Raw genomic sequence first — 57,671 nt, 5'->3', positions numbered from 1 at the left:
AACACGGCGGTTTTTGCGCTGCCCAAGTTTACGATTCCAGATAAGAAACATTTAGTAATTCAACTAATAGAGAAGAATGGTGGTCGGCACCTTGAACTTAGGTTGAAGAATAAAAAGCTTTTACAGCTTACTGTTCTACCGAAATTATAAATAGTAATCATTTAAATATAAGAATCATGAACGAGAAAAATTTTGAATACTTGCGTAACCAGGTTAAGTACACTGGTTTTGGAGAAGGATTGGACAATGAATTAAAGGAGAAAATGCAGCAGCAAACCTCTAATTTCACATTAAATCATGAAGTGCTGTACGGAGTTGATCGTGCCAAAGCAACACTAAGTTTTAAAAAATCAGATCAGAGTGAGATGTATTTTTTTAATTCTTACAAGGTGGATTTACAGAAAGACAATTCTAAAGAATCGCTGGAGCAAACTTTCTATATTAATAAAGGAAGTAATATTACGATGAAGGAAGCTTACAATCTAATGGAAGGTAGAGCAGTTAATAAAGAACTTACTAATAAAGAGGGACAGCTTTATAATTCTTGGGTTCAAATGGATTTTAAGGAGATAGACAGTAATGGAAATTTCAAACTGAATCAGTATCATCAGAATTATGGATATGATCTTGAGGCAACATTGAGTAAACTTCCTATAAAAGAATTAGAAACTCCAAAATACAAAGAAGATTTGATGGATTCTCTCAAGAAAGGGAACTTACAATCTGCTACATTTTTGAAGGATGGTAAGGAAGTTAAGCAATTTGTTGAAGTTAATCCGCAATTCAAGACAATCAATGTATACGATACAACCATGAAGCGCATTGACAATAAAGAAGCTAAAGTAGAAAAACAGTCGGAAGGCGAAAAGGCTTCCGTTAAACAGAGTAATAAAAAACAAGGGTCAAGCGCCGATAACGAAGAGCCTGATATACCAAAGGAAGTAAAAAAAAGAGTAAGAAAGCAGTCTAATTCAATTTGATAAATAATGGAAAGTCTAAAACCCTTATCAGATTTCTTTTCAGCTATTGAGAAGGATTACCGTATTAGTATCACGCATATCGGTGTTTATGCCGCATTGTTAAAATATAGTGGGGATAGGGGTTTTACCAGTCCGATCCAGGTTTTTAGCTATGAAATTATGCGTATAGCAAAAATATCTGCATCAAGCACTTATCATAAATGTGTCAAAGAATTAAATGAGTACGGCTATATTAAGTACGAACCTTCTTTTAAGAGAAATCAAGGGAGTAGGATTTATTTTAAATATATATAGAATTTAAATAATTGTATCAACATAATAAAAAGCCCCTTATCGGGCTTTTTTTGTTAATAAAAATAGGGTAATAATGGAAAATGAATTAAATGAAAAGGGAAAAATTACTGCTAAAAAAACCATGAAAATACTTAATTCGGGGGGAATATGTGTTACTCTTGAAGAAGCTGAAGCAATTTTGGTGTTTATGAAAAAAATAGCTAATATAGCGGTAACTAAATATTTACAAACATGAAAAAGGTAGCTGATTTATATATACGTGTAAGTACAGACGAGCAGGCGGATAGAGGATATTCCCAGCGAAATCAAGAGGAAGTTCTTCGGAAGTATTGTGATATTAATTTTATTGCGGTACGAGATGTAATTTACGAAGATCATTCAGCTAAAACATTTAATAGGCCGCAGTGGAAGAAACTTCTACTAAATTTAAAAAAATATAAAAATAAGACGGATTTTATACTTTTTACAAAGTGGGATAGGTTTAGTAGAAATGCGGGTGATGCATATCAGATGATTAGTCAACTTCGAAAGTTAGGAGTAGAACCTCAGGCAATGGAACAACCATTGGACTTAGCGGTTCCTGAAAATAAAATGATGCTGGCATTTTACCTTGCGGCTCCTGAGGTCGAAAATGATCGTAGAGCCCTCAATACATTTCATGGTATGCGACGAGCAAAGAAAGAAGGGCGCTATATGGGAATAGCTCCATTCGGTTACGCAAATAAATCTAAAGAAGATGGGCAAAAGTATATAAGTCAGATAGAACCTAGGGCTTCAGTAATGCGATGGGCATTCGAGGAACTATCAAAAGGTGTATTCAGTACAGAACAAATATTTCTTATGGCCAAAAAAAGAGGTTTTACAAGAGGTAAAAGTAATTTTTGGCTTCTAATCAGAAATCCTATTTACTGTGGAAAAATTTTTATTCCAAAGTATAAAGATGAAGAAAGTATGTTTGTAGTAGGGCAGCATGAGGCAATTATTTCAGAAGGATTATTTTATAATGTTCAAGATATTTTAGATGGTAAATCCCGAAATTATCGAGCAAAGATTGAAACTATAGAGGAGTTTCCTTTACGAGGATTCTTTACATGTCCTAAATGTGGGAAAAAATTATTGGGAAGTAAATGTAAAGGACGCACTAAATACTATTACTATTATCATTGTGTATCGGAATGCAAATATCGTATAAATTCAGAAGTTGCTAATGAGCTATTTGTAGAGAATTTAAAAGCATATGAGCCACTCCATGAAGTGAAAAAAATCTATACAGCCGTCTTAATAGAAACGCATAGAGATTTGACGGATAATGCAAGAGAAATGAAGCGGCGAATTTTAGAACAAGTAAAAAATTATGAAAATAGATTAAGCAATGCGCGAGACTTACTTTCAACAATGCAAATTGATCCGTCAGACTATAGGCTGATGAAGCTTGATTATTCTGAAAAGATAAGTAAGTTAGAATCTGAATTATCTGAAATAAGTAGCGATAAACAAAGTATAGCTGGACTATTGAATAGTGGTATTGAAAATCTTATTAGACTGAACAACAGCTACAATGATGCTAGCTTAGCAGACGCAAGGGAATTAATTGGTTTAATTTATCCCGAAAATTTCACAATTCGTGGGGAGCAAGTACAAACCACTAGAATCAACAAGGTTATCGAGTCTATATACATGATTAACAATGAGTTAGGTCGAAAAAAAAACGGGACAAAAGAGAATTTTTTCTCTTTGTCCCGTAAAGTGACCTTGACTGGATTGTGCATAAAATTCATAAATACCAGTAAATACAGGCTATTACGGTGACTTTCTACCAGCAGTGTCCTGAAAAGTGCGCTCTACAGTGTACTTGCATTCTGATTAAGAAGTAAATATATATCTTTTTTAAACAACTTTTTACAAGTCCTAGAGTATAAGAAGTATAAAAGTTTAAAAAATGGAAACAACATTTTATCTAAAAGATAGTAAAAAAGAAGAATCGGTAATATATTTCAAATTTGTGAATCAAAGTAAAGAAGTTATTAGATATTCAACAAAACAGAAAATATGCAAGAGAGATTGGGCAAAAGGATACCCTAAAACAAAGTCGTGTACTTTTAGTCTGAGAAAAGACCTAGATTATTATAAAATAGTAATAAATAGTTTTATCATTGATAAGATTACACTAGAAGGACGTCAACCTTCCAAAATGGAATTACAACGTTGTATAGATAAGGTGCTGAATGGTGAAGAAGTAGAATTCAACGACACTCTTGCACACTATGTAGAAGAATTTTTAAATGATGAAGATTTAGAGCTTGAAGATTCAACTATTCGATTAAAAAGGACGCACTTGAATCATTTTTCAAAAACAGTAGGGTTAAAATTAAAACTTATTGATTTAAATGAAACTGTTCTAAAAAGTTACAAAAGGAAATTAAAAAAAGAACCAGGTAGGCAAAGACCAACAATCAATAATTATATAAAAAACATCAAAGCTTTTTTGCGTTGGATAGAAGAAAAGAATTACGTAAAAGTTGATTTAAAAAAATATCTTAAAAGGGATAAAGAAGTGGATTTAGAAGTTATTGCTCTTGATCGTACCGAATTACGTGCAATTGAAAATGCACATTTTAATGATGTGTTAATTCAGAATCAAATTGATATCTTTTTAGTTGGTTGCTACACTAGCCTGTCTATTTGTGATTTGAAGAAAATAAGTAAAGAAATTATTAGTGATGAGAATTTTTTCAAAATCCGACGAGTAAAAAACAATAATGATCAGACTGTTTTTTTAATAAATCAAGCAATTAATATACTAAGAAAACATAATTTTAAATTACCTTTCATTGCTAATTCCAGAGGTTCTGCGCTATTGAAACGTGCTTTTAAAATTCTGAAATTAGATAGAAAAGTCAGAACTACAATACAGTATTCTGACGGAAAAACAAAAGATGTATATAAGAAATTGTCAGAGGTAATTAGTTGGCATAAAAGCAGAAAAACTGCTATTACCATGCTTCTTAATAATGGTGTGCCAATTTCAACGGTTATGCAAATTAGTGGTCATAAAAAAAGCGAAACATTGAATAGATATAAAGCATCATTTGATAATGTTATTTCTGACGCAATGTATAAAGTTCGTTGATAGTAAGGTAAATTATAATATGAAGTTATTGTCATAAAGCTACTATTTCAGGTAGCTGTATGACAATGATTTCTTTTGATTTTATACTTCCATTCGATGGGTAATCAATTTTAGCAGCAAGCATTATATGTTCTCATGTATCTGTCATGATATAAATGAATAGAAATTAAAATGGTGATCACATAGTAATTACTAATTATTAATCTAAAAGAAAAAAAAATGACCAAAACTGAAATTATTGATAAATGTGGATATTATGATATAAGTAATTACCACATAAATGATGACGGATCAATTAGCGTTGACGGCGATGTTAATTTATCTGGAATGCAGCTATCTGAATTACCAGTTAGATTTAAATATGTAAGTGGTCATTTTCAGTTAGACCGTAATTCTTTAAAATCATTAATTGGAAGTCCTAAAAAAGTAGGAGGTTCTTTTAGTTGCAGTACTAATGAACTAGCCACACTTGAATTTTCCCCAATTGAAGTTGGTGCTAATTTTAATTGCCAAAATAATAATTTGGTTTCGTTATTAGGATCACCAACTCATATTGTTGGTAATTTTAATTGTTTCGACAATCTTTTAACAACTTTAATAGGCGGTCCGTTGACGGTTGATGGCGATTATTACGCTTATAATAATAGCCTTGATACACTAATAGGATCACCAAAGGTTGTAATTGGTGTATACCACGTTGGTGGAAATAATTTGACAAATTTATTGGGAATCCCCTGCAAAGTTGGAAGTCTTTACTTCGACGATACAATAACCTCTACTTACAGTGGCTATGAAGACTGCTACGTGCAGGATTACGTTCGCATAAACGGGCAAGACCCAACAAGATTTCAAATAAGATTACCACGAGTAATAATGAGAAACGAAGATAAGCTACGCATTATCCTTAAATATCAACGGTATTTTGAAATTTGGAACGATAACTTTTCTTTAAATCCAGTGAATTTTGATGAATTGTTATATGAAATTGATGATGGATTACTTTAGATGCAACATCTATTTTTGCGACCCATAACTGTCTTACATTAAAAGTAAGCATGTAAACTGGTATTTCATGATTTACTGATAGTGACTATTTCGATTTTAGTTCACATTTGAAATTCTTTTTCTCAAAAAAATCAATCATCATTTGTTTTGCACCAACGTAATCACTTGTTTTTACACGCATGCTGTCATGTACAGGTATTGCAGGTATTTTATTTTTAGAAAGTAAATTATAAACACCGTCTATCATTAATTTGCTTTCAGCCTTTTGCAATAAGATTGAAAAACTCTCATATCCGTTTTCATTTTTGTAATCACTTATTGACTGCATTGTCTTCGGGAATAACTTTTTGAGTCTTTTGGGATGAGAGTTTACCTTGCCAAAGAGGGCAATCATCATATATTTTTTTGCTTCATCCCTACTCATTTTCATCTCTATCTGTATATATTCATATAAAGTCCCATTCTGAGCATTTTCTATAAAATTATCATCGAGCGCAAAAGTGCTCATATTAGAAAGTATGGCAAATTGAGCATTATTGATATCAATTTCAGTAGTTTTTTGACCATCAAGATATATGTATTTGAATAATTCTCTCTTCAAACTAGTAAGATTGTGATCTAGTCTGTTATTAGTCAAGTTTCTTGACGCATAAAAATTTCTTATTTTAATATTTTCGATGCTGAACGTGTAGCACATTTTAAGTTCTATTCTTTTCCTAGCAATTAAGCTTGACACCGATTCCAAATAGAAATTATCATTAAGTTGAATTAGTGCCACATTTTTTCTATTTGCAACCACTAACCAATAGCATCTATGCTTATTAATTTCTTCACCATTTATTGTGATTGTAATCATATTTTGAGTTATGCTTGAACCTATTATAATTTTAGTTATTTGCTTTTCAACTAATTTCGTTATGTAACCGAATACAGCATTGTCGACAGTGACCATTTCCAAATTTTCTTTAATTTCTTTGAATGTCACTCTATCATCAATTTTATTGATTCCTTGAAATTTTGTAAAATGAACTGGTTGATTATATATCAAATCGGGACTTAAAACGTATGATTTGCAGAACGCATCTGTTTTTTCATCACCAGTATAATAGCTACCGTCCGTTATTAATATTTGAGCATTTTCTATTTCACGCTTAACTTTGCGCAGGTCACCGTTCGAAGTCGATATTGCTTCGAAAAATGTAGCTGGGAATGGCTTTGGGATACGAAAATCTACATCATCTTTATCTAGTAAAAAATCTCGATAAATAACAGCTACTAACATTCTTGCTTGCAGGTAATATCTTTTTTGGTCAAAATCAATAGCATCGATTGCTAAGATTATGCTTGTTGGAATTATTTCTTTCATATTTTCATGTTTTTATTGCGATTAAACCGTCCTATTGTGAACAGTCTATTCGCATGAATCAATGTTTATACAGTATAAAAGACGTTTTGTTTAGTTTTTTTATAATTTTTGGTTTAGGTACATAAAATGGATTTGTATCGTAATGGGAAGTTTTGCCTATCCAATTACTACTCAGGCATCACTTTAATAGCTAGTAACTTTATTGTGTTTATTAATAGTGAATTTTTACTGGGTCAATGATAGCAATGGCTAAGAGAGAAAGTAGGCAACATATAATAGTAGTTAAATCTTCTAATTCATCTATTCTATCTTTATTAAAATAGTATTGTATATATGATTAAATTACTTTACTACAGTTGGTGAATGTTAACTTAGAAAGTAGGTAACATATAATAAAGGTTAAATCATCTAAGATTATCTATGTTATTATTGAATTGATATGATATAAGCTTTAAAACGTAACCTTTCACCATGCTACCTTCATAGACGATAATTTATAAATTGGCAAATTGCCTTAGAGAACTTCGCCCACCGCAGCCCCAAGCGGAGTGGGTAGTGAATTATAATTGATAATTGCTTATTTTTAAAGAGGAAACATTGAAGTACTGTATCTAATCAATTACTTCAATTACTAAATATTGTAGAATATGCCTTAAAAGCAGTTCATCCACCGAGCCGCAAGCGGAGTGGGTAGTGTGATATCGCAAATTGCTGCAATACGTGAATATTGAAGCGAATTTGCGCTTTATCTAGGGTATATATCAAAGAAAAAATATAAAATTAAATACAAAAAAATACTACATAATGATCTATTTCACATTACATAACTGAAAATTATTTTTCATCTCATGACTGAGCAAAATTGCAATGCTCAATTTGTAAATTGTATATTTGAAGGACATTTTATATTTAGATCATTAAATAATTCAGCTATTGTAAGGTAAATTTTCAGTACTAATTATAGCAGTTTAAAAGGGTTTATTTAAACTGATTCTTTGTTACTGTATTGCTTTAAAAAAAAAATCAAAATCAGATTGTTATTTTATTGCTATTATTTTATTTTTTATTCAATAGACCTCTCAAAAACAACACTTCTTGTTCCAAATGACTAATACGATCTTCGTAGCTTTTTTTGAGTTCCTCTGGGAAGTTATTGTTATACATTATATGAGCTTTTCCTGAATGTGAACAATTATTAAAAACCAAATTATCTTCAAAAGAAACCAAGTCAATAGGTTCTATTTCTAATATTTTAGAAATATTTTCTATCCGTTGCCAATCCAGTTTAATATCATTGTTTTCGATTTTAGAATAGGCACGTTGTGATATTTCCAGTTGTCCAGCCATATATTCTTGAGTAAAACCCTTTAATTCACGTACTTTTCTAATTTTATTACCAATATTTCCTTTCATTTTAGTTTTAATTTAGAACCAAAAATAGGTAATTTAGAACAATATTGCCCATTTTTATAATTTATTTTTCCTTTCATTTGTAAGAGTAGTTATCCATTCGGATTACTATTATCAAAAAAAGGAGTTGTCCGAAAATCCTTTAAAGAGTAGGAAAGATAATAAATATTAAAAAAATGAAAAATTTAGTAAAAAGAATTGTCGAGTTAGCTTACGGAGCAAAAATTCATGCTGATCACACTGCTATTAAAGGTAAAAAAAGTGGTGGAGAACGTGATAGTAATGGTACAGATTGGAAAAAAATAGGTACTAGTATAACTAGTTAAATGATGTCATTATCTATCGTAAGGGTATTTATTACCCTTACGATAGATAATCATTCTAACTTTAGGGTATTGCATTTTTCCAGTATTATTTTGGGTAATACAATTGCAATGTTTTTTGACAAATACACCCAAATGATAATAAATAAAACAACATAAAATAATATAAAAATGTTAGAATCTATCGAATTACTTAAAAAATTACTAGAGGACCCTATCCTTAATCAAGATGCAATAGAAGCAACTAATAAAATGATTGAAGACGAAGCTAAACATTTACAAGAATTATCAAATCAAATGACTGAAATACTTAAAAAGTAGTTTGTTTAAAATTTTAGAACATAAAATGTTACTAGTGACTTATTAAATATGGCAAATATAATTTACGGAACTATAAGAGAATGTATTGGAGATGATTTGGCTATACTACGTGTTAGATCTTATGCTCTTGATAATACTTTCGACTTTGGTAATAAGGATTAGCTTACAATTAAATTTTCCAACATAAATATGAACTGTTCTATAAAAGATTTACTAGGTGAAAGTTTAGAAATTATAATTTCTGAAAATTCAAATAAACCGAATGGTATTTTTAATGGAAGTGGGAAAGTTATAAGAATAATCTCTTCGGAAATTTTTTATATATGAATATTATTTCCCTACCAATTTCTCATTCTACTTTTCAATATGTTTTCGATCCAGTAACTGGATTGCTACTAGAAAAGGAAATGAAATTGAAGAAAAAAAGCCAGCAAGTTCCTAATAAAAAGTTAGAAAAAGCAATCCATAGTTGTAGTAAGCCATACCTTTTGAGAAAAGGGGTTTATAAAAACGATGATTTTATCAATGATATTTTCATTAAATTTTATGTTTTTGCATTAATCAAGACTTGTAAAGTTTCATTCTTACTAGGTAAAATAGTAGCTAATTTTGGTCGTCCAATATTTGACTCTTCTCAGGAAGCCATTGATTATTTCCGAAAACTTTATCCCGGTGCTATTCAAAATGATTTATGTTATCCTAGATCTTTGTTTGCTGCTAGTACATCTAAAAAATTCGCAAAGGAAGGCGTTATGTTTATTGGCATATTTCTGCCTTCAAAATCGATGCATGCATGGATTATTGAAGACGGCATACAACCAGATTGTTACGATAATATGTGGATAAATTTTCAACCTGTAGCAGCCATATATTAATGAAAATAGCTTCAAACTATATAGAAGAACCTAGCACACATTTCCGCTTATTGTCTACTGGAGAAAAACTACCCCAAATATGGGGAAATCACAGCAAAGGGATTTGGAAAAATATTCAGCCTGAAATTTTTGAAAAAAATGTAAAACTCGGTGCATTAAACCGATCACAATGTCAACCAGTAATTGAAGATATTCTTCCAGTTTATTCAGGAATGCTGTGGAATGAAGAGAAGAAGATTTTAACAGACCCTTGTTTTCAACCGAAGTTGCAGTACACAGATATCAATGATTTTTTGGAAGCTAGTGCCATTTTTTTTGATCAGTATAAATCAAAACATATTGGTGTACAACTCAGTGGTGGTTTTGATTCTAGTATAATTATTACATTATTAAAACATTTTAAAATTTCTTTTTCATTAGTCGGAATGAGTTCTAGCCGTTATGAATTTAGAACCGAAAGATATATCCAAGAATTACTTGCACCATTAGGTAAAAATACTGTTTTAATTGATTTTGAAGATTATTTACCATTAAGTCAATTGGAAAAAGTACCGGCTCACCAACATCCTGACATGCTTAATTTGAATTATCATACTAATAAAGCTATGGCAATTGAATGTCAAAAGATGGGTGTAGAGGTACTTTTGACGGGTAGTGGAGGTGATAATTTATTTGCAGAACCAATTCAAATGGATGCACTTGGATGCACTTGGATGCCTCAGGTTTTTAGAGATTCGTGGTTGGATGATCTCGCTTATGCACCTCATAGCATAGAAGTAGTTCCTTTTTATGCCGATTTGGGTATCATGAATTCTGTATATAATTTACGTTTAGGACAAGGAGAGGATAATACTAAATTATGGGCTAGACAGTTTTTTAAAGACTTTTTGCCACAAGAGCTAATTAATTACACATATTGCGCAGATTTTTGGGGATTGTATATTGATGGTTTATTGAATGCAGTTCCTACAATTCGAAAGCTCTTTGAACATGCTTATGACATAACGGCTAACCCCTATTTTTCTTCTCAGAATACTAATGAATTGCTGAACCAAGATTTACGTGATGCTCAAAAAACGATGTATCAAGGAATAGAATCTAGAGTCTCGCTAGCGGTATGGCTGAATGGTTTATTTGAAAAAAGCTAATATTCAAAATTAGAAAAATGCGTTTTATTGTACCTATATCGGAATTTGATTTTTATTCAAACTTGGATGAGGATACGCATGAAAACTTCCCAGTATTAGATGCAAGTACCTCTGTAAATTATTTGAAAGCTCATTATTTTGAATCATTGGCTAAAATCGGAGAAATCATCAAAGTGAGCTCTAGCCAAGATTCGGAGTTACTAAAACAACTGTGCACTCAGGATGATGTCATTTTTGCTACATTTCACGAAAACCCACCTGATGATTTAGCTTGTCGGTTGTTACAACATACCAAAGGAGCACTTATGACAACTGGGGGATTTCTAAATCGATGGTCTTTCAGGGAAGCAACGCTTAATATTGTCACAAGTCAACAACAAAGTAATCAGTTATATAATGGCTTAGGTGAAGTAGCCCCTACATTGGGGGTTTTTGTACCTAAATTAAACACCGATATATTTTGTTTACCTACTGATATTGAAAGGGAAAGTGCCAAAAAATGGTTTAAAGTAAAAAAGGAATACTTTCATATTGTTTATGCTGGTAGATTTATTGCAAATAAAGGTATAGCCCAGCTTATAAGAGCATTGAATATCTCTGGTGAACAAAATATTAGAGTTACATTGGTTGGTGATTTTGAACCTGACTTTTTTATTTATCAAAGCAATGCTAACCACACAACCTTTTCGCAGTTTTTTGATAGAGAAATACTAGAATCTAATAAATTCTGTGATTTGATTTGTCTAAAATCAATGGATCACCATACTCTTCGAAGTTTATTTTGGTCGGCAGATTGTTTTGTTTATCCTTCCTTTCATGAAGATGAAAATTTTGGTATTACGCCAAGAGAAGCTATACTATGTGGCTTGCCAACAGTTGTTTCAGACTTTTGTGGTTTGGGACAATTAGCATCGATTAAAGGAGGTCTAGTTAAAACTTACCCTACGCTTGGAGGTGTACGATACAGTTTAAAACAACTAAGCGAAGAGATCATTAAAATTAAATCATGGACAAAAAAGGAACATAGTAAAAATAAACACTTCAGTGCCGAATGGGTCGCTGACGAATGTAATCCCGATAAATCCATTGAACTATTAAAAAGAGAAGCATTTAAATTACTTAAGATCCTTCCAACAGAAGCACCAATAGGAAATTGGCGTTCAAAAGAACGTTTTGACAAATGGATGGAACAAGCCCCAAATTCGTTTCAAGAAGCCGTTAAATTAAACTCAAAACTTTATCCAGAGGGACTTTATGTTGATGGTACGGGAGATATAGGTATCGGATGGTTTTCAGAGCCACATTTTTTTACAGCAATACAGGGGCTTTATACAACCTATTCCAGTCCTCAAGAAATTGTGAAAGGAAATGGTTATCGTGGATTCTGGCGTATAAAACTTTGGGAGGAAGAGAAAGCAATTGTGGAATTTGGTTTTCCAGGTCCTCGAATCAAGAGATTTAATGAAATTGATTGGAAGTTTCTAAATCAAAGTGTAAAAAATATAGATGATCCAGTATTCTATCCAAATAGTGAAAAAGATGCAAAATTGATTCAGGAATTAGTGGTGCTGGGCTATTTAGTACCAGATGAATTTTAAGAAAATAGAGATAGGGAAAAAATTTAAACAGCAATTTTTAAGTCTTGAAATAGAATTTTAAGGTTACTGTGGTTCTACTTATAAAAAACAGAATTAAAACATATATGGAAAAAAAGTTTCAAATTATTTACCCTTCCTCAGAAGAAAATAAGCAAGAGATTCATTGGCTTTGGAAAGAAGAAGCCGAAGCAATGCAGAAGGCTGGGATTACAGTTGGTTTAGATCCAGATAGTAACTCTGAAAATTTAATGCACAGGGGGTTTTGTATATATCAAGAAGAAAAATATCCACAGGATAAACGATTTATCAACAAATTTCAAAATCTTATAGATTATACACGCTTATCAACATATTATCCACATATCGCAGATTTAAGTATTGAAACCTTTTTTGTCGATGAATTAAATCAGGAAGTCCCTAAATTAATTTATGATAAAGGTTGGGATAAAGCGTTTATAAAAAATGATGCAAAGGCTTTAGAGCATGTTGAGGAAGGTAAATCAGTCTACCCCACTACTTCTTTGGAAGAAATGAAAAAGTTATATGATGAGTTTATTGTTGATGGTAAGTATGCCATCAGAAAGTTTATTGAACCAGAGAAGATTCAACAAGAAGAACGTTATTGGGTGTTGAATGGAAACATATACCACAGGTACAATATTATACCAGAAGTGGTAATAGAAGCAACTAAGAGGCTGAATAAATTAGGTAGTCGCTATTATACAATTGATGCTACACCAGAGTTTGTCGTAGAAGTAAATCCTGGGGAATCATCAGATCGACATGCTGTTAATTCGGCAGATCTTTTTGCAAGTTGGATTAAAAAAGAATTCGCATCATGAGTAGCAAAGTAAAATATATGGCTTTTGGAGATATTCACGGATGTTTCAAGGCGGCAGAATCTGCTGTAGCTTTAGCAGGACAATGTAAAGCTAGAGCAGTTTTCCTAGGTGATTATGTAGACTATAAAAATAATGGAAAAGAAGCTATATCAGAAAATTTAGTTCCTCAATATTCGTGTATGCAAGTTTTAAAAACACTTATATCAGCCAAAGAGAGCAATCCTGATTGGGTGTTTTTAAGGGGCAATCACGATCAGATGTTATTGGATTTGATAAATGGTAAAGAACATCCGCAAGGGTACGATTCTCGAACCAGAGAACAAGCATATGCGGATTGGTTAATCTCGCCAGGTGATTTTCAGAGCCAAGTTGTGAATTTTTTGCAAAACACTCATCTCTATTTTGAAACATCACAATTTATTTTTGTTCATGCACCACTTAGAGATACACAGCATAATTTGCATGAAAAAACACAAGATGAATTAATATGGAACTATGAGTTCGAGCCTGCTTGGGAAGGTAAAACATTCATTCATGGGCATAGATTGACTGAAGAAGTGAGTTATAATCAAAGAGGTGTAAATATAAATACCGAATGCGGTTATGGTGGTGTTTTGACAGGTTTACTATTAAATGACAAAACTGCTGAGATAATAAGCTGCTTTACAATAAAAGAAAATGGAATTATAATTCCCACGCAATCAGTGAAAACTGATTAGTTGCTGGATTGTTGTTTCAATCCTTTAAAAGTTAAATGTAAAATAACCCAATTAATGAATAATATGAAAACAGATCCATCGATTATTAATGAATTTAGTATTAAAGAACATTTGAATAGAATTGTTAATAAAAGAATCAATATTCTAAGCCCCTTAAATTATAGAACACAAATTGATTTAGACCGACAACTCTTTAAATTATTTGATTCTGGTTTTTTAAAAATTCGTGTAAATGGGTCGCTGAAAGAGTTAGTAGATAACTTAAAAATTGATTCCGATAAAAACTATGTTATTGAAGTTGTGATTGATAGGTTGGTGTTGGGACCTGATTTAGAAAATTTAAATAGATATCTCGAATCAATAAAAATTGCATTGGAAGTTGGAAATAATAGGGTGTTGATAGTAGATAATGATACAAATGAAACTATAATAAATAAGTCAATTCCTAGTCGAGACTCACAGCTTAAATATGGAATAGAAGTAGATAAAACTCAAAGCTATAGTATGAATGGTAAATGGGTGTGTAAAGAACGAGGAATAATAGAACGAGGTAAAGAACTGTTTTTCTACGATTCACGAGATGGACAAGAGTACCCTCTCTATGTTGATCAGCATTCTATTTGGTTTGCTAAAAATTTAGCTTTTAAAAACGCTGAATATTCTATTGACGGAAGTGATGTTTTGTATAAAAACATCCATAATAATAAAGATGAATTTGTACCGTACGGTTGGCTTTTACCTACTATTGCAGACTGGAATTTTTTAAGTTATTCAATTTCAGTATCTGAACATCCACTTTATGCTAGACATGGTATTTTAGGCGATAGGCAATGGGCAACACCATATTCTATTTTAAGTTGCGAAGGTTTGTATTCAGAAAACTATAGATTCAAAATAGGGCGTTTATTTCAAGTTATAGATATTGATGAATATAATTATATTTCTATTTATGATATAGAAAATAAATGTGTAATAGAGGAAGAGGGAACTATGGGTTTTGGTAAGTCGCAGTACTTTGACCCTGATAGATTTCGATTACTTCAACAATGGAGTCCAGGACTTTATAATCCACCTTATAAATCGAGTACAGTCAGAGACCTCAGTGCACTAAGATTTAATGAACCTAGTCTAGAAAAATTTGGTATAAATCCGGGAAGTCCTTTCTTTTATATTGATGGGGGCTTTAATAATTGCTTAGAAATCGTGAAATATGGAAATAATCGTATATCTAAAGTCGATTTTGGTTTGCCAGTGCGTTGTTTTACACCATTAGACAGAGATTTACTAGATAAAATTCATAAATCAAACTATAGTTTTTCATTTGGTATTGAAGAGCCCTTTTTTGAAGGTTTTGACGAAGCATCCTTTGAAACGTTAAAAAAATCTGATTTTATATATTCCCAATATTTACGAAGAAACAGTAAACACATTGATGAATTAAATAGACTTATTAAAATTAGGAGAGATTTTCCGATATGATTTTTTAATGCTAAACTTATTTCAAAATGTAAAGTGAAGTCGAATCGTAAACTTATATAACCAATTTTGAGATTGTTTAGATGGGCTTAATTGAAAAGATTATAGGTGTTGAAAAAGGTAATAGATTTCAAAACCGATTACCTTTTTTTTAATATCTCTGTGAATTGGGTACTATGCCAAAAAAATTGCGTAAGTATTACAAAATTAACTCGATATTATATTTTTTTTCGACTATCAAATATTTATAAAGAATAATTCTTGCACATATGATAAAGATTTAAATTGTCATTTTAAAAGCAATTTTTTGTAACGTTCTAATTCTTTGTAGTAAACGGTGATGTTGTTCTGGTCATATGTTAATTTTATTTATTTTTTTTTGCTCTAGATTTTAGCCCATATATTGATATTGATAGTATGTAAGAAGCCTCTTCAATACTGTAAAATTCTTTTTGGACAGGTATAATGGTAGCTAATTCTTCAACAGCCTGTTTAAGTCTTTCCTCTATAATTAGAGCTATAATATCGTTGAGGTTATCGTTTATTATATTTATTTTTTCTTTCATATCAGTTGATTTGATATGTATAGTTAAAAAAAATAGCTTTTGTTTAGATGTAACTGAAAATAAATTGATTTTTTTTTTAAAATAAATATATAAATTTTTTAATAAATATAATGGAAAGTATTAAAATTCAAAATAACGATGAATATTGTGGGATACTATGGGAAAGATCTAAAATTAAAGCGAGTCAAATAGAGTTTGTATTGCAAGAAAACACGAGGCACTATCATCAAATTCGTTTTTTTAGTGAGTCGTTAGTGATTGTTAATTCTGATGCTAATAATAGGGTAGATTACAATATAATGATATCACAACAGTATGTAAAGAATGATAGTAACTATTTATATGATAATGAAACTCACTTTTTTTTTGGCGGTACTGCATCATCGGTAACTATATTTAGTAATTTATTGTTTAAGCATATAATCGAACTTCCATTTCTATTAATTAGGCTAACAAATGAAGAATATCGTCAGGATTATGAATCGGAGATACTGGACGATGATGAACTTATTGAAATTTATAATATTGATGAAGTTCCCATTCGTGAAGTACTTTTCATGCGTCTATATTCAGATGATAAAGTAGTATTTTTAAATTGTAAATTTATTAACTCTACGAAAAAAAAATTCGTAATATTAACCGAGAATGACTCCGTTGCTCAATTTGTGAACTGTGAATTTGAAGGAGATTTTATCTTTAAAGCAACGCATAATTCTGTTATTCTAAACTAGCGTGTCCAAAAACCGGTTTATATGTAGTGTAGGTTAATATTTAAGAACTAGAAATGCACTTATTTACATAAGATTACCCTATCAATTGAGAAACTTCATGGAGTTTGTTAAACTTATAGGGGAGAAGAAAGACCCTGAGGTTGAAGTGAAATTGCATCTTATTACGAGTAATAATGAAGATTATATTGAAGGGGCTAAAGATGCATTCGAGCAAATGACTTATTCTTTTGAGTCAATAGGGATTCTTTTTTCTTATGAATTTGATGATTTGATACATGACCGTTCCATTGATTTAAATAATGGATGGAAGGTTGTTTTAGGCAGAGGACTTGATATTTGGCAGAAGACTGGCGGTTGGTACGATGTAAATGAATACATTCAAGAAAAGAGGCTATGTAAGGCTTGTGAATTGACGTTTATAAAAAATTAGATGACTATGTTTAAGAACGAATCCGCCACAATAAAAAATTGCTCTTTTCGTAAATGGATCAGCGTAATGTTGTAAAACATGTTCTAAATATGCTGGTTTATACTTAATTACATGATTTTTAGAGCTCGTAATTTATATTTCCAATAGTCTGACTGCACAAGAATAGATTATTATGTTAACCAATTTAAAGTGTGGATTAATACTAAAATTATCTTTATTTTTAAAAGAACCTTTCCGAACACTACTAGATCGCGTAGCTACAAAGTGCCAAGTTCTCTAATTACTTAAAATAAGTATATTAGAATTGTATATATAATATTTTTTAAAAGTAATTCGGTGAGAAAAAATGATGAAGGTTTATAGGCAGACTGGTATTCAGTAAAATTAAATTACAACAAAATGGGAGATAGTAAAATACAAAATGAGATAATTAGGAAAGCTATAGAGTGTGGATTACAACCAGATGGCAAAGGATACGTTTCTTCAAATGTTGAAAATATTATTTCTACAGTTAAGGGGTGGAATCAGATTGAAAAAGATTTAGAAAAAGGGCAAGGAAATGAATTAAAGGTTAATAGATATGGAGTTATTCCATTTAATGCAGTACATTCTTCTGCTGCGTTGTGCGTGAATAACTTTGGACTATTAAAAATGAGATTAAAAGAATTTACATTTTTAAACTATTCCGCCTTTGACGAAGCTACATTTGAGAAAAAACTGCCAACAGGAATTAGTACGCCAAACCTTGATTTTTATCTAAAAAATGAAAAAGTTATAATCGGAATAGAATCAAAATTCACAGAAATTTTCAAGGAAAAATTACCGAATAGGGGCGGGAATCTTGAGAAATATTTGAATCGAAAAGAGTTAGAGTATCTTCCAAATTCATTTTTGAATATGATTGAAAGTTACGTGAAAAGCTCAAAAAAAACATACCTTGATGTTTCTCAGTTAATTAAACATACTATCGGGTTAATTAATGCTTCACGTAAAATGGATAACTATCCGCATCCGGTTTTAGTATATATTTATTGGATACCTTTAAATTGGTATGAATTTGATAATTTTAAACAGCATAATAATGAAATAAATGAGTTTAGATATTCAATTAGCAAATTTATCGACTTTGTTCCAATGTCATATTTAGAATTTTGGAATCATTATGAAAATGAAACAACTTTAAAAGAATCGATTTCTGAAATGAAAATAAGATATGAGTTAAAAATTTAAAAATAAAATAACTGTAAAATGGAATTGTTATAAAAAATTGAGAAACTGAAATCGGATGCTTCTAAAACATATAATAATTAAATTAAACCTAGGACAGCAACGTACGGTTTCAAAACCGCAACTTTACCGATATTAAATCGTTACCATCGTTATGTCTGACACCCTAAAATAGTTCTCAAAGTGGAACTGCAATTAGGAAAACATTCCCGTAAATTTTAGTATTCCAAACTCTCTGCACGATTTTATTTATATTAATTTTTCCTGCCTTCCTTGTAAAATCAAAATGCTCTTTTCTAACAATAATTTCACATCTTCTACTTCCATTTGAGAAACAGCTGTTCCCTTTGTTGGAACAAATAATTCTCTCACATCGACATCAAGTACTTCTGCTATTTTTAATAGTAGTTGAATAGTTGGTAAATTCTTTTCACTTGAAATATTTGAAATAGTTGTTGTTGAGACATCAACTCTTGAAGATAGTTCATCCCGTGACATTCCCTTTAATGCCATCATTTCTTTTAATCTTAGTACAGCCATTTGAATAATTTTTACAAATATAATAAATTAATAAAGTGTAGCTTGATTAATTTAAATAAATATCAAATATAGCTTGTTTATTAAACAAGTAGTACTTATCTTTGCAGTGTATTAATCAAGTATTGCTTTATAATAACTGCATTATGGAAATCGCTGAAACAATCATTGCACAAGTCAAAGTAGCTGACAAATGGGCATTAATGGCTTATGGTTCTACAAACTTTATGGTATTACCTGAATCAAAGGATTATCAAGGAGGACTACAATTCCAATGTTCAGGTTTTAGACACAAAGGAACTGTTAGGATTCAATTAAAATGGATTGATACTTATACTATTACTTTTTTAGATAAAAAAGGAGATATAAAGAATGAGGTCGAAGATGTTTACTGTGATATGCTCGTAGATGTTTTAGATTGGATTGAAGGGAAGTAATTCCCTTCTTTGGTTTCATGTTTTAGATTTAGGCTATAACCATAATATGAAACATGTTCAACATCGTAGACTCGACAAAACCAACACTATTGTTTTAAATAAATTTAGACTCTAATTATAAAACAAAATCACCTAAAATTCATCACTATGTTTTACTTCTATTCAAGAATCTCAACCGCCCAACAAAATTCAAGTCGCCAGCTAGAAAATTTCAAATCTCATGTTGGGTACGATGTCGAAAAAGTTTTCATTGAAAAAATTCAGGGTAACGTTCCTTTTTTCGAACGCCCAGAAGCAAATAGAATGTTTGATAAAATAACAGACAATGTAGAAAGCTGTACTGTTGTAGTTGATTCAATCGACCGTCTGGGTCGCAACCTACTAGACATATTACATACTATCGAGACTTTTACTAAAAATGGTATCAACTTAAAATCCCTAAAAGAAGGATTCACAACTCTATTAGATAATCGTTTGGAAAATCCAATGGCAAAGCTAGTAATTAGTGTAATGGCTAGCATTGGTGAAATGGAACGTAACCGAATTAAAAGCAGAACTGCTGAGGGAATAGCAATCGGCAAAGCTCAGGGTAAATTTAAGGGGCGTAAATTAGGAAGCACTCAATCCGATGAAAAATTATTGGAACGCCATCAAACTATCCAAAAGAAGTTACAGAAGGGACTAACCGTTAGGGAAATCAATGAAATAACTGGAGCTTCATCAGCCACGATAATTAAAGTGAAAAAAGTGATGTCTAAGAGGAAAATGATATAACTGCAAATATGATCGGTAATTTAAAAATATTTTCATCGCCGAGACAGACTTACGTTTTACATTATTTAGGTGGTTGCGACAGTTTTTAAAATCTACTAATAGATAGTTTAAACAATTTTCTTCTCTTACCTCACTTTTTAATTTGTTAATATTATAAGGTAGTTCTGGTTAATTGTTTAAAACACACACAATTGTTAATATATTTTCGTGCATGTCATTTTTGTTATATTCTCATCCTAAACGGCGGGTTCGTGACCCCACCTGTGGATCGACACAGTGTTTTTTTTGAATTAAATTATGAAAATCAGCTATTTTAGTGATTTTAATGCATTTATTGAGTTAAATAACAAGTGTTTTTTTGAAAATATCGAATATGATTTCTTAGAATTCCTATATAGCTTTGCACAAAAAAATATCAATATATGGAAAAAGAATATATAGGAAAAGTCATTAAAATTAAACCAGAGGAAGGATTTGGTTTTATTTCTTCAGAACAATATGAAAATATCTATTTCAAGGTTGCAGTAAATTCGGTAATCTTGAAGGTAAATGACCTTGTTTCATTCAGTTTAGATAAACAGTGCGCAAGTCTGCAAACCAAATTTGTAAGGAAAATTTATGTGAATAGTTATGGAATAAAATTTATGTCAAGAGTAAATACTACACACAACCATCTTGATTTAGATAAGATTTTGCCAATGATTTATGACTTTGTTAAGGATTATAGCGAAGACTTTATTGAAAAGGAAATTACTTTTGATTTTGCCATTGGTAAATCAATTTGTTTTCAAACAAATGAATCAGATACTATCATATATGCCAAGCGAAAGAATCGCAATGGACATAGTCGTTTCGTACTTAATAAGAGCCCAGTAGAAACAAACTCAATTTTCGTTGTTTTAAAGAAAACGGAGATAGGATATTTGATCATAACAATTTATTGCGGTAGAAAAGCACATAGAGAACCATTTGACCCGTTAGCTACAAGGGAAGATTTCAAATTTTGGCAATCTCATGCGCTAATGTACAATGGAAAGGACATCTTAATTGATAGTATAACTACGGAATGTCCATGGGATTTTAATACACTTTGTATAGATGTTTAATTGTGCAAAATTACAATGATACACTCTTAACTAAAGGAGGTAATCTTTACAATCCTTAGAATAAACACAAACAATTTACTTTATAATACAGGATATCTGAAAAACAGGTGTAGGACAACTATGGTCTAAAATGAAATAGAATTATTGTTAAAGAATGAAATAAAAATGTAAAAAAAATCAGAGAAATTTTAAAATGAACAATTAACCAAATTAAAAATAAAAACATGAAGAAAAAATTTAAATATAATACATGTGTAGAGGCTATGGATGCGCTAGTACTTTCATTAGAAGTGGACTTTAAATGGGAATCGATAGAAGAAGTTGATTTTTGGCTTCGAGAATTCCTAAGAGATAAAAGTAATGATAATGATTACTTAAACACTGTAATCAATATGATAGGATATGATTATTGGGCTATAAAACAATGGTTTTTTATTCAAGAGTCCAATCAAAAGTTATGGACAAATAAAAGTTTTAGTTTGATAAAATTATGGGCTAATTCATTTAGAGGTAATGAATATTAAATGAGCAGCTTAAAATATATTAATAATCAAAAAATAGAAAAATTTAATAATTAGCCTAAAAAATGTACCATGATAAACACAGATACAAAATTTTACCATTATACAACAAAAAGGGTTCTTGATGAAATTATTAGCAGCAAGACGATAAGACTTGCAACAAAAGATGTTCCTAAAAAAGAAAAACCAGTTGCTTGGGTTTCTGTAAATCCAACATGGGAGCTAACTGCAACTAAAATGATGAAAACAATTGACGGTAAAATTCAACAATTAACATTCTATGACCAGCTTTCTCACTTTGGTTGTGCTAGAATACAAGTTAAAAATTATGGCTTAAATACATGGAAAAAGTTAATACACATCGCGAGAATAAGCAGCGATACTGTAAATTTCTTAGAACATAGAGGTCGCACAATGGGAGGAGAACCATCTGAGTGGTTTGGTAGTATCTATCCAATTGCAATTGAAAAGTGGATTAGAGCTGAAACATTTGTAGATGGTGAGTGGGTTGAGTACCAAAAATTTTAAAACATCGGAAAGCAAATTTTTCATATTGCATTACTCAATGGATCCACCATTGCTTCTTGGGTAGCTTTTAGTTGCATATTCTGATTTTATTTTTTTCTCTTTAAAGAAATCACTAACAATTTACAGCAGAGTAATCGATACCTAGTTAATAGGTATAGAATTTCTGTTGTCTAAAATGAAGTAGAATTACTAATAGGATGAACAAGAAAAATTCAATAAACAGAGATAGTTAAGTATTAATCTTCAACAAAAAAAAACTATGAATAGTAGATTTAAAAATAATGTAAGTCAAAAAAATTTGGATACGGTAATACTTTCCATTAATGTAGTTTTTTTTAATAGGAAATTATACAAAAGTAAAATGTTAATTGGCTTTGGTTAAATGTTTTAGTTGATCCAATCGGAACTTTTTAGCTGATTATTAAAGATTCGTTCTTTGTACGAGCAGTAAATCATGAACTATCGACAAATGAAACAAATAAAGCGATCAAAAGATGCTCTATTTCTTAGTAATATTAACCCCGAGAGAAATTACAACAAATATGATGAATTGGGAAAATAGACCATGAAATTTAAAGTAAACGCGTAAAAAAAAGTAAGCCTTGGATTCAAAAAATCATAAGATTATGCAGAAATAAGTTTTGCAACTAAATTAAATATATTAAAATAACCTAAGCCACTCTAAGCTACGAGCTGATAGGCGGTATCAATATTATAAACAATTAAAACTATTAAAATGTATAAAAATATCACAACAGTAGGAAAACACTTTAACAAATTCTTTAATTACACGGGGATTTATACAATCAATGATGATTTAACTATTGATGTCTACGGTGACGTAACGATCAAAGGGGATTACAATGATTTTAATGAACTTCAAATCCAATTTGGTAAAGTATTTGGAGAGTTTAATCTTGGATATACTAAGTTAACCACCCTAAAAGGATATCCTGCCTAAGTTAATACCGCTTGGATTTATTGTGAATTATTAGATAATCTAGATTATCTGCCAATGATTAACGAGTCAGCAATATTAAATTCTATTTGGAATCTAGATTTAGCTAATCTGCTAAAAATACATGAGTTAAGGGAAGAATGGAAAGTTATACTAGAGGTGGGTTTAGAGCCAGGTGAAGATGGTTGTGAATCTGGTGATTACGGATATTGGGAACATAATGTGATTCCAAGACTAATAGAATTAACTCAAAAAAGTTAAATATTAAAATATAAAGAAATGACAAAAAATAAGATCGTTGCATGATGTAAGCAATATAGTATTAGAAATTATACCATTACTGAAGATGAATCCATTGATGTAGATGATGATGTAGCGATACAACTAACCAAGTTAAACAAATTGCCACTAAACTTTAATAGAGTTAGTGGTGATTTTTATTGTGATTTTAATGCTTTAACTATGCTCGAGGGATGTCCGAGATATCTAGGTAACATCTTACAACTAAAATTAATGGTGAGTTACAACATGACCTTAATAATGGGCAAATACGGAATTTTGCAATCAATGCAATATTAAATTAATTCCCACTGTTTTAATAGCTGGATTACTTAATGTCCGATCGAAACAAATGATTCCTTCTAAATCATCGTGAATGTATGTTTATTGATTGTTGCTACTTAAAGTGCTTATTATTGGCTTAAAATAGATAATTATAATCCATTTAGCAAAGATAAATGTTAGTATTGCAATGTTAATGTCAAGTATCACTATGCTCTTATTGAAGCCAAAATATCAGCAATAATAGTAATACTATATAGTAAAAAGGGTAGTTCACTTTCGGGCTACCCTTTTTTTATTCTGACAGTTTGTTTTAGAACTACAAAAAAAAGCTCACTTTGGACATGCTAACTTATCCCGCAGATTGAGTTATAACCATTATTGTCTTTACTTTAAAAGAGATTTTTTGTAGCGCTCTAATTCTTTGTAATGAACAGTGATATTATTATGGTCATATATTAACTTTATTTGTTTCTTTGCTGCTCGTGATTTTAATCCGTATTCGGAAATAGATAATATAGTAGAAACATCTTTTAGACTATAAAATTCTTTTTGAACTGGCATGGTAGTAGCTAATAAATAGGTAGCCTCTTTAAGTTGTTTCTCAATAATTACCGCTATTAAATCGTTCAGGTTATCATTAATTGCATTTATTTTATCTTTCATATCTTCGGTTTTGATATGTTATATTGTAAAAGAGAAGCTTTGTTTATTTTTTAACGTAAAATAATATAAGTTTTTCACCTTGGGATCATGTTTTTGATAGAAAAAGGAGAGTGTACTAGCAAGTGTACTGTATAGTGTACTGACTACTATATTAGATATTGATGGATTTTTGTTATCTTAGCTCTGATTAGTTGATTTTAGAGGAATTTTAACTAGAAAGTATAAAAAAACCCCAACATCTGTTGGGGTTTTGTGACCTTGACTGGATTCAAACCAGTAACCTCTTGAGCCGTAATCAAGTGCGCTATTCAGTTGCGCCACAAGGCCGTATTGCGGGTGCAAAGTTAGGAATAAATGTGTAATTTGCAAGTCTTATTTAATATAAAATTAAAAAAAATGTCTTTAAAAAAGTATATACGTGATATTCAAGGATTTCCAAAAGAAGGAATTTTGTTTAAAGACATTACTCCTTTGTTAATTGACCCAAAAGGAAGAGCGGAATGTTTAAAAATATTGGTCGATTCCTTAAAAGGAAAGCAAATCGATAAAGTGATAGGAGTGGAGAGTAGAGGATTTTTCTTCGGAATTCTGATCGCACAAGAATTGAATGTTGGTTTTATTCCAGTAAGAAAACCCAATAAATTGCCTTTTGACACTATTTCGGCAAGCTATGATTTAGAATATGGAACCGATACTTTAGAGATTCATACGGATGCGATCCAAAAAGGAGATAGGATACTGATTCATGATGATGTCCTTGCTACTGGAGGAACGGCACAAGCAGTGTGCGAACTAGTAGAACGGCTGGGAGGTGAAATCGTTCAATTGAATTTCTTAATGGAAATCTCTTTTCTAAAAGGAAGAGAAAAAATTAAGGAATACGAGATTTTTACGGCGATTACATATTAACCTAAAGCGCGGGTTGTAACATAATAGCGGTAGCCAATGATTGCCATTTGCCACTTTTTGGCTTTGGTTAAATCTAATCTTTGCGCAGTAAAACTAGGTAAAATTACTTTGTTGATTTGGGCTAAAATTCTGTACATAAGGATTTTTATTTTCGACAAAGATATAAAAAAAGACGGTCATGGTGATGACCGTCTTTTTTGGGTTTTAATAGTGCTATGAAGTTATTTTTTAGTTTCAATTTCTATAGCTCCATTAGTAGCTTGCGCGCCATATTTTTTAACTGCAGTTTTTCCTTTTAAAACATTTACTGATGTTATCGTTTTAGGATCAATATCATCTATATTAACTTCAGGATTTGCTTTTTTACCATTTATGATTAGTATTGGTTTTTCATTACTGTCATTTATTTTAGGTTGCTTTGTAATATCTAAATTATTATTTGACGATTGTTTATTGTCTTTAGTAATAATTGTAACTGTTTTTTTATTAGAATCATTTTTATTTACATCCATCTTGCTTATTAAAGTAGGATCTAATAGGTCTAGTTCTTTCTTAGTGGATTTAATACCATCTATATAAATATCGGTATCTAAAGTTAATCCATCTTTCTCTCTTTTTACAACGGTAATAGTACGTGTAGTTTTTGGTTTTTGTACGCCATTAAGGTTGGTAGGGTCTGTTTTCTCTAACTCTAATTGAGTTGCATTTCTATTCTGTTCAAAAACCATTACCTTATCCTCGTCAGGAATCTCTGTTAGTTTATTATTGATCCACACTTTGCTTTCGGGGCTAAGACTATTTTTTTTGGTTATAATGGTAACGGTCGATTTATAATTCGTTTTAGAAACATTCATCGTACTAATGTCATTTGGATTAGTATTATCCATCTCTTCTTTAGTAACCTTTTTTCCATCAATAAAAATTTCAGTATTGGCATCCAAACCTTTGTTTTGGGCTTTGTTTACCATGATAGTTCTATATTTCTTAGTACTGTCTTTTTCTTGATGCAGTACATCATTAGCTGTAGAAGGATCATTTGAACTCACTTTAATAATCTCTTCTTTTACCTTTTCTTGTGCAACTACTTTAACTTGAAATAGGAACACAAAGGCAATTAATGCAGGTACTACACTTGCATACTTCCAGGAATTCCTTTTGTTCGATTGGTTTTTGTTTAACATAACGATTCGTTTTTTGATTAATGATTGATAAAAATGATTAGTAATGGCAACACAATTCTCTTGTGTTGTTATTTTTAAAAGCGTGATTTGGTAGGCCTTTTTATCTGAAATTTTTTTAGAAGCTTCGCTGTCTGCAATGAATTCTAGATTTTGTAGGATTGCTTTTTTGTAAAACCAAACGATGGGATTGAACCAAAAAACAACACAAAATAAGCGCGAAATCAATACATCTACGGTATGATGCTGTTCGCTGTGGACTTTTTCATGCTCTATTATACTTTCAAGCTCAGCAGTACTGTATAAAGCCGAATTATAAACGATAGTATTAAAAAAGGAGAAAGGAGCTAGGTTTTCCTTGATGTCAATAAATTTAAAATCGGCTTGCCGTTGAATCGGCTTTCCTTTAAAGACTTTTTGAAGACTGTAAAAATCAAATCCAAATTTAGCCAACAAACTCAACATCGCAATACAGTATATTAATGCAAGTCCGAGGTAAATATATTCTTCGGTGTGATCTTCTTCAATAACAGCGCTCATTGGCAATGAGGACCAATCATAGTTTACAGAAGTTGGTTCTACCCAAATTATTTTTGTAAAGACCAATAACGGTAACAAAGCAGAAGTAACTAATCCAGTCAATAGAAACCATCGGTTGCTAGTAAAAAAAGTTTCTTTTCGTAATAAAAAATGATAAGCAACAAAAAACAGCAGCAGCAAACCGCAGGATTTTAATAAGTAAAGTGCAATTGATTCCATAAATGATAGTTTTTGTGTCGCCTCCTTAAAATTATAGTATTATTTCTCTTGTTTTGGAGCTTCAATCATCGCCAAAATTTCCCTTAATTCAGCAGCCGAAATCTTTTCCTCTTTTGCAAAAAAGGACACCATATTCTTATACGAACTATTAAAATAAGTATCAATTGCCGTACTCATGAAACGTTTTCTATAGTCCTCAATAGGTACTATTGGGTAGTATTGATGTGTATTTCCATAAGCATTATGCGCAACATATCCTTTTTCTTCTAGATTCCGCACGATGGTCGAAAGCGTGTTATAATGCGGTTGATCTTCCGTTATTTCGGCCATGACTTCCTTTACAAATGCCTTTTTTAGCTTCCATAAAATCTGCATGATCTCTTCTTCTTTGTTCGTTAATTTTTGCATAGCATAGTATTTATTTGGGCGTTTCCCTACGGGTCAGGCTATCCGGCTGTATCTCGTTGTCCCTAAAGGTCGGGACCACGAGGATGTCGCCTACTATCCTTAACGCAATTCAAACTTACAACTAATTTCGTAGTTAATAAACTATAAAAGTAGTTAATTAACTATTTTTTAAGTTTCATCTAATTTGTGGCACAAAAAATTGCCTTTCAATATTGTTAAAGGGAAAAAGACAAACAGAAGTAGGAATTTAGGCGAGGCTGTTTTCGACCTTTAGTAGTTTTTGTATCCAGATGCAACAAAGAGCTGCAGATACACCAATGGTTCCCATTAAAAACCAGTTGATTTGATAGCCAAAATGACCAATGACTTCCATACCCATCTTCGAACTTACAATGTGAGCTAAACTAAAGCTCATCGTGTACAAAGCCATGTAACGCCCTTCATGGCCTTTTGGTGCTCTGCTCAAAGCAAAAGTATTCGAAAATGGAAAAGCTAGTATTTCGCCAATTGAGATAAAAATCATACTGATGATTAAAATCCCAGCCCAAACATTGATTAACAAAGTGTAAAAACTTAGAGACATTAAAAGTGAACCCCAAAGAATTACTTTTAGTTTCTGAACTTTTTTTCTTTCAAAATAACTAACAATTGGCATTTCTAGAGCAAAAATCAACAGTCCATTCAACGTCATCAACAGACCGGTTTGAAACTCGCTTAAACCAAACATCTCACTGTGATACAGCGGTAAAGTGGTAAAGAGTTGAAAGAAAATCATAGCAGTTACAAAACTAACGTATAGAAATAACCAGAATATTTTATCTTTAAATACAGAAACTGCCGCTAATATAGATGCATGTGGATCTTGATGTGTTCCTTTTTTCTTTTCCTTAACCAATAGCGCAAAAATCAAAATCGCTACAATACAAGAGGTTCCATCAACCCAAAAGAGTCCTTTGTATCCCATTCCCATAATAATTAATCCACCTAAAGCTGGTCCGGCAGCAAAACCAAGATTCACCGCTAAACGCACTAAAGTTAACGAACGGGTTCTGTTTTCGGGTTTTGCATAAGCGCCAAGTGATACAAACATTGCCGGTCTAAACATATCAGCCAAGGTCATGATACTGAACATTCCGAAACACAATCCCCAAAAACTAGTAATGTATTGTAAAACAAAAAAGAATACTCCGCTGCTAAATAAACTAAAGACCATTACTTTATAGAAACCTATTTTGTCAGATAGTTTGCCTCCCAGCCACGAACCTAACATGGATCCCATTCCAAAAGCAACCATAATCCAGCCCACTTCACCATACGAAAACTGTAAATCCTCTTTTAAATATTTAGATAAGAAAGGAAGTACCATCGTTCCCGCTCTATTTATAAACGTAATAATGGTAAGTATCCAGATCTCTCTTGAAAAGCCTTTGAAGTTGTTTATGTAGCGATTAAAAGCGGTTTTGAACATTATAATTAGTTAGGAACCGTAAAGGTAAAAAACTTTGTAAGTTTAAGTCTTTGCGGCTTTGTAACTTTTAAACTATTTTTGCTAAAATGAAAATGATGAAAAATAGCCTACTCCTTATTCTTTTATTGCAATTAAGTTTTGGTTTTGCACAAGAAAAATTTCAAATCAGTTCTACAGAGAAATTTCAAAAAGAAATTAATGCGGAATATGCCGATGGTAAAACTAGTCCGTTAATGGCCGAAGATTTGGCAAGTTTCAAAACATTGGATTTTTATCCAATAAATGAAAAGTATTATGTGGTAGCCCAATTTACAAGAACAGAAAAGGAGAAACCATTTGAGATGAAAACGTCAACAGACAGAAAACCAATCTATGTGAAATATGGAGAAGCAACATTCACGATCGATGGAAAAGTATTAAAACTGAATTTGTACAAGAATATAGAACTTTCGAAACAGAAAAAATATAAAAACGCCTTGTTTCTGCCCTTTTCAGATCTTACATGTGGGAACGAAAGCTATATAGGCGGAAAATATATAGATTTGGAAATACCTAAAGGCAATACTATCGCTATCGATTTTAACAAATCGTACAATCCATATTGTGCCTATAATCATAAATACTCCTGTCCTAAGGTTCCTTTAGAAAATGATTTAGATATCGAAATTAAGGCGGGCGTTAAAAATTTTCATAACTAATGAAATTCTTTAATTTCCATACCCATAATTTTACTAATCAAGCTGATGTGCTTGAATTAGTCAATCAATATCCTCAGGAGTTCGACGCGACGATTCCATTTTATTCTATGGGGATTCACCCTTGGTATATTGTGGAGGATAGAGTGGAAGCAGATTTGGGAATTATCGAAAGTAAATTGCAAGAAAAAAATTGCCTTGCTATAGGAGAATGTGGATTAGACAAAAGAATAGCAATACCATTGAAGTTGCAACAAATGGTTTTTGAAAAGCAATTGCTTTTGGCCCAAAAACACAATAAACCAGTTGTAATTCACTGTGTAGCGGCTTTTCAGGAAGTAATGGATACTAAGAAGAGATTGAATATTTCAGTTCCTATGATTATTCATGGGTATTCTAAAAATAGGCAATTGGCCAAACAATTACTGGAGAATGGACTTTATATTTCGTTTGGAAAATATTTATTACGTAATCCAGAATTGGAATCGGTTTTTAAAAGTATTCCAAATAATCGTTTTTTCTTAGAGACTGATACTGTCGAAGAAAAGATTAACGAAGTATATGCGTTAGCAGCAAAATATAAGAACACAACTGTTGCTGAATTACAGAAAGAGATAAATGCAACTGTTTTAGACGTTTTTAAAATTGAATAATGAAGTTGCAGAACTTTAAACTTTAAAGAAAAAAATATGGCAGAGTGGACAGAAAGAGCGGAGCTTTTATTTAAAAAAGAAGGATTAGATAAACTACAAAAAGCGAATGTATTGGTCGTAGGCCTTGGTGGTGTAGGATCTTTTGCAGCTGAATTTTTGGCTAGAGCAGGAGTAGGGACCATGACGATTGTAGATGGAGATGTGGTCGATATTACCAATATAAACAGGCAGTTACCAGCTTTACATTCGACAGTAGGACAACCTAAAATTACCATTGTAGGCGATCGATTGATGGATATTAATCCAGAATTAAAATTGACACGAATACAGGAATTCCTTTCCCCAGAGCGTGCATTTGAAATCGTTGGTGAAGAATTTGATTATGTTTTAGATTGCATCGATAGCATAACACCTAAATTGAATTTGATCATTGCAGCCAAAAGAAAAAGAGTAAAGATAATAAGCAGTATGGGTGCCGGTGGAAAAATGGAAGCCTCAAAAGTAAAAGTATCTGATATTAGTACAACTGTGAATTGTTTTCTAGCAAAAACAATTCGAAGACGCTTAAAGGAGGTCAAAATTGATAAATTAAAAGTGGTTTTTTCATCAGAAATTCAAGATGATACCAGTTTAAAAATGACTGATGGTTCAAATTTTAAAAGATCATTTTACGGAACCAACAGCTATATGCCAGGGCTATTTGGCCTGTATGCAGCTGAAACTGTGATTCGTTATCTACTTAAAAAAGAGTAGCCTAATATTAAAGTTAAGCATATATAATAACTAAAAAAAGACGTTCTGTCTTTGCGCCTTCGGGGTAAAATAAAAATGATACAAACAGTAATTTTCGATATGGATGGGGTAATTGTAGATACTGAACCGGTACATCGTTATGCTTATTTTCAGCATTTTGACGAACTCAATATCCCTGTAACCGAAGAGATGTTCACTTCCTTTACTGGAAATTCTACGCGAAACGTATTTCAAAATTTGAAAAATATTTTTAATCTGGATCACGATGTTGAAGATTTAATTCAAAGAAAAAGAACTATTTTCAATGATGCTTTTGATACCAAAGAAGATTTGGAATTACTGGAAGGAGTAGAAAAGCTAATCATCGATTTTCATGCTAAAGGAATGCAGTTGATTTTAGCGTCATCCGCTTCGAAAGTGACAATTGAGCGCGTTTTTGGGCGATTTAAGTTGCATAATTATTTTACACATATTGTGAGCGGCGAGGACTTTCCAAAATCCAAACCGGATCCAGCAATTTTTGTGCATGCAGCCTCATTGTCAATCGCTTCTAAAGCAAATTGTATCGTAATTGAAGACAGTACAAATGGTGTAAAAGCGGCTAAAGCTGCCGGGATTTATTGCGTAGGTTACAATAGTATTCATTCTAAAATGCAAGATTTATCAGAAGCAGATGTGATCATTAATCATTTTTCGGAATTAGATTTCGAAAAAGTTACGGCTATTCAATCCAAATTAGGGAATAATTAACATATAAAACTATCTGAATTTGTAATTTTGAAATTCACAAAAAAAAACATATAATATGAGAAAAATACTAATTGCTTTAGCCATCATTATCACTCAATTTACAATCGAAGCACAAATTAAAACACCACAGGCAAGTCCGAAGTCAACTATTGACCAGGTTGTAGGTCTAACTGATGTAGAAATTGTTTATTCCAGACCATCTGCAAGAGGCAGAGCAGTTTTTGGTAACTTAGTTCCCTTTGGTGAAGTTTGGAGAACAGGAGCCAATGAAAACACTACAATATCGTTTAGTGATGACGTTATGATCGATGGAAAGACATTGAAGAAAGGGAAATATGCACTATATACGATTCCAAATATTCAAAGTTGGGAAGTTATTTTTTATACTACGACAGACAATTGGGGGACACCGAAAGAATTTAATGAAGCAAATGTAGCACTGCGAACTACTGTAAAAGAAGAATCTACACCAAAAGCAGTAGAGACCTTTACAATTGGAATAAATGGTTTAGATACCAATTTTGCATACTTAGAAATGTATTGGGAAAATTCTCGTGTCGCTTTAAAATTTGAAGTACCTAGTCAAAAAAATGCGATTGCAAGCATAGAAAAGGTATTAGCTGGTCCTGCTGCTACAGATTATTTTTCAGCAGCTCAGTTTTACTATCAATCTAACGGAGATATCAGTACAGCAAGAACCTACATTGATAAAGCATTAGAATTAAGTGCGGAGAAACCGTTTTATTTTTTACGTCAGAGATCATTGATCCAAGCGAAACAAGGAGACAAAAAAGGAGCTATTGAAACTGCAAAACTATCGCTTAAAGCTGCCGAAGTAGCTGGAAATATGGATTATGTTAAGATGAATAAAGACAGTATTTCAGAATGGAGTAAATAATGCAAATTAGATTTATTTTGTCTAATAAAGTGCTAGTATAAAGCCGATATAGTTTGAAAACAGTCTATTTTTGGAATGTATAGAAAAGATAAGTGGTGTGAAATAACTGCTTTTTTACTAAAAAGAAATCCCGTCTAACTTTAAAAATTAGACGGGATTTTTTATTTACTATAGTCAAATATTATGCTTTTTCTTTTCTAAAGACAGTCCATTGCAGCAATGAAGAAAGTACAATGGCAAGCATGGCACCAATGAAATTTAGCCATAAATACCCTAGTTTTTCTTCCCCACTTGGATAAATAGCAATAGCGTAATAGTAAATAATGAAAATGGTAATTTGACTTATTAGCGCACTATAAAAGATAGCCTGGGCTTTTATAAATTTTATATAAAACCCTACCAAGAAAATCCCCAGCACCGTTCCGTAGAAGATGGAACCAATGATATTTACCAATTGGATTAAGTTTTCAAACAGGGTACCGATGCAGGCAAATAATATGGCAACAATTCCCCAAAACAATGTAAAAAATTTTGTGGCATTAAGATAATGTTTATCTGATTTGACGCCTTTTACATTTCGCTTATAAATATCGATTGCCGTGGTAGATGCCAAGGCGTTAAGACCAGAGGCGGTAGAAGACATAGCTGCCGAAATTATTACGGCTAATAATAGTCCGATAAGTCCTTTGGGCAGGTAGTTCAATATAAAGTGGAAGAAAACATAATCTTTATCATTAGTTTCACTGTCGCTATCTGCTTTTAAAATTATTTCTTTAGCACGATCTCTTAAATCTTTTTCTTTGGTCGATAAAGCAACTAATTCCTTTCGTAGAATTGGATTGTCATAATCTTGATTGAGCTGATCAATATACAGCAGATTAATTACTTTTTTATCTTCTGAAAGCGCATCTAGTTTCTGTTCTAAAACATGATATTCTGCTTTGTACGGTGATTTTTCAATGGTAACTTTATTATTTGGATTGAAATTTAAAGGGACTGGATTGAATTGGAAAAAGACAAAAACCATTACTCCAGTCAACAAGATGAAAAATTGCATCGGTACTTTTAAAAGCCCGTTCATAATTAATCCCATTTGGCTTTCGCGAACGGATTTTCCAGATAAATAGCGACCCACCTGTGATTGGTCTGTTCCAAAATAGGCTAGAGCCAAGAAAAAACCACCTGTGATTCCGCTCCAAATCGTGTATTTTTCTTCTGGATCTGTTGAAAAGCTGACGATATTCATTTTATCATTTGCACCAGCAATATGAAGTGCATTACTGAAGGTCATTTCATTTGGTAAAAAGTGTAGAATAAGGAAAAAAGTAATCAGCATACCAGACATAATCACAAACATTTGTTGTTTTTGTGTCACGTTTACTGCTTTTGTACCTCCTGAAAAAGTATAGATAATTACCAGAACACCAATGACAATATTCATATACGTGAGATTCCATCCCAGTATCGCTGATAAAATAATCGCTGGCGCATAAATAGTCAGTCCTGTCCCTAATCCCCTCTGAAAAAGGAATAGAATTGCGGCGAGCGATCGGGTTTTTAGATCAAATCGCTGTTCGAGGTATTCATAAGCGGTGTAAACCTTGTATTTATGATATATAGGAATAAAAGTCAAACAGATCACAATCATGGCAATAGGCAAACCAAAATAGAACTGTAAAAAGCCCATCCCGTCGTGATAGGCTTGCCCAGGAGTTGATAGAAAGGTTATGGCACTGGCTTGCGTTGCCATTACAGAAAGTCCTACCGTATACCAAGGGGTTTCGTTACCACCGAGAATAAAATCCTCTACGTTTTTACTTCCTTTCGTTTTCCAGGCACCGTAAACCACAATAAAAAGCAAGGTGCCTATAAGTACAATCCAATCGAATAGTTGCATAGCTTAAGAGTATAATTTCATTATTAGATAAAAAACTAAGATATAAATAGCGTTAGCTACAAGTACCATTGTATAATCCTTTTTCCAAGGTTTCTTTTTCTTTGGCTCCATATTTATTTCTTTAGTTTTTTAAGTTTTGGGAAGGAACTGATACGGGCGCTTTCAGCGAAATCATATTCGACAAAAGGCGGTAAGCACCTGGCACTCCTTCTGGCAATTCTCTGAACAAGCTTAAACCGGTATAAATATAGTATCCTTTTCCATAAGGAGCAACCAGTAGAGCTCCATTTGTTGGGCTTTCTCCTTTGTCATTTGAAGATAAAATAGGAGTGAACGCCTTGTCAAATTCGTTTGGATAATACAAGCCCTGTTCTTGAGTCCAACCTTCAAAATCTTTAGCGGTAATTTTATTGGGATAATTCAAAATAGGATGGTTTGGGGCTAAAAATCGTACTTCCGCATTTTCTTCGGTTACCCTGTCGCTCGATATCTTCAATGGATAAGGGGAAATATCAGCAGGAATTGCGTCGTCTGGTGTATTGTATTGGACAATCATCGTTTTTCCAGATTTTACAAAATCAAGAAGTATTTTTTGTTTATTTTCCAATGTGGGTAACACATTATAGGCCCGAATTCCCGTAATAATGACATCAAATGATTCTAATTTTTCAGGCGTGATTTCGTCAGGATTTAATAAGGTCACTCTATATCCCATTTGAGTAAGTCCTTCGGGAACTTCGTCACCTGCACCCATAATATAACCAATTTTTTGATTATTTATTTTAAGGTCTAATTTGATGAATTTGGCTTCAGCTGGTTTCAATATCTGTTGCTTAGTGATATGGGGGTAATCGATTATTATCTGGTCTTTTTCATATCTTTTATTGTCTACAATAACAATACTTTTAGCAATAGCTTCATCAGGCTTTACTGGAGGAGTTACTTCAAAGTAAAACAATTGCTCCATTCCTTTTTTATCTAATGTGAAGGGAATAGACTGAGGAGAAACAGACCAATTTCTAGGTAATTCGAGTTGTAAATTCCCTTTTATGTTATCTTTTCCTGCCTTAACTTTTACTGCGATAGGTTTTTTATTTTCGTTATTAAAAAACGAAACATGATCTGGAATACTTGTAGTAACTTCGGGAACAATATCTAGATAATTATACATTTCCCCCTTTACTTTATCATTGTATTTATAGACCACGGCCCGCTCAAACGGGATTTTTATGCCATTAATTTGAACATTAAAAATCACCTTTACTTCTCTAATAATATCTGGAATTCCTATGTTTTTCTGGTCAGCAACAGTGTACATCCCGACGGTTCCTTTCTCTTTTAGCCAGTACGGTTGTGTATATTCTATAGTTGAAGGTAATTGTAAATCAAGCGCTATGTTTTCTGAATTGTTTTTCTTTAATAGTTTATTGAATACCGTATTTTTTTGTGTAGGCAAAGTGGTTACGCTTACTAATTGCATATCAATACTGCTTCTGTTTATGGCTTCGAGTTTTAATTGTACTAGGCTACCTGGGGTAGCTTCCTGATTCGAGGATACTGCTTCAAGATATAAACCAGAACAGTCAGCAATTATTTTTTCAATTTCTCTCATTTTTAATGCTTTCCAGTGGTTGTCATTCAATGATTGAATCATCAAATAGACTTTGGACAGCTCAGAAATACTTGATGAAGGGTTCGAAAAATCATATTTTGAAGCAATTTGAGATAGTAGTTCGCCAACAGGTTTTCCACCGGGAACACGATTCCAAGTAGTATCAATTCCTTCAAAAATATTAGCGGTGTTGTTTAATTTTTCTCCATTGATAAGTTCTAGATATTCTGATTCTTCCCCGCGACTTCCTGTACTACCAAAACCTTGTGACTGATGACTGCTTCTGCTTAAGGCTGCAATTTCTTGGTTTGATTTTCCTAAGTTAGGATAGTATACTCCGGTTTCAATCGTAGTCAAATTTGTTTTATCGGCAGCATCGAATTTTTCTTTGCTACCATAGAACCACCAAGACGTATTGAAAAACTGGCGTTTGGGTTTCCACGTTTGTACTAGTTTCAATTGCTCAGGAAAAACGTTGGCATCATTGGTTAAATTAAAACTTTCAGTGCTTAGTATTGCTGAGGCTGTATGATGTCCATGCGTTGTGCCTGCACTACGGTGGTCAAATCTGTTTATGATTACATCAGGCTGAAATTTTCGTATCGCCCAAACTACATCAGAAAGTACTTTTTCTTTATCCCAGATTTCAAGTGTTTCATCAGGGTTTTTAGAGAATCCAAAATCATTGGCACGGGAGAAAAACTGCTCGCCACCATCAATTTTTCTGGCCTCAAGTAGTTCCTGTGTTCTAATCACTCCTAGCAATTCCCGTAATTGAGGACCGATTAGGTTTTGGCCTCCATCACCACGCGTCAATGATAAATATCCTGTTCTTGCTTTTTTTTCATTGGATAAATAAGAAATTAAGCGGGTATTTTCATCATCAGGATGTGCTGCAATATAGAGTACAGATCCTAAGAAATTTAATTTTTGAATGTGGTTGTAAATTTCAACTGAATTTGGTTTTTGAGGCTGTTGAGCTAGTAGTATTTGGAAACAAAAAAGAAAAATTAAAATATATTGAATTTTATTTTTGAACATTTTTTTAAAGTTTAATTGCAATTAGGCCAAATGTAGTAATTAAATGTTTTTTTTAAAAGGTTTCTTATTTTCTTTGTTTGAAAAGAAACTGATATAGCTATAAAAAGAAAGGAGAACACTGCTATAGCGCTCTCCTTTTTTAATCTAAGTACTACTTGAGATTAACGTCTCCCATGGTTATTTTTTTCATTATTCCCACGGTTTTTATTATTGTTGCTTCTGTGATTATCAGATTTTCTATGATTATCGGAATTGTTATGGTTTCCAGTGTATCTATGGTCATTTGAAGATCTATGATTTTTTACATATCGGCGATTATCATATGTTCTATGATTGCTTTTCGCATATCTATTTCCAATGGTTCTTTGATGGTGACTTCTATAATTTGGACTATATCTTTGTCTGTGGTTCCTGTAGTGAGTATAAGGTCTGTTACCATGGTAGCCGTTTAACACTACTTTATAACCATTGTATAAATCATAGTTTCTGTATTGTCTTGGTAAGTATCTTGATCTAACCCATCTTCCATTTCCAAAATAAACAAATTGTGAAGCTCTAATGTCATAATAAGCTTGAACATCTGGCAAATAATAGTATTCTGCTTGTGCGTATCCTGAAGGACCCCAGGAAGGAGCTGTCCCTATATTTAAACTTACTGAAACTTGGGCTTGAATTGAACTGGATACGAGTAGAATTATTCCAACGGCTAATAGTTTTAATGTTTTCATCTTTTCTGTTTTTTTGTATTTGTTTTAATATTGTATTGGCTAGCACAATACTTTTATCCTAAAACCAACAACTGTGCCAAGATGATTTTATTAACATATAGTTAGATGTTAATGTAGGGTCAAAAAAAAAGAGAAATGCAGTTTGCGTTTCTCTTTCTCTCATTATAAAATTGAAATTAATGTTTTCCTTTTCCATGACCATTGTTTCCGTGGTTCTTATTTTCTTTACCGCGATTCTGTTCATTATCGTTGTAATTTTTATGGTTATCTTCTCTATGCCCAATTGTTTTTTGGTAATGACCTTTGTATCCTTTATAATATTTTGCTTTGTGTTTTTTATAATAGGTATAAGGAGTTCTACCATGGTAATCGTTTAATACCACTTTATATCCACTATATAAATCATAGTTTCTGTATTGTCTAGGTAAGTATCTTGATCTTACCCAATTACCATTTCCAAAATATATAAATTGGGAAGCTCTTATGTCGTAATACGCTTGAACATCTGGTAAATAATAATATTCTGTTTCGGCATATCCTGAAGGACCCCATGAAGGAGCACTACCAATATTTACATTTACAGAAACTTGTGCACTTGTGGATCCTGCTATAAAGAGAACTATTCCCAAAGCAAGTAATTTAAATTTTTTCATTTTTGTTATATTTAATTGATATTCGAATTATAGTATTTATATTTTCAATACGGTACAGTTATAGCCAACTATTGTGCCATACTAATTGCGTTAACATTTATTTAAGTTATTTCAAAAAAAAAAGAAACGTAGGTTTACGCTTCTTTTTCTTTGCAAATTTAATAGGGATTTATTATAATAATAAAATCAATAAAAGGATTATTATTATTATTGCTCCCACAGAAAAATAAACACCATTTCCAGATGCTTTTAATTCTTTTTTAATTTCGCGAACTTCTTTACGTAGTTCTTTTTTTTCTGAAGATTTTAAAGAAGACTTATCCATTTCTTTAATTTCTTCTAAACGATTAAGCATCGTTTGAACCTCAGCAGGAACTTCTTTAGTAGTTGGGTTTTTTTCAGCTGCTAACATTGTAGTAGGAACGGCACATAATGATAATACCATTATCATTAAATAGAGACTAAGTTTTTTCATTTTTTTTGGGTTTTAATTGGACTTGATTATTTTTATAAAGGTAATAACAATTTGGCAATCAGAGTTGTATAATTAATCGCTATTTTTACAAAATTCACACTTTTGTTAAGGGATTAGTATTTCTAAGAGCATGTATTTGAGTTTTTTAACATTTTAATAGACTTTTTTATCTATTTATACTGTACTGTTTTAGGTTTGGCTAACTCAAAATTTTGCAATCCAAAATCTGATGTTTCAAAAGCATTAGTGCTAAATATATTATCTCCCTGGAAAGGAATTGTAGGATAATAAGAAAGTGATAATTGAAAAGATCTAAAGACTAAATAATCATTGTTTATGATCACTCCAATCCCGATTTTGGAATACGCTTTATTTGTCATTACACCATCTACTTTATTTCCTAATAAGGCGATAGAATAGTTGAAATAAGGATTCATTCTAAATCCTCCAATATTTTTTGGAGCATACGCTTGTGTTTGTAAAGTCAGTATCATTTTACGGGTTCCATAGATCGCACTGTTGAAGCCTTGAATTCCATAATTTTCATTAATGCTCAATCGGTCACCTACTGAATTCTGTCGATTGATCCCTACAATTATTTGAGGCTTGATAAATTGTCTTATTTTCCAATTCCCAAGTTCCATCAGTTTTGTAAAATAGTTGGCTTGAAAAGAGAAGGCAGTTTGTTCTGTTTTTGAATTATTAAAAAAGGTGCCCACTTCAAAATTAGTACTTAAAAAACCCCATTTGCGGTATTTTCCAAAGGAAACCTGAGCACCTAAATACGGTCGCCAACTTGAATTTTTATATTGGTACCCAAATGTTACACCGTAGATTCTTCCGATAGGTACGTCTTCAACTATTCCGTTTCTGAAAATATAGTGATCTTGAATAAATTGACGAGTATTAATACCAATACCAGATAAAATCAATTGCTCTCCCGAATAGAAATTGATAGGGTCAAATTCCACAATTGGGCTTTCAAGATAATTAATGTTTAGAAAGCGTCCAGATAAAATTAAATTTGTAGTTTGATCATTGATTGTATTTTCTTTAAAAATTTGAAATGCTTTTCCAACCCAAAAATCATGGGAACTAAATTTAAAATTTTGTGAAACATATGATAAATCAGGAGTTTGCAAAGTGTCTTTTCTAAATTGCTGATCTAAAGAAATACCCCCAGCCCATTTCGCAAGGGGAGAGAAGAAAGGGCGTTCAACCGCAATGCTTTTCGTATAATAGTTATCTAGATCATTTTGATATTTAAATACTGTTCTAACGAAGGTGTTTCTAATATTAGGAACAATATAAGCTAAATTATTAGCATTTTTTCCATCGTTGGATCGATGAGTATAGATGTAATCTAATTGATGACCGATACCAAAAAAATTTCTTTCATTAACGCCTAATGACATTTTCGTACCTGAAACTGAAAATTTTGGGATTGTGCTCCAAGAATCTAAAACCCGAATAGATACGTCGATAGAATCAGATTCAGTAGTGATCGGTTCCGCAGAGATAGTGACTCTATTTACAAACTTTTGCAGCCTGATGATACGCTCAGATTCTTTTATTTTGAAAGCATTATACGGTGCGTTTTTTTTGAAAAGTAGTAGGTTTTTTATAGCTATTTTTTTAGTTTTCAGATGCAATCTATTTCCTGTTCTTTCTCCCCAGTTGCGAGGATTTGTGGTAGTATCAGCGTCAGAATGACCAAAAGGGTCTAATGTTACGATATTGATGTTCCTAATGATTTTTCCTTCGTAGGATGTTTTTTTCGTAGGTATTACAACTTTTTTTTTCTTCTTTGAATTGTTAGATTTAAAAATAACGCCATGTAAAAACTTAGTGAATTTATTTTTTTTGGAATAGGTTTGAATATCTTGATATACGTCAGAGCTGTCTTTTTCGTTTTTTTTAATTTGCGAAAAAGAAAGTTGATAGCAAAAAACCATCAAAATAAATAGTACTATTTTTAGGTGTGAAGGCATTTAAAAATATTTTAAAATAAGAATTAAAGCACAACATTTTTTTAGGTTACTGCAACACCTCGCAGGAGTTGTGTGGTCAAAATGGGAGCAAAATACTGCTGTTTGAATTATCAGTTTGTATTCGATTCAGTTATAGGTGCTGTAAAGTCGTCATCAGAAATTTCAATTTCTACTTGATTGGTATTCGATTGCTTTTCAGGCACTAACTGGTTTTTATTTTTCCAAATAAAATTTTTAGGCAAGTTATCTCCCATCAAATAGCCCCATGCTTCTAAGGATTCGATTCGGTCAAAGATGATTTTAAGAATGGCTAATATCGGAATGGCTAAAAACATCCCTGCAATCCCCGCAATTCCTCCTCCTAATATAATCCCTACAATGGAGACGAAAGCATTTATTTGAACTTTTGTATTTATGATAAGTGGCACAAGGATATTATTATCTATTATTTGCACCACTACATTTACTCCTATTACTCCCAGAATTATTGATAACTCTGGCGTGCCTGTTAATGAAGATAAAATTGTCAAAATTCCTGCCACTAGAATTCCAATGTACGGAATCAAATTTAGAATACCGGTAATAATACCTAATAAGATGAAGTAGGGAACGTCAATAATATAAAGCCCAAGGCTTGTTAAAATAGAAACGAATATCATCTCGATAATTAAACCTGAAATATAACTCTGAACAGAACCTTTAATCTGAGTCAAAATTTCCTGTAATTTTGGATGGTGTTCTTTTCTGAATAGCTTGGTTAAAAATAAGATAAAATGCGTTCTATATAAAAGAATCAAGAAAGTATAAATAGGAATTAGTGTAATATCCAAAAGTGTATCCGTAACAGACATTAATGTAGTACCGATGGTTTCTTTTCCCTTTTTGACAGAATCTTGGGTGACATCTTCAAGGTATTTTCTTTGTTCCCAAATGCTTACTTGAAAATTGGTTCGTATGTATCTTTGAATATCAGCTATAAAAAGATTAATATTTTTTCTAATATCTTCAAAGTCACTTGCAATATCACTAATTTGATAAGATATAAACGCAAGTATTGCGATGATTAAGGAAACAAATAGTATTACGGTTATTGAAACAGCCAGTACATGTGGAAAACGGAATTTAGAATTTAAAAAATGCACCATAGGTAGCAATAATACCGCAAATAGAAAGGCAAGTAATATTGGTATCAACACACTTTTCCCCATATAAAAAATATAGGTGATAGCAATCAAACTTACTAGTGAAAAAGTAAGTCTAACATAAAAAGGAATTTTTATTAAGGTATTCATACAAATTTATATTTATAGAAACTAAATGCTATAGTGTTGTTTACTGTTTGACCTGCAAATTTGATATTATATTGCTTTTAGTACGTTATATGTTTTTTATTATTTGTTACATAATTACTACTTTTATAACATAAATTTAAAACAAATAAATAGTACTATTTCATTTTTCATAAAATAAAACTAGTCAATAAACTCATTATCATCAAAATGGTGCTTCATTATTGAAATACCTTTTTGGAAAAGTAAGTTATTCGGGTAGATAATCATTTCTCCTTCTTTAGTCTTTAACGAGACATGGAAGGCGCGAATATCTTCAATTTGTGCTACGATAGGAAAATCTTTATCATGAATTCTGATTATATCTCCAATTTTAAAAGGAAAGGAAAAAAACAGAATAATACCTGACGTAATATTACTTAAAATCGACCATTGGGCGAACATGGCCACACCTATAACGGTTGCTACAGAAGAAATAGCGATGATAATATCCTTAGGTTGAACACCCCAGATTAGTATTAAAGCAATTATTGCCAGAATAGTGGTCAATAGATGCAAGTATTTTACAACTAGATTAGTTCGATGCTCTATTTTATGAGTTACCCGTGCAAAGCGTCTAACTAGTCTTGAAGTGATTATTCGTAATGCAAAAACAAGTAGTGATAGAACCCCAGTTCCAATTATTTCTTTGGTAAAATCATTAAAAAAAGACATATTTTTCTGTTTTACACTAAGTTACTTAAATATTCGTATACCTTGTCCACAGGCATACCCATAACATTAGCATAGGAACCTTCAATTTTCGAAACAGCTATAAAACCAATCCATTCCTGAATTCCGTAAGCTCCCGCTTTATCGAATGGTTTGTAATTGTCAATATAATAGTGAATTGCCTCATCACTGAGTGCGTTGAAAGTAACTTTTGTTATTTCGTGCAACAAATCTGTTTTTGAATTGGTTTTAAAGCAAACAGATGTAATTACTTCATGAGTAGTATTGGACAGGGACTTTAAAATTTCAAAGGCGTCCTGCTCGTCGGTTGGTTTTCCTAAAGCTTTATTATTATGCCAAACAATGGTATCACTCGTTACTAGAATTTCATTTTCCTGCAATCCACCTTCAAACGGGCTGGCTTTTAATTTGGCTAAATAATTCGTTATTTCTTCTCTTTTTAGCTCAGGCGGATATATTTCTTCAACTTCTTTCAATCGAATTTCAAAATCCAATTCCAGATCTTTAAAGAATTGTTGTCTCCTGGGAGAACCGGATGCTAGTATTAACTTGTATTGTTTTAATTTATCTTTAAGCATTGTGTTTTATATTTAAGGTAATGATTACTATGGATAGAATTCCGAAAAACAAGATCCATTTTAGTAGTATACTCAATGTGCAAAATTCCTCTTTAGACTTAGCTGTCCAAATTTTAATCGTAAAAAAAATGAGTGGAGCCAAAACGAACATAAAGCTATAAAGCGTAGCAATAAATAGATTATTGTTCACAAAATAGGTTTTAGTATAAACGAAGAGTGTGACTATCGATACAAGCCCCAATGCAAAAATTAATTTTGTTGTTTTCGCAATGCCTAGAGCGATAGCCAGAGTATTCATACCTTGGTTAATATCGCCTTCTATATCCTCTAAATCCTTAACGATTTCCCGAATAAAATTAATTAAAAAAGCAAAAAGTGCATAATCTAAAAGTACAGAAAACAAATTAGCCATTAAAAGCTGATTTTCAGCATCAATAGCAGGATACAAATCGAAAATACCAATGATTACAACACTAAAGGCCAATAACAGTGCGACAACAATATTGCCTAATACCATCATTTGCTTTAAACTAGTCGCGTAGATGTAAAGAGTTGCGGCGATCAGAATAAAAATAGCGGCAAAAGAAGGCTTTACAATTACGTTAGACAGATAAAAACCAATTGCAACTCCACTTATATTTAGAACTGCATAAATGTTATAGGCACTGGATTCACTGATGGTTTTACCAATGATAACCCGATCTGGCTTATTCTCTAAATCCGTATCTTGATCAAAAATGTTATTGATGACGTAACCAGCCGCCGCAATTAAAACGGTACTTAGAATTAATAATCCGTATTGCCAATCGCTTAACGCTAAAGGAATATTTTGTAATTTCAAAAAACCGTATCTAAAGATCAATTGCATAAAGGCAAGCATCAAAAGGTTTTGGTATCGAATAAGTTTTAGGTATTTCATTTATTCAGTGATCAGTAATCAGTGTTTGGTTTTTTTAGATCTTGACTTGGCTCCAATTTTCGCCTGATTTTATTCTTCTAATTTGCATTTCGCTTACGCCAAATTGTTTTGCGATCATTTTTAATCTTGTTGTTTGTTCGGGTTTTGCTAATATTTTTTTTATAAGTATCACTTTTGTGACCGTAAGTTTTTTGCCGTTTGAGTTTAAGTTATGCTCAATTAAATTTAGTTTCGCTTGAATTACAAAGGGACTTTTTCTTGTATGCTCAGCCAATTCGTCTTTAGTTGCCCATTTCAAATTTCTGTGATCGTCATTATCACGTTTTCTGTCTAAATGTAAAATGGAAGTTTGTTCATCGGAAGGTTTAGGGATGAAATATTTTGCTACTAGCTTATAAACAAAAATATGTTTATTTTTAATTTTTCCATCTTTATAAAGTTTGTATCTGAACATTTTGTAACCATCAGTCATTCCGCCTTTTAATTCTCTTCCAAATTTTATATTGTCAACAAAGCTAATAAGCCTTCCTTTGTTTGAAATGGCGTAACGTAATTTTAGTTTATCCTCAATTATTATTTCTTTAAATTCTTCATTTGGATAAAGCCTAATGGGTTTCATTTTTTCAAGTTTCATATGAATAATGTTTTAAAAATTTAACTTGTCTTGGTTTTCAGCGTTGCGTTAAAATTACGGATAACTTACTGAAAATCAATACTAATTTCCAGAAACTGAAAACGGAGTAACGCTAATTATTAATCAAGCTTTCCGTCAAAATGAGTCATCCATTTTCCTTGCACTTTCATTACTTGCTCGATTACGTCGCGAGCGGCTCCCTTTCCACCATTTACGTGTGAAATGTATCTCGAAATCCCTTTAATTTCAGGACTAGCATCCTGTGGACACGTGGGTAAACCTACCAATTTCATTACATGGTAATCTGGGATGTCGTCTCCCATGTACAGAACCTGCTCTGGATTGATATTATACAATTCAACATATTCTTTAAACGTTTCTACTTTGTCAGGAGTGCCTAAATGGATATCTGTGATTCCCAGATTACGCAATCGTACGCGTACGCCTTCATTACTTCCTCCCGAAATAACACAAACATTATAGCCACTTTCTACAGCCGCTTTCATAGCATAACCGTCACGGATATTCATTGTTCTAAGAATTTCTCCTTCAGTGGTTACAAATACCGCGCTGTCTGTAAGAACACCATCAACGTCGAAAATAAAAGTGGTGATGTCGTTCATTATTGTTTTATAACTTTTTGCCATGATCTTGTATAGATTGTGTTATGATTTTATAAATAGTGGATTGATTTTCGTCAGATAAAAATAATTGATGTGCTTCAATTGTCTTTAAATCATTTCGTTTTGCTGGCCCTGTCTGAGCGTCTTTGGGCGAAATGGTCATTATCTTTTGGGCTGTTTCCAGAATCAAAGGTTTTAAAATATCGAAAGGAACTTGATTCTCCTGACAAATTTCATTTCCAATGGTGTATAAATGATTGGTAAAGTTATTTACGAAAACTGCAGCCACGTGCAATGCCTTGCGTTGTTCAGAGTTGATAGCAAATACTTTATCAGAAATCACTTTAGCCACTTTCTCCAACAATCGGAAATCAGTCGAGTTTTCGCTTTCTAAGCAAATGGGAATTATCTTAAAATCCACTGCTTTGTTTTTAGTAAAAGTTTGCAGCGGGTAGAAAACCCCTCTTCTGTTGTTGTCATCTAAAACGTCTAAGCCCACACTACCAGAAGTATGTACCACCAATCGGTTTTTAAAAGCTAGTTGTGCAGCAACAGCACCAATGGCGTCATCTGAGACCGCGATGATGTATAAATCGGCTTCTAATAAATCAGCTAAATCTGTAGCGATGAGATCAGCGTTGACCACGTGTGCAAGTGTGTTTCTATTTCTTGAAAACACTTGGACCAATTCAATTTCATCTCCTGTATTCGTGGAGTTTTGAAAAGCGGCAATTAGATGTTGCGCTACATTTCCGGAGCCTATAATAATAACTTTAACCATTTGGCAAAATTAGCAAAAAAAAGTGAAGCCATTGTACGAAATAATAGCTAGTATCTTTTTTGAGAAAAGGGTAGATGATACCCTTTAAAAACAGCGATTTAATAAGTTTGTAGTTTGATTAGTAATTATTATTGCAATTAATCAGCTTAAAGGTTTCGCGCGATAGCGGTGCTTTGTTGTTGTGGGGATAGAAAAAAGAACACTGTACTAACTTTTTTTTAAAGCTGTGCAGTCAGATATGTTTGAAATAATTAAATTATGTCACTATTTGGATATTCTCTTTAAATTCGCTCAGTTCTATTATAAATAACTCTAATTATAAAAACAACACGTCACTTTTAGTGGGTTTTGCGTGAGGGGTAGAAGCTGGCTACCGCAGTAGCGCGTATGACCCGACAGCTTCCCGAAAAAGGGCGTATCTAGACAAAGTGAATTAGCCCTTTTTTTGGGACGGTGGCACGCCCAGATAATTTGGTATCCTAATTTATTTATTTCAACAAATCAGGATTGCTGAGGATCAATTCTATTTTCTTTATGATTACAGTTATTTGATTCATTTGTGTTTCTATATTTCTAAAAAAGAGACTAATATCTCTGTTAACCCAGCTTTCAGAAATAACTCTTGCACCCAAACTAATTCTTAAAACCGCACTTTCCATATCAGCAGTATACTTTACATTAACGGCTTGTCCTATATGGCATTTCTGGGCAGCAAGCCTTATAATTTCTAGTGAAGAATCTTCAAACTGATCAGATATATCTGAATTTAATAAAGTATAGAGCTTTTTTACATTATCAACTGATAAGACTTCATTGTTTTTAAGGATGAAGAAAGGGAAAATGGTACGGATATTTCTTATTCCAAATTCTTGACTATTATAACTATTCGCTTTTGTTTCATCACGATAAATGGGTTCTAAAAAAGTAGCTTCTTTTATTGAATCGTCAATAAAATTACAGAACATCTCAATACCCATGTTTCTATATAAAACAGGTGTTTTATAGTAGCGATCCATTTCAACTATGGCCGCGTTCCAGCGCATGTAGGAACCATAATTATATCCATCTGATAGATCATTTGAACAGAACCATGAAGTAGGCCAATCCGAATGATTGTAATATTGGGTTAATCCTTCTGGCAACTTATTTTTTGCAGAATGGATTGATTTACTAACACTTTCGGGTAGAAGTAAGGCTCCTGAATAGGGAGGCCCAGTAAAGTATTTGCTTCCTGTTACGGTAACAATATATCCTTTATTTAAATAATTTTGTATGTCTTTAGGATCTAATCTAAGTTGTGAACCGTCCACAATAATCTGCATAGATAAGGCATCGATTGTATTCAGTTTTTGAATTAATACGTCACTAGGCGATTGATATCCTAATTTTGATTGATCCATAGTATGCAGTACTACGTGTCTGCCTGATTCATTGGTTTTAGATATGGCATTATAGACTTCCTCGTCTAATTGACTGGATGATTTTAGCGCACCATTTTCATCTCTGAAAGTAATTTTAATCAAGTCAACATCTCTAAATCCTTCAATTTTATCGCCCTTTTTAATGGGGTAATTTAAGGCGGTTGTGTTTTCAAAATGACATCCTTTTAATGCCGCAGGTATACCACTACCAGTTTCATCAGATGCTACTAAAATATGTGTAATGTCTTTATCAGACATAATTTGAGTTATGGCTGCTATTTGAAGTGAAGAATCGGTTCCTGATGGTGAAAAAATTATTTCACACTCCTCATTTAATTTAAATATTTTTCTGAGGTTGTCTTTTAGTAATTCAGAAAATTCGATGGTCGTGTTTTTAAAACCATTTTTCAAGCTGTTTCGAATTAAAATACTTCTAACTTTATCTGTTTTATCAAATGCAAAATTAGAAACACTTGTTCCGGTTGATGAGGCAAAAGTAAATGCATCGGGTCTTGGAAATGGTCGGCAACCATATTTATTTAACAAATCAATTTCATCAATATTCAATCTAAGGTCACCACCTGACATTAATAAATATTCTGTTGGTTTTGCTAGGTTTTCAATAATTGGTTTCCAGGATTCCTTAAATGTTTTGTTGACAGTATTGATACCATGAAAAGCTTGTAGTTCTTCATATTGCAATACAGAGGCAACATTTAAATCTTTATCTTTTTTAATCAAATCAATTAAAAAATATTCAAGATTTTCTAATTTTTCCTTATCGTCTTTAGGTAATAATTTATAAAATATTCGAGTCACTTCAAGCGCCGCTATATCGCATAAAACAGTATTCTGTTTTTCGTTATCCAAAGCTTTATACCAAAGCTGCCATTCAATACCATATCTTAAATAAACTAAAGCTAAAACGGGTTTGCTCAATAATGACGAACCAATTATAATTGATTTGTTTGGTACGATTTTAAATACATTAGGCTCAGTAGTAGAGGTGATAATATTTATGTTGTTTATCTTTGGTACTGTATTAAATCTTTTTAAAACACGAACCAGATAATTCACATTTTCTTTTTCAAATATACTGGTTCTTTTATATTGATTTTCAATAAGTATATTATTTGTCATAGGTAATATAATTTATAACGTTCATCAGAATGAAGCTCTTTACTAGGAATATTTTCTTGATTATCTAACAATCCAAAGATAGTGTTTGTTCTAATATCAAACTTTGCAAAGAACGGCTTTATATCAATAAGAGTAACTCAATTTAATACATCAACCATTTTTATTTGAATAGAATTGTTTACAATTTCTAAAACTTTATCTGTAAAATGCTTGATCGCAGCCAGTCGCTTAGCTGGTTTGTTGGCAAATGTGACTTTGTGCCATAAAACGTTTTTTTGTTAATTTATAAAAATAGGATTACAAATAGTTCTAATTGTAAAAGTAAGACATCATTTTCACGCGAATTTGCGTGAGGGGTAGAAGCTGGCTACCGCAGTAGCGCGCATGACCCGACAGCTTCCCGAAAAAGGGTATCTCTAGACAAAATGAAATAACACTTTTTTAGGGACGGTGGCAATGCCAAAAGAAAGGCATTGTAACTGATTTAGTCCCCTTAAATTTAGATTAAATTAACAATTGTGCGAATAAAGAACTCAACATTTTTAAGTACTTTTGTGGCACTTTTATAAAACGTAATTCCTTACAAATGGATAAAAAAATATTCTCATTTTTGTTTTCTACACGATTAATGGCACTTCTTTTCCTCTCTTTTGCAATAGCAATGGGTGCAGGGACTTTCATCGAAAGTAAATACAATACAGATACAGCTCGCATTTTAATTTATAATTCTTGGTGGTTTGAAGCCATAATGGTGTTTTTCTTGATTAACTTCATAGGAAATATTAAGCGTTACCAACTACTAAAAAAAGAGAAATGGGCAACTTTATTGCTTCATTTGTCTTTTATTTTTATCCTTTTGGGCGCATTTGTAACCCGATACATCAGTTATGAAGGAATGATGCCTATTCGTGAAGGAGCTGCTGAAAATCAGTTTTACTCAGACAAAACTTTCCTTACCGTTTTTATCGATGGAGAATATAAAGGGGAAATGAAACGTAGGGTTTTTGAAAAGCCATTGTTGCTTTCTCCAGTGACCAATAATAATTTTTCTATCTCTGATAAATTTGCCGATACTTCGTTTAAAGTGGAGTACGAAAATTTTATTATGGGGGCTAAAGAATATATAAAAGTAGATTCGAAAGGAGTTTTATATTTAAAGTTAGTGGAAGCTGGCGATGGCGGACGTGAAGAACACTTTCTAAAAGAAGGAGAAGTTCAAAATATTCATAATGTTTTGTTTTCCTTGAATAAACCAACGGAAGGGGCTATAAATATTACCACTACCGGAGATAGCTATACAATCCAAACACCATTTGAAGGAAATTTCATGAGAATGGCCGATAAATTAGAAGGTGCAGTAACTAAAGATATTGTGCAGCCGTTGATGATGCGTTCGCTTTACAGCATAGGAGAGAAAAGATTTGTTTTTCCTGATCCTGCTGTAAAAGGAGTGATTGCTTATGAGTCAAGCAATGATTTTAAAGCAAAAAATCATACTGATGCTTTAGTATTGAAAGTGAAAGCAGAGGGACAGGAAAAAGAAGTAACTGTTGTGGGTTCTAAAGGTAGAGTAGGAGATTTCCAAACGGTAAAAATTGGGAAGTTAGATTATACTTTTTTCTATGGAAGTAAAGCCTACGTTTTACCTTTCAAGATAAAACTGAATGATTTTATCGCTCAAAAATACCCAGGTACAGAAAAAAGTTACTCTTCTTTTGAAAGTAAAGTGACAGTTCAAGATTCTACAGAGGTATTTGATGCAAGAATTTTTATGAATAATGTTTTAGACTACAAAGGATATCGTTTCTTTCAATCTTCATTTGACCCTGACGAAAAAGGAACAGTACTGTCTGTGAATCATGATTTTTGGGGGACAGCCATTACGTATGCTGGTTATTTCATGTTATTTTTTGCAATGATGTCTATTATGTTTACAAAACACTCTCGCTTTGCTGATTTGAAACGAAAATTAGAAGTGGTTAAAAATAAAAAATCAAAATTAATTACAGTTTTGGTTTTAATGATAAGTATGAGCGGTTTTGCGCAAACTCATAATCACGACCATGATGAAAATGGAGATCATGCAGATCATGCAGAAGGAATGGCGCATACAAAAGTAGCACCTACCGCCAAACAATTGGATTCCTTACTGAATAAGTTTAAAGTAAAAGAGGAGCATGCAGCAAAATTTGGAAGACTTGTTATTCAGGATGCTGGAGGTAGAATGAAACCGATAAACACTTTCTCTTCTGAGTTATTGCGTAAAGTGAGTCATTCAAATTCGTATAAAGGCATGAACCCCGACCAAGTATTTTTATCAATGTCTCAGTACGCACAGTTATGGATTGAAATTCCGATTATCTATCTAAGAACAGGAAACGACAGCATTCGTAAATTGATAGGTGTTGATGTTAAGGATGGAACAGCCCCTTTTATTGCCTTTTTTGATGCAAAAGGAAATTATAAATTAGCACCATACTTGGATGCTGCGTACAAAGCAGCTAATCCTAATCAGTTTGAGAAAGACTTTATTGAAACGGATAAAAAGGTGAATTTAATGGAGTCGGCGTTAAGCGGACGAATATTAAAGATTTTCCCTATTCCGAATGATCCGAATAACAAATGGGTTTCATCATTAGAATTGAATGAAGCTGGATTAAAAGGAATGGATTCTACGTATACCAAAAGTGTTTTGCCGTTGTATTATGGATCACTAAATAACGCATCAATTTCAAATGATTATAAAAATGCAAATGATTTAGTTGAAAGTTTAAATGGTTTTCAAAAGAAGTTTGGAGCCAAAGTAAGGCCTAGCGATGATAAAATCTCTCTGGAAATCACCTACAACAAATACGACTTGTTACAAAAACTGCCTTGGGCATATCTAACTGCAGCTCTATTAATGATGTTGTTTACTATTTTACAGATTTTCAAAGATCGTAAAGTACTGCGTATTTTGGTAAATAGCATGCATGTTATCATTGCAATTTTGTTTGCTTTGCACACAATAACTTTAGGAGCTCGCTGGTACATATCCGGTCATGCGCCATGGAGTAACGCCTATGAAGCGATTGTTTATGTGGCTTGGGCAACCATGTTTTTTGGGTTAGCTTTTGATAGTAAATCCAAATTAACTATTGCATCGTCTGCCTTTGTATCAGCAATTATTTTATCAGCAGCTTATATGAACTGGATTGATCCAGAAATTGCCAATTTACAACCCGTTCTTAATTCCTATTGGTTAATGATTCACGTGGCTGTTATTGTAGCGAGCTACGGACCATTTGCATTAGGTATGATTTTAGGTTTTGTATCGTTATTATTGATCTTTTTTACCAATGAAAAGAACAAAGCTAAAATGGATTTAAACATTCAAGAGATTACCTATATTAATGAGATGGCATTAACTGTTGGTTTGATTATGTTAACTATTGGTAACTTCCTTGGAGGACAATGGGCTAATGAAAGTTGGGGACGTTATTGGGGATGGGATCCAAAAGAAACTTGGGCTTTGATTAGTATTATGGTCTATGCTTTTGTAATTCATGCTCGATTTGTTCCTTCTTTAAGAGGGAAATGGACGTTTAACTTGATGAGCATGTTTGCTTTTGTTTCTATTCTGTTTACTTATTATGGTGTAAACTTTCACCTAGTGGGATTACACTCGTATGCAAGTGGTGAAGCCCATTCTCTAAGTTGGATTTGGTATTCGCTAGGAACAATCACTTTTATAGGAGCGATTACGTATCCAAAATATAAAAAGTATTATAAAAAATAATATTTTGACATAAAGTAAAAAAGGTTCAACTTAACGGTTGGGCCTTTTTTTATGTGTATTAGGTATTAAATGACATTGTTGTCACCCTTATTATATTTTGAATATGTGTAAAAAGTTATAATTTAATCATCGACTACTTGCAGCTTGTCACTTTATCTTGATTGCTGCAGTAGGCTGGTGTCGTTAAAAGGGGTTTTCTGACACATATTTGCTTTGTGTATTGTAGCTCTATAAGTGTGAAAGTAATAACAATCTTATGGATCGACAATTTGTGCTAAAGGAGCACAAGTTGCTAAAGCCTTTTCAAAGGAGTTATTTACCTTTGATGTGACATACACTCTATGGTAGAAGTTAGTTTTTTCGTTCCATAAGAAAGGTTCAATGATGGAAGGGTACTAAGTCGTGTTTGTTAAGACAGCGTCGTTTGTATTGCTATTTTCTTAGTAAATTCCTGGCAGAATCTGCGCGGTGTAACACCTGCAACTTCTTTGAAACTAGTAAAAAATGTATTGTAAGAAGTAAAACCAACTTTTTTTGCCAAACAATCCAATGTGTTTAAATTTAAATAATTCATTTCTATTAAATTAACTGCATCCAAGATTCTAACTGTTTTTCTAAATTCTATAAAACTAAATTTAGAATGGTATTTAAAGATATAAACTAAATGACTTTTAGGAATCTCTAGTTGATGTGCAAATTCACCTAAATTAACTGTTTCTTCCCTAAGTAGATGATTTGTTAAAGAGGCTGTTTCGATATCGCGAATGTAAAGTGTTACTTTATCTCTAATTTTTTTATTAAGTTCCAAATCTTGCCTGTTATGGATGGCTAGATTTTTTTCAAATACCCAAATTTCTTTTAGTACAAATTCAAGAGTTCGTTGTTCTTCTACTTTTTCAATAAAAAAGTTATATCCATATAAAATTTCAGGAGTTACTAAAAGTTTAATATAAAGTGCCCAAGTAATAATTAGACTTACAAACAAATATGGTCTTCCGTAGGAATTTTCATCTAAATAAAAATCTATAATTATTGTAACGAGTACTCTTAAAATCAATAGTAAACAAATAATAAAGAAGAAAAGCGACCAGTTTTTTATTAGTGTGTTCTGCTTTTGGATATGAATAATAGAGGCTTGTTTATTCCAAAGCTTATTTTTTAATAAAACGTAAGATAGAGAAACGTAATATAACCCAATAATTGTAAAAAAAACATGTCCAATTAGCCTAAAATAGACAAAGTAGTGGTTGAATACAAGTGCTAGCACACCTGCCATAATAGGACTAACAAAATGTCTTAGTTCATTAAATTTAAAAGTAGTTGTGTAATAAACTAAATTTTTAAAATACAAGTAAACACAAGGAAAGATAATGCTGAAAAATGAAATAAGATGATACTGGGTATTTGGTACTGGATTAGTTAAAGAAAAATACCCGAAACTGATGGAACGAAGTGAAGAAAATAAAATTAAAATGACCAAATAAATATTTAGGATTCTATTTGATTTAAAATGAGTAGAAATAATTATTAACGTTATAATTCCGAATAATCCGGTGATAAAAAAAAGGATACTAAGTGGAATTATCATAATAAATTATTTATTAATCAAACTTAGGTATTTAGTTTAGTAAAGAAGTATAAAAGATCAATTAAGTGCAGATAAAATCGGCAAGACGCACATTTTATTTTTATTGATAAATATAATCTTACAATATAATATTTTAAAACTTACTAGAACCTTAAAATTAGTTACTAAAACACTTTACTTCCTTATATATTCTTAGAATGCGTGTTAAAACAGGAAGCGATCTATCGACATTTATAAAAAAAACAAATGAAATACTTTTTTTTACTTTTTTGTTCTAGCTTTTATGGGCAGGTTTTGCATCATCAAATGATTTCTTCACAAGGAAAATCAGCTGTTTTACCCAATGGGATACTGGTTAAACAAACAATAGGCCAACAAAGTGTATCTGGAAACTCTAAAGGAGACTATATAATCCAACAAGGATTTCAGCAAAATTACTGGGCTAAAATTTTGGCTAACTCCCCACTAAAAAGTGATGTAACCGTTGTGGTGTATCCCAATCCCTTTGTTTCGAATGTGAATTTTGAATTTTCTAAACCTATTAGAAAGGAAATTTCAATAGCTATTTTTGATGTGAGCGGCCGTTTGGTTTTTCAGCAAAATAAAAAGGTAGAGGACAGCCTTTTAACTATTGATTTATCGATATTATCTGGTTCTGTTTACTTAGTGCGATTAAATAACAATGAAGTTAATTATTATATGAAAATCACAAAATCTTTATGAAAATAAAATTACTCTTAATCATCTGCTTTCTTACGTGTCAATGGATGTCTTCGCAGGAACTATTCTTAGTTTCTGGAAAAAATTTAACTTCTTACGATTATAAAAGTGCTAATGGAGCATCAGACTTTAATTTAAAAAGCAAAACTGGTTCTTACTATGAGTTTGGTTACGAACACATTTTTAATAAAAAGGTATCTTATATTGCAAGTATCACCTTAAACCAATTCAATAGTTTCAGCACAAATGAAGTAAAGAGCTATTCTTGGAACACCAATTATCTTGGAATACAAAATGCAGCTGCCTACACGTTATTTAAAACGGAAAATGAAATTGAGTTAAAGCTAAAAGCAGGAGTCAATATTGCCACTATAATTGATGGTAAAGAACAAATTAACGGCGTTATTTATGATGTAAAAACAGAGCCTGAATTTTCAGGGATCTTCTTTCAACCACTAATTGGGCTGGATTTAAGATACGTCATAACGGACTTTGTTACTTTAAGCATGGGCTATAATTTTTCCAAAGCCTTTAAGTTCTCCCACACTACCGATGAGAAACTTTCCTTTACAAATAATCAAGTTCAATTAGGAATTCATTTCCCGCTATAACACTATATTATGAAACAAATCTACTTACTGCTGCTTTTATTAGCCAGCACCATTGGTTATTCGCAAACAAACGGAATTAGCTATCAGGCGTTAATTTTAAATCCAAACCCTCAGAAGATGCCTGGTATTAATGAGGCAAATACGGCACTAGCCAATCAAAAAATTTGTTTGCAGTTTGTCATTCAAGATGAACAAAAACAGGTAGAATATCAAGAAACCCTTAGCACGACCACGGATGAGTTAGGGATGGTTAACGTTATAATAGGCTCTGGAAGTCAAACTGGAGGTTACGCTATTGATTTTAAGAGCGTCAGCTGGAATGCTGCTATAAAAACACTAAACGTGGGTGCGAATATTAGTGGAAGTTGCGGGTCTTTTACCGAAATTAGCGATCAGATATTTAATTCGGTTCCCTTTGCCTTCTCAGCAGAGAATGTAACTGGAATTGTCGCTATTGAAAATGGAGGTACAAATGCTTCGAATGTTATCGATGCGAAAATTAACTTGAATTTAGGTAATGTTGATAATACGAGCGACCTTAATAAACCTGTTAGCACTGCTGCTCAAACAGCGTTAAATTTAAAGGAAAACGTAGCAAATAAATCAACAGCTATAATTACAGATGGGGCTTCTAATACCAAATATCCAAGTGTAAAAGCGATTAAGGATTATGTAGATGATAGTGTATTTGCATCCTATAATACTATTAGTGATGAAGTAGACGCTACCCAAGCAGGAGCTGGATTAGCAAATGACGGAACATACATTAAAAATACTACTGCTAATTACATCGCTGCAGCAACTGACTTAAACGATGCAGATAATATATTAGATCTACAAGCGAAAGCAAATGCAGATGCCATTGCGACTGAGAAGACAAGAGCTACAAGCGCTGAAACTACACTTCAAACTAATATTGATGCTGAAGCTACAGCCGCAAGAGCTGCTGAACTGGTTAATGCCAATGCAATTGGAACAGAAAAAACGAGAGCCACAGGAATTGAAGGAAACATTCAATCAGAACTGGATGTAACTCAAACAGGAGCTGGATTAGCCGCTGACGGAACTTATAGTGCAAATGGCGCTACCAATTATATGAAAACATCTGCCTCTTTGGTTGCTGCTACAGAAGATTTGGATGCGCAAGCGAAAGTAAATTCAGATGCAATTGGAACAGAAAAAACCAGAGCAACAGGAATTGAGGGAAACATTCAATCAGAACTGGATGTAACTCAAACAGGAGCTGGATTAGCCGCTGATGGGACTTATAGTGCAAATGGCGCTACCAATTATATGAAAACATCTGCCTCTTTGGTTGCTGCTACAGAAGATTTGGATGCGCAAGCGAAAGTAAATTCGGATGCAATTGGGACAGAAAAAACGAGAGCCACAGGAATTGAAGGAAACATTCAATCAGAACTGGATGTAACTCAAACAGGAGCTGGATTAGCCGCTGACGG

Annotated in this window: 59 protein-coding genes and 1 tRNA gene (1 of these 60 running past the window's edge); 35 read left to right on the top strand and 25 right to left on the bottom strand. The window is 32.3% G+C overall.

The window, feature by feature from the left end; translation table 11 throughout:
* From traN to AC4PRO_RS11040, 7 genes are all read left to right on the top strand, one after another.
* Positions 1 to 150, top strand: partial view of a conjugative transposon protein TraN gene (traN, locus tag AC4PRO_RS11070; protein WP_492117388.1) — the end only. Its footprint begins 696 nt before the window's first position; the window shows 150 of its 846 coding nt (coding positions 697–846); its start codon lies beyond the left edge, outside the window; its stop codon occupies positions 148 to 150.
* A gap of 26 nt (positions 151 to 176) precedes the next feature.
* Positions 177 to 980, top strand: coding sequence for a hypothetical protein (locus AC4PRO_RS11065; RefSeq protein ID WP_492117387.1), 804 nt, complete (start codon positions 177 to 179; stop codon positions 978 to 980).
* A gap of 6 nt (positions 981 to 986) precedes the next feature.
* A complete protein-coding gene (locus AC4PRO_RS11060) occupies positions 987 to 1,274 on the top strand; it encodes a hypothetical protein (protein ID WP_492117386.1) in 288 nt (95 codons plus the stop codon).
* A gap of 73 nt (positions 1,275 to 1,347) precedes the next feature.
* Entirely contained in the window at positions 1,348 to 1,509 is a 162-nt protein-coding gene (locus tag AC4PRO_RS11055) for a hypothetical protein (protein WP_159086048.1), read from the top strand.
* On the top strand, positions 1,506 to 3,083 hold the full coding sequence (locus AC4PRO_RS11050) for a recombinase family protein (protein WP_492117385.1): 1,578 nt from the start codon (positions 1,506 to 1,508) through the stop codon (positions 3,081 to 3,083). The genes AC4PRO_RS11055 and AC4PRO_RS11050 overlap by 4 nt, the downstream gene beginning before the upstream one ends.
* Before the next feature lie 130 nt (positions 3,084 to 3,213).
* Positions 3,214 to 4,404 (top strand): tyrosine-type recombinase/integrase, encoded by a 1,191-nt coding sequence (locus tag AC4PRO_RS11045; protein ID WP_492117384.1) that lies wholly within the window; start codon positions 3,214 to 3,216, stop codon positions 4,402 to 4,404.
* 219 nt (positions 4,405 to 4,623) lie between these two features.
* Positions 4,624 to 5,409, top strand: coding sequence for a hypothetical protein (locus AC4PRO_RS11040; RefSeq protein ID WP_492117383.1), 786 nt, complete (start codon positions 4,624 to 4,626; stop codon positions 5,407 to 5,409).
* 85 nt (positions 5,410 to 5,494) lie between these two features.
* Here AC4PRO_RS11040 and AC4PRO_RS11035 read toward each other — a convergent pair whose 3' ends face one another.
* Positions 5,495 to 6,775, bottom strand: a complete 1,281-nt coding sequence (locus AC4PRO_RS11035) for a hypothetical protein (RefSeq protein WP_492117382.1) — start codon at positions 6,773 to 6,775, stop codon at positions 5,495 to 5,497.
* Between the two features lie 1,056 nt (positions 6,776 to 7,831).
* The gene (locus AC4PRO_RS11030) at positions 7,832 to 8,188 is read right to left on the bottom strand and encodes a helix-turn-helix domain-containing protein (RefSeq protein ID WP_492117381.1); all 357 of its coding nucleotides are present in this window, start codon (positions 8,186 to 8,188) and stop codon (positions 7,832 to 7,834) included.
* A gap of 173 nt (positions 8,189 to 8,361) precedes the next feature.
* On the opposite strand from AC4PRO_RS11030, the gene AC4PRO_RS11025 reads away from it, so the two are divergent.
* The 8 genes from AC4PRO_RS11025 (at position 8,362) to AC4PRO_RS10990 (ending at position 15,490) form a co-directional block, all read left to right on the top strand.
* Positions 8,362 to 8,511 (top strand): hypothetical protein, encoded by a 150-nt coding sequence (locus tag AC4PRO_RS11025; RefSeq protein WP_492117380.1) that lies wholly within the window; start codon positions 8,362 to 8,364, stop codon positions 8,509 to 8,511.
* A gap of 168 nt (positions 8,512 to 8,679) precedes the next feature.
* On the top strand, positions 8,680 to 8,829 hold the full coding sequence (locus AC4PRO_RS11020; protein ID WP_492117379.1) for a hypothetical protein: 150 nt from the start codon (positions 8,680 to 8,682) through the stop codon (positions 8,827 to 8,829).
* 323 nt (positions 8,830 to 9,152) lie between these two features.
* On the top strand, positions 9,153 to 9,704 hold the full coding sequence (locus tag AC4PRO_RS11015) for a hypothetical protein (RefSeq protein ID WP_492117378.1): 552 nt from the start codon (positions 9,153 to 9,155) through the stop codon (positions 9,702 to 9,704).
* Positions 9,704 to 10,852, top strand: coding sequence for an asparagine synthase-related protein (locus AC4PRO_RS11010; RefSeq protein WP_492117377.1), 1,149 nt, complete (start codon positions 9,704 to 9,706; stop codon positions 10,850 to 10,852). Before AC4PRO_RS11015 ends, AC4PRO_RS11010 begins: the two co-directional genes overlap by 1 nt.
* A 17-nt stretch (positions 10,853 to 10,869) precedes the next feature.
* Entirely contained in the window at positions 10,870 to 12,450 is a 1,581-nt protein-coding gene (locus tag AC4PRO_RS11005; protein WP_492117376.1) for a glycosyltransferase, read from the top strand.
* 104 nt (positions 12,451 to 12,554) lie between these two features.
* Positions 12,555 to 13,292, top strand: a complete 738-nt coding sequence (locus AC4PRO_RS11000) for a hypothetical protein (protein ID WP_492117375.1) — start codon at positions 12,555 to 12,557, stop codon at positions 13,290 to 13,292.
* Entirely contained in the window at positions 13,289 to 14,011 is a 723-nt protein-coding gene (locus AC4PRO_RS10995) for a metallophosphoesterase (protein WP_492117374.1), read from the top strand. Before AC4PRO_RS11000 ends, AC4PRO_RS10995 begins: the two co-directional genes overlap by 4 nt.
* A gap of 54 nt (positions 14,012 to 14,065) precedes the next feature.
* A complete protein-coding gene (locus AC4PRO_RS10990; protein WP_492117373.1) occupies positions 14,066 to 15,490 on the top strand; it encodes a fibrobacter succinogenes major paralogous domain-containing protein in 1,425 nt (474 codons plus the stop codon).
* A 362-nt stretch (positions 15,491 to 15,852) separates the two neighbouring features.
* Here AC4PRO_RS10990 and AC4PRO_RS10985 read toward each other — a convergent pair whose 3' ends face one another.
* Entirely contained in the window at positions 15,853 to 16,053 is a 201-nt protein-coding gene (locus AC4PRO_RS10985; RefSeq protein ID WP_492117372.1) for a hypothetical protein, read from the bottom strand.
* Between the two features lie 110 nt (positions 16,054 to 16,163).
* Between AC4PRO_RS10985 and AC4PRO_RS10980 the strand changes: the two genes are divergently transcribed.
* From AC4PRO_RS10980 to AC4PRO_RS10970, 3 genes are all read left to right on the top strand, one after another.
* Positions 16,164 to 16,784, top strand: a complete 621-nt coding sequence (locus tag AC4PRO_RS10980) for a hypothetical protein (RefSeq protein ID WP_492117371.1) — start codon at positions 16,164 to 16,166, stop codon at positions 16,782 to 16,784.
* Positions 16,785 to 16,845: 61 nt separating this feature from the next.
* A complete protein-coding gene (locus AC4PRO_RS10975) occupies positions 16,846 to 17,214 on the top strand; it encodes an MIT C-terminal domain-containing protein (RefSeq protein ID WP_492117404.1) in 369 nt (122 codons plus the stop codon).
* Positions 17,215 to 17,613: 399 nt separating this feature from the next.
* Complete coding sequence (locus tag AC4PRO_RS10970) at positions 17,614 to 18,444, top strand: PGN_0703 family putative restriction endonuclease (protein ID WP_492117370.1); 831 nt, start codon at positions 17,614 to 17,616, stop codon at positions 18,442 to 18,444.
* 246 nt (positions 18,445 to 18,690) lie between these two features.
* On the opposite strand, the gene AC4PRO_RS10965 is transcribed toward AC4PRO_RS10970, so the two are convergent.
* The gene (locus tag AC4PRO_RS10965) at positions 18,691 to 18,981 is read right to left on the bottom strand and encodes a helix-turn-helix transcriptional regulator (protein ID WP_492117369.1); all 291 of its coding nucleotides are present in this window, start codon (positions 18,979 to 18,981) and stop codon (positions 18,691 to 18,693) included.
* A 143-nt stretch (positions 18,982 to 19,124) separates the two neighbouring features.
* Between AC4PRO_RS10965 and AC4PRO_RS10960 the strand changes: the two genes are divergently transcribed.
* The 7 genes from AC4PRO_RS10960 to AC4PRO_RS10930 all read left to right on the top strand — a co-directional run bounded on the left by AC4PRO_RS10960 (position 19,125) and on the right by AC4PRO_RS10930 (position 23,563).
* Positions 19,125 to 19,415: a hypothetical protein gene (locus tag AC4PRO_RS10960; protein ID WP_492117368.1), complete on the top strand. Its 291-nt coding sequence runs from the start codon at positions 19,125 to 19,127 to the stop codon at positions 19,413 to 19,415.
* 147 nt (positions 19,416 to 19,562) lie between these two features.
* Positions 19,563 to 20,189 carry a recombinase family protein gene (locus AC4PRO_RS10955; RefSeq protein ID WP_492117367.1) on the top strand — a complete coding sequence of 209 codons (627 nt, stop codon included), beginning with the start codon at positions 19,563 to 19,565 and terminating at the stop codon, positions 20,187 to 20,189.
* 422 nt (positions 20,190 to 20,611) lie between these two features.
* Positions 20,612 to 21,295, top strand: coding sequence for a hypothetical protein (locus AC4PRO_RS10950; RefSeq protein WP_492117366.1), 684 nt, complete (start codon positions 20,612 to 20,614; stop codon positions 21,293 to 21,295).
* 263 nt (positions 21,296 to 21,558) lie between these two features.
* On the top strand, positions 21,559 to 21,819 hold the full coding sequence (locus tag AC4PRO_RS10945; protein WP_492117365.1) for a hypothetical protein: 261 nt from the start codon (positions 21,559 to 21,561) through the stop codon (positions 21,817 to 21,819).
* A 69-nt stretch (positions 21,820 to 21,888) separates the two neighbouring features.
* The gene (locus AC4PRO_RS10940; RefSeq protein ID WP_492117364.1) at positions 21,889 to 22,344 is read left to right on the top strand and encodes a hypothetical protein; all 456 of its coding nucleotides are present in this window, start codon (positions 21,889 to 21,891) and stop codon (positions 22,342 to 22,344) included.
* Between the two features lie 736 nt (positions 22,345 to 23,080).
* The gene (locus AC4PRO_RS10935) at positions 23,081 to 23,305 is read left to right on the top strand and encodes a hypothetical protein (RefSeq protein ID WP_492117363.1); all 225 of its coding nucleotides are present in this window, start codon (positions 23,081 to 23,083) and stop codon (positions 23,303 to 23,305) included.
* A gap of 54 nt (positions 23,306 to 23,359) precedes the next feature.
* Positions 23,360 to 23,563 carry a hypothetical protein gene (locus AC4PRO_RS10930; protein WP_492117362.1) on the top strand — a complete coding sequence of 68 codons (204 nt, stop codon included), beginning with the start codon at positions 23,360 to 23,362 and terminating at the stop codon, positions 23,561 to 23,563.
* A gap of 687 nt (positions 23,564 to 24,250) precedes the next feature.
* On the opposite strand, the gene AC4PRO_RS10925 is transcribed toward AC4PRO_RS10930, so the two are convergent.
* Complete coding sequence (locus AC4PRO_RS10925) at positions 24,251 to 24,529, bottom strand: hypothetical protein (RefSeq protein WP_492117361.1); 279 nt, start codon at positions 24,527 to 24,529, stop codon at positions 24,251 to 24,253.
* A gap of 253 nt (positions 24,530 to 24,782) precedes the next feature.
* Positions 24,783 to 24,856: transfer RNA gene (locus AC4PRO_RS10920), tRNA-Arg, on the bottom strand.
* A gap of 69 nt (positions 24,857 to 24,925) precedes the next feature.
* Here AC4PRO_RS10920 and AC4PRO_RS10915 point away from each other — a divergent pair.
* A complete protein-coding gene (locus AC4PRO_RS10915) occupies positions 24,926 to 25,438 on the top strand; it encodes an adenine phosphoribosyltransferase (protein WP_074722152.1) in 513 nt (170 codons plus the stop codon).
* On the opposite strand, the gene AC4PRO_RS10910 is transcribed toward AC4PRO_RS10915, so the two are convergent.
* From AC4PRO_RS10910 to AC4PRO_RS10895, 4 genes are all read right to left on the bottom strand, one after another.
* A complete protein-coding gene (locus AC4PRO_RS10910; RefSeq protein ID WP_074722150.1) occupies positions 25,435 to 25,575 on the bottom strand; it encodes an SsrA-binding protein in 141 nt (46 codons plus the stop codon). The two genes, AC4PRO_RS10915 and AC4PRO_RS10910, sit on opposite strands and share 4 nt — an antisense overlap.
* Before the next feature lie 84 nt (positions 25,576 to 25,659).
* A complete protein-coding gene (locus tag AC4PRO_RS10905) occupies positions 25,660 to 27,375 on the bottom strand; it encodes a M56 family metallopeptidase (protein WP_492117360.1) in 1,716 nt (571 codons plus the stop codon).
* A gap of 39 nt (positions 27,376 to 27,414) precedes the next feature.
* Positions 27,415 to 27,783 carry a BlaI/MecI/CopY family transcriptional regulator gene (locus AC4PRO_RS10900; protein WP_492117359.1) on the bottom strand — a complete coding sequence of 123 codons (369 nt, stop codon included), beginning with the start codon at positions 27,781 to 27,783 and terminating at the stop codon, positions 27,415 to 27,417.
* A 247-nt stretch (positions 27,784 to 28,030) separates the two neighbouring features.
* Positions 28,031 to 29,251 carry an MDR family MFS transporter gene (locus tag AC4PRO_RS10895; protein WP_492117358.1) on the bottom strand — a complete coding sequence of 407 codons (1,221 nt, stop codon included), beginning with the start codon at positions 29,249 to 29,251 and terminating at the stop codon, positions 28,031 to 28,033.
* 86 nt (positions 29,252 to 29,337) lie between these two features.
* Here AC4PRO_RS10895 and AC4PRO_RS10890 point away from each other — a divergent pair, with 86 nt between their 5' ends.
* The 5 genes from AC4PRO_RS10890 to AC4PRO_RS10870 all read left to right on the top strand — a co-directional run bounded on the left by AC4PRO_RS10890 (position 29,338) and on the right by AC4PRO_RS10870 (position 33,000).
* Positions 29,338 to 29,949 carry a DUF1684 domain-containing protein gene (locus AC4PRO_RS10890; RefSeq protein WP_492117357.1) on the top strand — a complete coding sequence of 204 codons (612 nt, stop codon included), beginning with the start codon at positions 29,338 to 29,340 and terminating at the stop codon, positions 29,947 to 29,949.
* Entirely contained in the window at positions 29,949 to 30,599 is a 651-nt protein-coding gene (locus tag AC4PRO_RS10885) for a TatD family hydrolase (protein WP_492117356.1), read from the top strand. The genes AC4PRO_RS10890 and AC4PRO_RS10885 overlap by 1 nt, the downstream gene beginning before the upstream one ends.
* 36 nt (positions 30,600 to 30,635) lie before the next feature.
* Complete coding sequence (locus AC4PRO_RS10880) at positions 30,636 to 31,352, top strand: tRNA threonylcarbamoyladenosine dehydratase (RefSeq protein ID WP_074722140.1); 717 nt, start codon at positions 30,636 to 30,638, stop codon at positions 31,350 to 31,352.
* 75 nt (positions 31,353 to 31,427) lie between these two features.
* A complete protein-coding gene (locus tag AC4PRO_RS10875; protein ID WP_074722138.1) occupies positions 31,428 to 32,102 on the top strand; it encodes an HAD family hydrolase in 675 nt (224 codons plus the stop codon).
* A gap of 55 nt (positions 32,103 to 32,157) precedes the next feature.
* Complete coding sequence (locus AC4PRO_RS10870) at positions 32,158 to 33,000, top strand: DUF2911 domain-containing protein (protein WP_074722137.1); 843 nt, start codon at positions 32,158 to 32,160, stop codon at positions 32,998 to 33,000.
* A gap of 181 nt (positions 33,001 to 33,181) precedes the next feature.
* On the opposite strand, the gene AC4PRO_RS10865 is transcribed toward AC4PRO_RS10870, so the two are convergent.
* The 14 genes from AC4PRO_RS10865 to AC4PRO_RS10800 all read right to left on the bottom strand — a co-directional run bounded on the left by AC4PRO_RS10865 (position 33,182) and on the right by AC4PRO_RS10800 (position 49,514).
* Positions 33,182 to 34,897, bottom strand: coding sequence for a sodium:solute symporter family protein (locus tag AC4PRO_RS10865; RefSeq protein ID WP_074722135.1), 1,716 nt, complete (start codon positions 34,895 to 34,897; stop codon positions 33,182 to 33,184).
* A gap of 121 nt (positions 34,898 to 35,018) precedes the next feature.
* Entirely contained in the window at positions 35,019 to 37,550 is a 2,532-nt protein-coding gene (locus AC4PRO_RS10860) for a PIG-L family deacetylase (RefSeq protein WP_492117355.1), read from the bottom strand.
* Positions 37,551 to 37,711: 161 nt separating this feature from the next.
* On the bottom strand, positions 37,712 to 38,278 hold the full coding sequence (locus AC4PRO_RS10855) for a hypothetical protein (protein ID WP_492117354.1): 567 nt from the start codon (positions 38,276 to 38,278) through the stop codon (positions 37,712 to 37,714).
* A 176-nt stretch (positions 38,279 to 38,454) separates the two neighbouring features.
* Entirely contained in the window at positions 38,455 to 38,931 is a 477-nt protein-coding gene (locus AC4PRO_RS10850; RefSeq protein WP_492117353.1) for a hypothetical protein, read from the bottom strand.
* 172 nt (positions 38,932 to 39,103) lie between these two features.
* Entirely contained in the window at positions 39,104 to 39,406 is a 303-nt protein-coding gene (locus tag AC4PRO_RS10845) for a hypothetical protein (RefSeq protein WP_074722127.1), read from the bottom strand.
* Between the two features lie 170 nt (positions 39,407 to 39,576).
* The gene (locus AC4PRO_RS10840) at positions 39,577 to 41,397 is read right to left on the bottom strand and encodes a hypothetical protein (RefSeq protein ID WP_492117352.1); all 1,821 of its coding nucleotides are present in this window, start codon (positions 41,395 to 41,397) and stop codon (positions 39,577 to 39,579) included.
* Between the two features lie 110 nt (positions 41,398 to 41,507).
* On the bottom strand, positions 41,508 to 42,689 hold the full coding sequence (locus AC4PRO_RS10835) for an AI-2E family transporter (RefSeq protein ID WP_492117351.1): 1,182 nt from the start codon (positions 42,687 to 42,689) through the stop codon (positions 41,508 to 41,510).
* Positions 42,690 to 42,869: 180 nt separating this feature from the next.
* On the bottom strand, positions 42,870 to 43,400 hold the full coding sequence (locus tag AC4PRO_RS10830) for a mechanosensitive ion channel domain-containing protein (protein ID WP_074722121.1): 531 nt from the start codon (positions 43,398 to 43,400) through the stop codon (positions 42,870 to 42,872).
* Between the two features lie 11 nt (positions 43,401 to 43,411).
* Positions 43,412 to 43,996, bottom strand: a complete 585-nt coding sequence (locus AC4PRO_RS10825; RefSeq protein WP_492117350.1) for a Maf-like protein — start codon at positions 43,994 to 43,996, stop codon at positions 43,412 to 43,414.
* A complete protein-coding gene (locus AC4PRO_RS10820) occupies positions 43,989 to 44,915 on the bottom strand; it encodes a geranylgeranylglycerol-phosphate geranylgeranyltransferase (RefSeq protein ID WP_492117349.1) in 927 nt (308 codons plus the stop codon). The genes AC4PRO_RS10825 and AC4PRO_RS10820 overlap by 8 nt, the downstream gene beginning before the upstream one ends.
* 34 nt (positions 44,916 to 44,949) lie before the next feature.
* Complete coding sequence (locus AC4PRO_RS10815; RefSeq protein WP_245744873.1) at positions 44,950 to 45,549, bottom strand: hypothetical protein; 600 nt, start codon at positions 45,547 to 45,549, stop codon at positions 44,950 to 44,952.
* Positions 45,550 to 45,668: 119 nt separating this feature from the next.
* Positions 45,669 to 46,196 carry a KdsC family phosphatase gene (locus AC4PRO_RS10810; RefSeq protein WP_074722115.1) on the bottom strand — a complete coding sequence of 176 codons (528 nt, stop codon included), beginning with the start codon at positions 46,194 to 46,196 and terminating at the stop codon, positions 45,669 to 45,671.
* Positions 46,180 to 46,953, bottom strand: coding sequence for a Rossmann-like and DUF2520 domain-containing protein (locus tag AC4PRO_RS10805; protein ID WP_492117348.1), 774 nt, complete (start codon positions 46,951 to 46,953; stop codon positions 46,180 to 46,182). The genes AC4PRO_RS10810 and AC4PRO_RS10805 overlap by 17 nt, the downstream gene beginning before the upstream one ends.
* 488 nt (positions 46,954 to 47,441) lie before the next feature.
* Positions 47,442 to 49,514, bottom strand: a complete 2,073-nt coding sequence (locus tag AC4PRO_RS10800; protein ID WP_492117347.1) for a hypothetical protein — start codon at positions 49,512 to 49,514, stop codon at positions 47,442 to 47,444.
* Between the two features lie 586 nt (positions 49,515 to 50,100).
* Here AC4PRO_RS10800 and AC4PRO_RS10795 point away from each other — a divergent pair.
* Entirely contained in the window at positions 50,101 to 53,292 is a 3,192-nt protein-coding gene (locus AC4PRO_RS10795; RefSeq protein ID WP_492117346.1) for a cytochrome c biogenesis protein, read from the top strand.
* A gap of 409 nt (positions 53,293 to 53,701) precedes the next feature.
* On the opposite strand, the gene AC4PRO_RS10790 is transcribed toward AC4PRO_RS10795, so the two are convergent.
* Positions 53,702 to 54,772: a helix-turn-helix domain-containing protein gene (locus AC4PRO_RS10790; protein WP_492117345.1), complete on the bottom strand. Its 1,071-nt coding sequence runs from the start codon at positions 54,770 to 54,772 to the stop codon at positions 53,702 to 53,704.
* A 354-nt stretch (positions 54,773 to 55,126) separates the two neighbouring features.
* On the opposite strand from AC4PRO_RS10790, the gene AC4PRO_RS10785 reads away from it, so the two are divergent.
* From AC4PRO_RS10785 to AC4PRO_RS10775, 3 genes are all read left to right on the top strand, one after another.
* Positions 55,127 to 55,603, top strand: a complete 477-nt coding sequence (locus AC4PRO_RS10785; RefSeq protein WP_492117344.1) for a T9SS type A sorting domain-containing protein — start codon at positions 55,127 to 55,129, stop codon at positions 55,601 to 55,603.
* Entirely contained in the window at positions 55,600 to 56,211 is a 612-nt protein-coding gene (locus AC4PRO_RS10780) for an outer membrane beta-barrel protein (protein ID WP_492117343.1), read from the top strand. Before AC4PRO_RS10785 ends, AC4PRO_RS10780 begins: the two co-directional genes overlap by 4 nt.
* A gap of 9 nt (positions 56,212 to 56,220) precedes the next feature.
* Positions 56,221 to 57,671: hypothetical protein (locus AC4PRO_RS10775; RefSeq protein ID WP_492117342.1), on the top strand; the 1,451-nt coding region annotated here is incomplete at its 3' end.

It is taken from the genome of Flavobacterium sp. DW-iso2, assembly GCF_058725285.1.
This window is presented reverse-complemented; position numbering and strand designations above follow the sequence as displayed.

Bases quoted from the DNA above. Each gene is read 5' to 3' on its own strand.
- AC4PRO_RS11065 (WP_492117387.1), top strand. From the start codon at position 177: ATGAACGAGAAAAATTTTGAATACTTGCGTAACCAGGTTAAGTACACT.
- AC4PRO_RS11060 (WP_492117386.1), top strand. From the start codon at position 987: ATGGAAAGTCTAAAACCCTTATCAGATTTCTTTTCAGCTATTGAGAAG.
- AC4PRO_RS11055 (WP_159086048.1), top strand. From the start codon at position 1,348: ATGGAAAATGAATTAAATGAAAAGGGAAAAATTACTGCTAAAAAAACC.
- AC4PRO_RS11050 (WP_492117385.1), top strand. From the start codon at position 1,506: ATGAAAAAGGTAGCTGATTTATATATACGTGTAAGTACAGACGAGCAG.
- AC4PRO_RS11045 (WP_492117384.1), top strand. From the start codon at position 3,214: ATGGAAACAACATTTTATCTAAAAGATAGTAAAAAAGAAGAATCGGTA.
- AC4PRO_RS11040 (WP_492117383.1), top strand. From the start codon at position 4,624: ATGACCAAAACTGAAATTATTGATAAATGTGGATATTATGATATAAGT.
- AC4PRO_RS11035 (WP_492117382.1), bottom strand. From the start codon at position 6,775: ATGAAAGAAATAATTCCAACAAGCATAATCTTAGCAATCGATGCTATT.
- AC4PRO_RS11030 (WP_492117381.1), bottom strand. From the start codon at position 8,188: ATGAAAGGAAATATTGGTAATAAAATTAGAAAAGTACGTGAATTAAAG.
- AC4PRO_RS11025 (WP_492117380.1), top strand. From the start codon at position 8,362: ATGAAAAATTTAGTAAAAAGAATTGTCGAGTTAGCTTACGGAGCAAAA.
- AC4PRO_RS11020 (WP_492117379.1), top strand. From the start codon at position 8,680: ATGTTAGAATCTATCGAATTACTTAAAAAATTACTAGAGGACCCTATC.
- AC4PRO_RS11015 (WP_492117378.1), top strand. From the start codon at position 9,153: ATGAATATTATTTCCCTACCAATTTCTCATTCTACTTTTCAATATGTT.
- AC4PRO_RS11010 (WP_492117377.1), top strand. From the start codon at position 9,704: ATGAAAATAGCTTCAAACTATATAGAAGAACCTAGCACACATTTCCGC.
- AC4PRO_RS11005 (WP_492117376.1), top strand. From the start codon at position 10,870: ATGCGTTTTATTGTACCTATATCGGAATTTGATTTTTATTCAAACTTG.
- AC4PRO_RS11000 (WP_492117375.1), top strand. From the start codon at position 12,555: ATGGAAAAAAAGTTTCAAATTATTTACCCTTCCTCAGAAGAAAATAAG.
- AC4PRO_RS10995 (WP_492117374.1), top strand. From the start codon at position 13,289: ATGAGTAGCAAAGTAAAATATATGGCTTTTGGAGATATTCACGGATGT.
- AC4PRO_RS10990 (WP_492117373.1), top strand. From the start codon at position 14,066: ATGAATAATATGAAAACAGATCCATCGATTATTAATGAATTTAGTATT.
- AC4PRO_RS10985 (WP_492117372.1), bottom strand. From the start codon at position 16,053: ATGAAAGAAAAAATAAATATAATAAACGATAACCTCAACGATATTATA.
- AC4PRO_RS10980 (WP_492117371.1), top strand. From the start codon at position 16,164: ATGGAAAGTATTAAAATTCAAAATAACGATGAATATTGTGGGATACTA.
- AC4PRO_RS10970 (WP_492117370.1), top strand. From the start codon at position 17,614: ATGGGAGATAGTAAAATACAAAATGAGATAATTAGGAAAGCTATAGAG.
- AC4PRO_RS10965 (WP_492117369.1), bottom strand. From the start codon at position 18,981: ATGGCTGTACTAAGATTAAAAGAAATGATGGCATTAAAGGGAATGTCA.
- AC4PRO_RS10960 (WP_492117368.1), top strand. From the start codon at position 19,125: ATGGAAATCGCTGAAACAATCATTGCACAAGTCAAAGTAGCTGACAAA.
- AC4PRO_RS10955 (WP_492117367.1), top strand. From the start codon at position 19,563: ATGTTTTACTTCTATTCAAGAATCTCAACCGCCCAACAAAATTCAAGT.
- AC4PRO_RS10950 (WP_492117366.1), top strand. From the start codon at position 20,612: ATGGAAAAAGAATATATAGGAAAAGTCATTAAAATTAAACCAGAGGAA.
- AC4PRO_RS10945 (WP_492117365.1), top strand. From the start codon at position 21,559: ATGGATGCGCTAGTACTTTCATTAGAAGTGGACTTTAAATGGGAATCG.
- AC4PRO_RS10940 (WP_492117364.1), top strand. From the start codon at position 21,889: ATGATAAACACAGATACAAAATTTTACCATTATACAACAAAAAGGGTT.
- AC4PRO_RS10935 (WP_492117363.1), top strand. From the start codon at position 23,081: ATGTATAAAAATATCACAACAGTAGGAAAACACTTTAACAAATTCTTT.
- AC4PRO_RS10930 (WP_492117362.1), top strand. From the start codon at position 23,360: ATGATTAACGAGTCAGCAATATTAAATTCTATTTGGAATCTAGATTTA.
- AC4PRO_RS10925 (WP_492117361.1), bottom strand. From the start codon at position 24,529: ATGAAAGATAAAATAAATGCAATTAATGATAACCTGAACGATTTAATA.
- AC4PRO_RS10915 (WP_074722152.1), top strand. From the start codon at position 24,926: ATGTCTTTAAAAAAGTATATACGTGATATTCAAGGATTTCCAAAAGAA.
- AC4PRO_RS10910 (WP_074722150.1), bottom strand. From the start codon at position 25,575: ATGTACAGAATTTTAGCCCAAATCAACAAAGTAATTTTACCTAGTTTT.
- AC4PRO_RS10905 (WP_492117360.1), bottom strand. From the start codon at position 27,375: ATGGAATCAATTGCACTTTACTTATTAAAATCCTGCGGTTTGCTGCTG.
- AC4PRO_RS10900 (WP_492117359.1), bottom strand. From the start codon at position 27,783: ATGCAAAAATTAACGAACAAAGAAGAAGAGATCATGCAGATTTTATGG.
- AC4PRO_RS10895 (WP_492117358.1), bottom strand. From the start codon at position 29,251: ATGTTCAAAACCGCTTTTAATCGCTACATAAACAACTTCAAAGGCTTT.
- AC4PRO_RS10890 (WP_492117357.1), top strand. From the start codon at position 29,338: ATGAAAATGATGAAAAATAGCCTACTCCTTATTCTTTTATTGCAATTA.
- AC4PRO_RS10885 (WP_492117356.1), top strand. From the start codon at position 29,949: ATGAAATTCTTTAATTTCCATACCCATAATTTTACTAATCAAGCTGAT.
- AC4PRO_RS10880 (WP_074722140.1), top strand. From the start codon at position 30,636: ATGGCAGAGTGGACAGAAAGAGCGGAGCTTTTATTTAAAAAAGAAGGA.
- AC4PRO_RS10875 (WP_074722138.1), top strand. From the start codon at position 31,428: ATGATACAAACAGTAATTTTCGATATGGATGGGGTAATTGTAGATACT.
- AC4PRO_RS10870 (WP_074722137.1), top strand. From the start codon at position 32,158: ATGAGAAAAATACTAATTGCTTTAGCCATCATTATCACTCAATTTACA.
- AC4PRO_RS10865 (WP_074722135.1), bottom strand. From the start codon at position 34,897: ATGCAACTATTCGATTGGATTGTACTTATAGGCACCTTGCTTTTTATT.
- AC4PRO_RS10860 (WP_492117355.1), bottom strand. From the start codon at position 37,550: ATGTTCAAAAATAAAATTCAATATATTTTAATTTTTCTTTTTTGTTTC.
- AC4PRO_RS10855 (WP_492117354.1), bottom strand. From the start codon at position 38,278: ATGAAAACATTAAAACTATTAGCCGTTGGAATAATTCTACTCGTATCC.
- AC4PRO_RS10850 (WP_492117353.1), bottom strand. From the start codon at position 38,931: ATGAAAAAATTTAAATTACTTGCTTTGGGAATAGTTCTCTTTATAGCA.
- AC4PRO_RS10845 (WP_074722127.1), bottom strand. From the start codon at position 39,406: ATGAAAAAACTTAGTCTCTATTTAATGATAATGGTATTATCATTATGT.
- AC4PRO_RS10840 (WP_492117352.1), bottom strand. From the start codon at position 41,397: ATGCCTTCACACCTAAAAATAGTACTATTTATTTTGATGGTTTTTTGC.
- AC4PRO_RS10835 (WP_492117351.1), bottom strand. From the start codon at position 42,689: ATGAATACCTTAATAAAAATTCCTTTTTATGTTAGACTTACTTTTTCA.
- AC4PRO_RS10830 (WP_074722121.1), bottom strand. From the start codon at position 43,400: ATGTCTTTTTTTAATGATTTTACCAAAGAAATAATTGGAACTGGGGTT.
- AC4PRO_RS10825 (WP_492117350.1), bottom strand. From the start codon at position 43,996: ATGCTTAAAGATAAATTAAAACAATACAAGTTAATACTAGCATCCGGT.
- AC4PRO_RS10820 (WP_492117349.1), bottom strand. From the start codon at position 44,915: ATGAAATACCTAAAACTTATTCGATACCAAAACCTTTTGATGCTTGCC.
- AC4PRO_RS10815 (WP_245744873.1), bottom strand. From the start codon at position 45,549: ATGAAACTTGAAAAAATGAAACCCATTAGGCTTTATCCAAATGAAGAA.
- AC4PRO_RS10810 (WP_074722115.1), bottom strand. From the start codon at position 46,196: ATGGCAAAAAGTTATAAAACAATAATGAACGACATCACCACTTTTATT.
- AC4PRO_RS10805 (WP_492117348.1), bottom strand. From the start codon at position 46,953: ATGGTTAAAGTTATTATTATAGGCTCCGGAAATGTAGCGCAACATCTA.
- AC4PRO_RS10800 (WP_492117347.1), bottom strand. From the start codon at position 49,514: ATGACAAATAATATACTTATTGAAAATCAATATAAAAGAACCAGTATA.
- AC4PRO_RS10795 (WP_492117346.1), top strand. From the start codon at position 50,101: ATGGATAAAAAAATATTCTCATTTTTGTTTTCTACACGATTAATGGCA.
- AC4PRO_RS10785 (WP_492117344.1), top strand. From the start codon at position 55,127: ATGAAATACTTTTTTTTACTTTTTTGTTCTAGCTTTTATGGGCAGGTT.
- AC4PRO_RS10780 (WP_492117343.1), top strand. From the start codon at position 55,600: ATGAAAATAAAATTACTCTTAATCATCTGCTTTCTTACGTGTCAATGG.